This window comes from Vibrio sp. E150_011 (assembly GCF_053544015.1).
Genome location: NZ_JBHFOL010000002.1, coordinates 288,357 through 346,027 on the forward strand (window position 1 = coordinate 288,357; position 57,671 = coordinate 346,027).

At 44.4% G+C, this 57,671-nt stretch carries 55 protein-coding genes (2 of these 55 cut by a window edge); 39 read left to right on the forward strand and 16 right to left on the reverse strand.

Translation table 11 applies throughout. The annotated features are described in order from the left end of the window. The 6 genes from mltG to ACE1OE_RS04510 form a co-directional block, all read left to right on the forward strand. A protein-coding gene (mltG, locus tag ACE1OE_RS04485; RefSeq protein WP_449210283.1) for an endolytic transglycosylase MltG crosses the window boundary here: on the forward strand, positions 1 to 39 show its 3' end. The gene continues 978 nt to the left of window position 1, outside the view; the window shows 39 of its 1,017 coding nt (coding positions 979-1,017); the start codon falls outside the window, past its left edge; it ends in the stop codon at positions 37 to 39. Continuing rightward, complete coding sequence (tmk, locus tag ACE1OE_RS04490; RefSeq protein WP_449210284.1) at positions 36 to 674, forward strand: dTMP kinase; 639 nt, start codon at positions 36 to 38, stop codon at positions 672 to 674. The genes mltG and tmk overlap by 4 nt, the downstream gene beginning before the upstream one ends. Before the next feature lie 3 nt (positions 675 to 677). Continuing rightward, positions 678 to 1,637: a DNA polymerase III subunit delta' C-terminal domain-containing protein gene (locus ACE1OE_RS04495; protein WP_449210285.1), complete on the forward strand. Its 960-nt coding sequence runs from the start codon at positions 678 to 680 to the stop codon at positions 1,635 to 1,637. 305 nt (positions 1,638 to 1,942) lie between these two features. Next, entirely contained in the window at positions 1,943 to 2,713 is a 771-nt protein-coding gene (locus tag ACE1OE_RS04500; RefSeq protein ID WP_449210286.1) for a TatD family hydrolase, read from the forward strand. Between the two features lie 452 nt (positions 2,714 to 3,165). Further along, positions 3,166 to 4,599, forward strand: coding sequence for a PTS glucose transporter subunit IIBC (gene ptsG / locus ACE1OE_RS04505; RefSeq protein ID WP_102471677.1), 1,434 nt, complete (start codon positions 3,166 to 3,168; stop codon positions 4,597 to 4,599). Positions 4,600 to 4,794: 195 nt separating this feature from the next. Beyond that, entirely contained in the window at positions 4,795 to 5,376 is a 582-nt protein-coding gene (locus ACE1OE_RS04510; protein WP_449210287.1) for a hypothetical protein, read from the forward strand. Between the two features lie 78 nt (positions 5,377 to 5,454). Here the strand turns inward: ACE1OE_RS04510 and ACE1OE_RS04515 are convergent, their stop codons facing one another. The 3 genes from ACE1OE_RS04515 to ACE1OE_RS04525 all read right to left on the reverse strand — a co-directional run bounded on the left by ACE1OE_RS04515 (position 5,455) and on the right by ACE1OE_RS04525 (position 8,098). After that, a complete protein-coding gene (locus ACE1OE_RS04515; protein WP_106427128.1) occupies positions 5,455 to 5,556 on the reverse strand; it encodes a MetS family NSS transporter small subunit in 102 nt (33 codons plus the stop codon). 1 nt (position 5,557) lies between these two features. Continuing rightward, a complete protein-coding gene (locus ACE1OE_RS04520; RefSeq protein WP_102471675.1) occupies positions 5,558 to 7,027 on the reverse strand; it encodes a sodium-dependent transporter in 1,470 nt (489 codons plus the stop codon). Positions 7,028 to 7,504: 477 nt separating this feature from the next. Further along, positions 7,505 to 8,098 carry an outer membrane protein gene (locus tag ACE1OE_RS04525; RefSeq protein ID WP_449210288.1) on the reverse strand — a complete coding sequence of 198 codons (594 nt, stop codon included), beginning with the start codon at positions 8,096 to 8,098 and terminating at the stop codon, positions 7,505 to 7,507. 171 nt (positions 8,099 to 8,269) lie between these two features. Between ACE1OE_RS04525 and cydH the strand changes: the two genes are divergently transcribed. The 4 genes from cydH (at position 8,270) to ACE1OE_RS04545 (ending at position 12,079) form a co-directional block, all read left to right on the forward strand. Continuing rightward, positions 8,270 to 8,362 carry a cytochrome bd-I oxidase subunit CydH gene (cydH, locus tag ACE1OE_RS04530; protein WP_102471674.1) on the forward strand — a complete coding sequence of 31 codons (93 nt, stop codon included), beginning with the start codon at positions 8,270 to 8,272 and terminating at the stop codon, positions 8,360 to 8,362. 8 nt (positions 8,363 to 8,370) lie between these two features. After that, entirely contained in the window at positions 8,371 to 9,543 is a 1,173-nt protein-coding gene (locus tag ACE1OE_RS04535) for a patatin-like phospholipase family protein (protein ID WP_449210289.1), read from the forward strand. 249 nt (positions 9,544 to 9,792) lie between these two features. Next, a complete protein-coding gene (gene mlc, locus ACE1OE_RS04540) occupies positions 9,793 to 11,022 on the forward strand; it encodes a sugar metabolism global transcriptional regulator Mlc (protein WP_449210290.1) in 1,230 nt (409 codons plus the stop codon). A 118-nt stretch (positions 11,023 to 11,140) separates the two neighbouring features. Next, positions 11,141 to 12,079 (forward strand): chemotaxis protein CheV, encoded by a 939-nt coding sequence (locus ACE1OE_RS04545; RefSeq protein ID WP_102471671.1) that lies wholly within the window; start codon positions 11,141 to 11,143, stop codon positions 12,077 to 12,079. 341 nt (positions 12,080 to 12,420) lie between these two features. On the opposite strand, the gene ACE1OE_RS04550 is transcribed toward ACE1OE_RS04545, so the two are convergent. The 3 genes from ACE1OE_RS04550 to imuA are packed head-to-tail and all read right to left on the reverse strand — an operon-like array spanning position 12,421 to position 17,620. Then, positions 12,421 to 15,504, reverse strand: a complete 3,084-nt coding sequence (locus tag ACE1OE_RS04550; RefSeq protein ID WP_449210291.1) for an error-prone DNA polymerase — start codon at positions 15,502 to 15,504, stop codon at positions 12,421 to 12,423. A gap of 8 nt (positions 15,505 to 15,512) precedes the next feature. After that, positions 15,513 to 16,931 carry a Y-family DNA polymerase gene (locus ACE1OE_RS04555; protein WP_449210292.1) on the reverse strand — a complete coding sequence of 473 codons (1,419 nt, stop codon included), beginning with the start codon at positions 16,929 to 16,931 and terminating at the stop codon, positions 15,513 to 15,515. A gap of 8 nt (positions 16,932 to 16,939) precedes the next feature. Beyond that, entirely contained in the window at positions 16,940 to 17,620 is a 681-nt protein-coding gene (gene imuA, locus ACE1OE_RS04560; protein ID WP_449210293.1) for a translesion DNA synthesis-associated protein ImuA, read from the reverse strand. Positions 17,621 to 17,835: 215 nt separating this feature from the next. On the opposite strand from imuA, the gene ACE1OE_RS04565 reads away from it, so the two are divergent. Then, complete coding sequence (locus ACE1OE_RS04565) at positions 17,836 to 18,960, forward strand: patatin-like phospholipase family protein (protein ID WP_372060550.1); 1,125 nt, start codon at positions 17,836 to 17,838, stop codon at positions 18,958 to 18,960. Between the two features lie 85 nt (positions 18,961 to 19,045). Here ACE1OE_RS04565 and ACE1OE_RS04570 read toward each other — a convergent pair whose 3' ends face one another. Further along, positions 19,046 to 19,789, reverse strand: a complete 744-nt coding sequence (locus ACE1OE_RS04570) for a YciK family oxidoreductase (RefSeq protein WP_372060549.1) — start codon at positions 19,787 to 19,789, stop codon at positions 19,046 to 19,048. Positions 19,790 to 19,875: 86 nt separating this feature from the next. On the opposite strand from ACE1OE_RS04570, the gene sohB reads away from it, so the two are divergent. Beyond that, a complete protein-coding gene (gene sohB / locus ACE1OE_RS04575; RefSeq protein WP_102471665.1) occupies positions 19,876 to 20,937 on the forward strand; it encodes a protease SohB in 1,062 nt (353 codons plus the stop codon). Between the two features lie 110 nt (positions 20,938 to 21,047). Here the strand turns inward: sohB and ACE1OE_RS04580 are convergent, their stop codons facing one another. Beyond that, on the reverse strand, positions 21,048 to 22,091 hold the full coding sequence (locus tag ACE1OE_RS04580) for a polysaccharide lyase family 7 protein (RefSeq protein ID WP_372060548.1): 1,044 nt from the start codon (positions 22,089 to 22,091) through the stop codon (positions 21,048 to 21,050). Between the two features lie 228 nt (positions 22,092 to 22,319). Between ACE1OE_RS04580 and cmk the strand changes: the two genes are divergently transcribed. The 6 genes from cmk to pyrF all read left to right on the forward strand — a co-directional run bounded on the left by cmk (position 22,320) and on the right by pyrF (position 27,725). Further along, positions 22,320 to 23,000 carry a (d)CMP kinase gene (gene cmk, locus ACE1OE_RS04585; RefSeq protein WP_102471663.1) on the forward strand — a complete coding sequence of 227 codons (681 nt, stop codon included), beginning with the start codon at positions 22,320 to 22,322 and terminating at the stop codon, positions 22,998 to 23,000. Between the two features lie 120 nt (positions 23,001 to 23,120). Beyond that, positions 23,121 to 24,791, forward strand: a complete 1,671-nt coding sequence (gene rpsA / locus ACE1OE_RS04590) for a 30S ribosomal protein S1 (protein ID WP_102471662.1) — start codon at positions 23,121 to 23,123, stop codon at positions 24,789 to 24,791. Positions 24,792 to 24,955: 164 nt separating this feature from the next. Further along, positions 24,956 to 25,240 carry an integration host factor subunit beta gene (ihfB, locus tag ACE1OE_RS04595; RefSeq protein ID WP_102471661.1) on the forward strand — a complete coding sequence of 95 codons (285 nt, stop codon included), beginning with the start codon at positions 24,956 to 24,958 and terminating at the stop codon, positions 25,238 to 25,240. 226 nt (positions 25,241 to 25,466) lie between these two features. Beyond that, entirely contained in the window at positions 25,467 to 25,754 is a 288-nt protein-coding gene (locus ACE1OE_RS04600) for a LapA family protein (protein WP_102471660.1), read from the forward strand. Positions 25,755 to 25,778: 24 nt separating this feature from the next. After that, on the forward strand, positions 25,779 to 26,948 hold the full coding sequence (gene lapB, locus ACE1OE_RS04605) for a lipopolysaccharide assembly protein LapB (RefSeq protein WP_102471659.1): 1,170 nt from the start codon (positions 25,779 to 25,781) through the stop codon (positions 26,946 to 26,948). An 81-nt stretch (positions 26,949 to 27,029) separates the two neighbouring features. Further along, positions 27,030 to 27,725: an orotidine-5'-phosphate decarboxylase gene (pyrF, locus tag ACE1OE_RS04610; RefSeq protein ID WP_102471658.1), complete on the forward strand. Its 696-nt coding sequence runs from the start codon at positions 27,030 to 27,032 to the stop codon at positions 27,723 to 27,725. Between the two features lie 194 nt (positions 27,726 to 27,919). Here pyrF and miaE read toward each other — a convergent pair whose 3' ends face one another. Together miaE and ACE1OE_RS04620 are read right to left on the reverse strand one after the other, a co-directional pair. Beyond that, the gene (gene miaE, locus ACE1OE_RS04615; protein ID WP_449210294.1) at positions 27,920 to 28,687 is read right to left on the reverse strand and encodes a tRNA isopentenyl-2-thiomethyl-A-37 hydroxylase MiaE; all 768 of its coding nucleotides are present in this window, start codon (positions 28,685 to 28,687) and stop codon (positions 27,920 to 27,922) included. A 100-nt stretch (positions 28,688 to 28,787) separates the two neighbouring features. Beyond that, a complete protein-coding gene (locus tag ACE1OE_RS04620; RefSeq protein ID WP_102471656.1) occupies positions 28,788 to 29,549 on the reverse strand; it encodes a DNA repair protein in 762 nt (253 codons plus the stop codon). Positions 29,550 to 29,812: 263 nt separating this feature from the next. Between ACE1OE_RS04620 and cysB the strand changes: the two genes are divergently transcribed. Beyond that, positions 29,813 to 30,787, forward strand: a complete 975-nt coding sequence (cysB, locus tag ACE1OE_RS04625) for an HTH-type transcriptional regulator CysB (RefSeq protein WP_102471655.1) — start codon at positions 29,813 to 29,815, stop codon at positions 30,785 to 30,787. 70 nt (positions 30,788 to 30,857) lie between these two features. Then, positions 30,858 to 32,078 carry a methyltransferase gene (locus ACE1OE_RS04630; protein WP_449210295.1) on the forward strand — a complete coding sequence of 407 codons (1,221 nt, stop codon included), beginning with the start codon at positions 30,858 to 30,860 and terminating at the stop codon, positions 32,076 to 32,078. Between the two features lie 72 nt (positions 32,079 to 32,150). Here ACE1OE_RS04630 and ald read toward each other — a convergent pair whose 3' ends face one another. Next, the gene (gene ald, locus ACE1OE_RS04635; protein WP_449210296.1) at positions 32,151 to 33,275 is read right to left on the reverse strand and encodes an alanine dehydrogenase; all 1,125 of its coding nucleotides are present in this window, start codon (positions 33,273 to 33,275) and stop codon (positions 32,151 to 32,153) included. 156 nt (positions 33,276 to 33,431) lie between these two features. On the opposite strand from ald, the gene lrp reads away from it, so the two are divergent. The 5 genes from lrp (at position 33,432) to serS (ending at position 40,765) form a co-directional block, all read left to right on the forward strand. Then, on the forward strand, positions 33,432 to 33,926 hold the full coding sequence (gene lrp / locus ACE1OE_RS04640; RefSeq protein WP_102471652.1) for a leucine-responsive transcriptional regulator Lrp: 495 nt from the start codon (positions 33,432 to 33,434) through the stop codon (positions 33,924 to 33,926). Positions 33,927 to 34,077: 151 nt separating this feature from the next. After that, the gene (locus tag ACE1OE_RS04645) at positions 34,078 to 37,368 is read left to right on the forward strand and encodes a DNA translocase FtsK 4TM domain-containing protein (RefSeq protein WP_449210297.1); all 3,291 of its coding nucleotides are present in this window, start codon (positions 34,078 to 34,080) and stop codon (positions 37,366 to 37,368) included. Between the two features lie 17 nt (positions 37,369 to 37,385). Further along, entirely contained in the window at positions 37,386 to 37,997 is a 612-nt protein-coding gene (gene lolA / locus ACE1OE_RS04650) for an outer membrane lipoprotein chaperone LolA (protein WP_102471650.1), read from the forward strand. A gap of 8 nt (positions 37,998 to 38,005) precedes the next feature. After that, positions 38,006 to 39,355 (forward strand): replication-associated recombination protein A, encoded by a 1,350-nt coding sequence (locus tag ACE1OE_RS04655; protein WP_449210298.1) that lies wholly within the window; start codon positions 38,006 to 38,008, stop codon positions 39,353 to 39,355. Positions 39,356 to 39,457: 102 nt separating this feature from the next. After that, the gene (serS, locus tag ACE1OE_RS04660; protein WP_102471648.1) at positions 39,458 to 40,765 is read left to right on the forward strand and encodes a serine--tRNA ligase; all 1,308 of its coding nucleotides are present in this window, start codon (positions 39,458 to 39,460) and stop codon (positions 40,763 to 40,765) included. A 220-nt stretch (positions 40,766 to 40,985) separates the two neighbouring features. On the opposite strand, the gene bioA is transcribed toward serS, so the two are convergent. Beyond that, entirely contained in the window at positions 40,986 to 42,275 is a 1,290-nt protein-coding gene (gene bioA / locus ACE1OE_RS04665; RefSeq protein WP_449210483.1) for an adenosylmethionine--8-amino-7-oxononanoate transaminase, read from the reverse strand. A gap of 121 nt (positions 42,276 to 42,396) precedes the next feature. On the opposite strand from bioA, the gene bioB reads away from it, so the two are divergent. From bioB to bioD, 4 genes are read left to right on the forward strand one after another with little or no spacing between them, the layout of a single operon-like run. Continuing rightward, positions 42,397 to 43,449, forward strand: coding sequence for a biotin synthase BioB (gene bioB, locus ACE1OE_RS04670; protein WP_102471646.1), 1,053 nt, complete (start codon positions 42,397 to 42,399; stop codon positions 43,447 to 43,449). Beyond that, positions 43,436 to 44,584: an 8-amino-7-oxononanoate synthase gene (locus ACE1OE_RS04675; protein ID WP_449210484.1), complete on the forward strand. Its 1,149-nt coding sequence runs from the start codon at positions 43,436 to 43,438 to the stop codon at positions 44,582 to 44,584. Before bioB ends, ACE1OE_RS04675 begins: the two co-directional genes overlap by 14 nt. Positions 44,585 to 44,586: 2 nt before the next feature. After that, positions 44,587 to 45,387, forward strand: coding sequence for a malonyl-ACP O-methyltransferase BioC (bioC, locus tag ACE1OE_RS04680; protein ID WP_449210299.1), 801 nt, complete (start codon positions 44,587 to 44,589; stop codon positions 45,385 to 45,387). Next, positions 45,384 to 46,067, forward strand: a complete 684-nt coding sequence (bioD, locus tag ACE1OE_RS04685; protein ID WP_372060537.1) for a dethiobiotin synthase — start codon at positions 45,384 to 45,386, stop codon at positions 46,065 to 46,067. Before bioC ends, bioD begins: the two co-directional genes overlap by 4 nt. 70 nt (positions 46,068 to 46,137) lie before the next feature. Here the strand turns inward: bioD and ACE1OE_RS04690 are convergent, their stop codons facing one another. Continuing rightward, entirely contained in the window at positions 46,138 to 46,305 is a 168-nt protein-coding gene (locus ACE1OE_RS04690; RefSeq protein ID WP_372060536.1) for a hypothetical protein, read from the reverse strand. A gap of 399 nt (positions 46,306 to 46,704) precedes the next feature. On the opposite strand from ACE1OE_RS04690, the gene htpX reads away from it, so the two are divergent. The 9 genes from htpX to ACE1OE_RS04735 all read left to right on the forward strand — a co-directional run bounded on the left by htpX (position 46,705) and on the right by ACE1OE_RS04735 (position 53,994). Continuing rightward, positions 46,705 to 47,580 (forward strand): protease HtpX, encoded by an 876-nt coding sequence (gene htpX, locus ACE1OE_RS04695; protein WP_102471642.1) that lies wholly within the window; start codon positions 46,705 to 46,707, stop codon positions 47,578 to 47,580. Positions 47,581 to 47,807: 227 nt separating this feature from the next. Continuing rightward, positions 47,808 to 48,227, forward strand: coding sequence for a nuclear transport factor 2 family protein (locus tag ACE1OE_RS04700; RefSeq protein WP_449210300.1), 420 nt, complete (start codon positions 47,808 to 47,810; stop codon positions 48,225 to 48,227). Beyond that, the gene (locus tag ACE1OE_RS04705) at positions 48,227 to 48,964 is read left to right on the forward strand and encodes an SDR family NAD(P)-dependent oxidoreductase (protein WP_102471640.1); all 738 of its coding nucleotides are present in this window, start codon (positions 48,227 to 48,229) and stop codon (positions 48,962 to 48,964) included. The genes ACE1OE_RS04700 and ACE1OE_RS04705 overlap by 1 nt, the downstream gene beginning before the upstream one ends. Positions 48,965 to 48,985: 21 nt before the next feature. Next, on the forward strand, positions 48,986 to 50,269 hold the full coding sequence (locus ACE1OE_RS04710) for an NAD(P)/FAD-dependent oxidoreductase (protein WP_449210301.1): 1,284 nt from the start codon (positions 48,986 to 48,988) through the stop codon (positions 50,267 to 50,269). Beyond that, a complete protein-coding gene (locus ACE1OE_RS04715) occupies positions 50,266 to 51,054 on the forward strand; it encodes a DUF1365 domain-containing protein (RefSeq protein ID WP_449210302.1) in 789 nt (262 codons plus the stop codon). Before ACE1OE_RS04710 ends, ACE1OE_RS04715 begins: the two co-directional genes overlap by 4 nt. A gap of 11 nt (positions 51,055 to 51,065) precedes the next feature. After that, complete coding sequence (locus ACE1OE_RS04720) at positions 51,066 to 52,319, forward strand: class I SAM-dependent methyltransferase (RefSeq protein ID WP_449210303.1); 1,254 nt, start codon at positions 51,066 to 51,068, stop codon at positions 52,317 to 52,319. A gap of 91 nt (positions 52,320 to 52,410) precedes the next feature. After that, positions 52,411 to 52,926, forward strand: a complete 516-nt coding sequence (locus ACE1OE_RS04725; protein WP_102471636.1) for a DUF2878 domain-containing protein — start codon at positions 52,411 to 52,413, stop codon at positions 52,924 to 52,926. After that, positions 52,916 to 53,467, forward strand: a complete 552-nt coding sequence (locus ACE1OE_RS04730; protein ID WP_449210304.1) for a chalcone isomerase family protein — start codon at positions 52,916 to 52,918, stop codon at positions 53,465 to 53,467. Before ACE1OE_RS04725 ends, ACE1OE_RS04730 begins: the two co-directional genes overlap by 11 nt. Continuing rightward, complete coding sequence (locus ACE1OE_RS04735; protein ID WP_449210305.1) at positions 53,467 to 53,994, forward strand: DUF3833 domain-containing protein; 528 nt, start codon at positions 53,467 to 53,469, stop codon at positions 53,992 to 53,994. Before ACE1OE_RS04730 ends, ACE1OE_RS04735 begins: the two co-directional genes overlap by 1 nt. A gap of 148 nt (positions 53,995 to 54,142) precedes the next feature. Here the strand turns inward: ACE1OE_RS04735 and purB are convergent, their stop codons facing one another. The 3 genes from purB to mnmA form a co-directional block, all read right to left on the reverse strand. Further along, positions 54,143 to 55,513: an adenylosuccinate lyase gene (gene purB, locus ACE1OE_RS04740; protein WP_102471633.1), complete on the reverse strand. Its 1,371-nt coding sequence runs from the start codon at positions 55,511 to 55,513 to the stop codon at positions 54,143 to 54,145. 140 nt (positions 55,514 to 55,653) lie between these two features. After that, a complete protein-coding gene (gene hflD / locus ACE1OE_RS04745; protein WP_102471632.1) occupies positions 55,654 to 56,271 on the reverse strand; it encodes a high frequency lysogenization protein HflD in 618 nt (205 codons plus the stop codon). Between the two features lie 17 nt (positions 56,272 to 56,288). Further along, positions 56,289 to 57,398 carry a tRNA 2-thiouridine(34) synthase MnmA gene (gene mnmA, locus ACE1OE_RS04750; RefSeq protein WP_449210306.1) on the reverse strand — a complete coding sequence of 370 codons (1,110 nt, stop codon included), beginning with the start codon at positions 57,396 to 57,398 and terminating at the stop codon, positions 56,289 to 56,291. Positions 57,399 to 57,637: 239 nt separating this feature from the next. On the opposite strand from mnmA, the gene ACE1OE_RS04755 reads away from it, so the two are divergent. Continuing rightward, positions 57,638 to 57,671, forward strand: the 5' portion of a protein-coding gene (locus tag ACE1OE_RS04755) for an inosine/guanosine kinase (RefSeq protein ID WP_102471630.1). The gene runs 1,271 nt beyond the window's last position; the window shows 34 of its 1,305 coding nt (coding positions 1-34); the start codon lies at positions 57,638 to 57,640; its stop codon lies off the right edge, out of view.

A 57,671-nucleotide genomic window follows, 5' to 3' on the forward strand; every position in this document is an offset into this window, starting at 1 on the left:
GTACAACAGTATTTAAGAACGATAAGAAGCCAAAAATGAGTCAAGCCAAATTTATTGTCATCGAAGGATTAGAAGGCGCAGGTAAGAGTACTGCGATTGCAACACTTCGTTCAGAACTAGAAAAAGCAGGTATCAGCCATATTACTAATACCCGTGAGCCGGGAGGGACGACCCTCGCGGAAAAAATGCGGGCATTGGTCAAAGAAGAACAGGTTGATGAAGCGCTGCAAGACCGTTCAGAGCTATTACTTATGTACGCCGCTCGAATTCAGCTAGTAGAAACCGTAATTAAGCCTGCATTAGCACAGGGAACATGGGTCATTGGTGATCGTCATGATATGTCATCTCAGGCTTATCAAGGTGGTGGTCGTCAGATAGATCAGGGGACCATGCAGTCTCTCAAGAAGATTGCCCTAGGAGATTTCAAACCAGACTTTACGCTGTATCTGGACATTGACCCAAGGCTGGGGCTTGAGCGTGCGCGTGGACGTGGCGAACTGGACCGTATTGAAAAAATGGATATTGGTTTTTTTGAACGTACTCGTGCTTCTTATCTTACGATGGCGGAGTCTGACGACAGTGTGGCTATTATCGATGCGAGCCAATCGATTGACGGTGTGCAGAGCAGTATCAAAGAGGCGGTGCAAGCGTGGCTAATAGAGCAGAAGGAGTAAGTAGTGGAAAGCTATCCTTGGCTTCAAAGTCTATGGCTTCAGCTTAAACAGAACCTCGATAATGAGAGAATGCCTGGTGCCTTATTGATTCAAGCGCAAGATGGCCTAGCTTCGGATGCTTTAATAGCGAAGTACGTTGCTGGTGTTATGTGTCAGAACGATCATTCAGAAGCGTGTGGCTTTTGCCATTCATGTGATTTATTAAAAAGTGAATCACATCCTGATGTTCATTATTTGCTTCCAGAAAAAGATAAAAAGGCCTTATCGGTTGACCAGATTCGTCAAGCAAACAAGTGGGCTTACGAATCTTCTGCGTTTGGCCGAACCCGTGTCATCATCATTCCAAATGCAGAAACCATGAATGTTGCCTCTTCGAATGCTTTGCTCAAAACATTGGAAGAGCCTCCCAAGAACTGCATGTTTTTGTTGTCGGCAGAGAATGCACGGTTATTGCTTCCTACCATTCGGAGTCGCTGCGAAGTATGGCATATCGCTTTACCTAATGCGCAAACGTGCTTGGATTGGGTTAGTGAACAATGGGGTAAGCCAGTGCCTGAGTCTGCGGGTTATCTATGCAGTTATGAACCTCTAACGGTTCTTAACTTTTTAAAAGATAAACAGGATAAGTCTTACGATCAAATCATGGCGTCATTCCTTACTTTTTTGCAGGGTAGTCGACTTGACACCTCTATTGTGTGGAGTGAGATAGCAAAAAGTAAGATAGACTTTTCGATAGTCCTAGGATGGTATTGGCATCTATTGTGTGCAGCTCAAAAACAATCACTAGGCGTCGATGGTGTGTCGAAGCTTCGAGAAGCAAAAGTATTGAGTCAACTATTTAGCTATGAGTGTTTATTTCAACAAGGGAGTCGAATTCAAGCACTGAGAGAGCAATTACGCATGAGTCCTGGCCTTAACGGCGAAGTTCTTTTCGCAAGTTGGTTGTATCAGTTCGATTCGTAACTTTCTTCGCTGATGTTATTTTTTGTATGTCTCTACCTCGTGGTTTATCGAGATAGAGGTCAAGCGCAGGGCAGCTGTTGATGGTCGTCATCAATTGACGATTGTCACGTGCCATTTTTCACCTGTGTCAGCGGCAACCTTTGTAAGCTATAGTGGTTTAGCGGTACCGTGTCAGGCACAAACTGGTTGCCGCGGTGATCGGATTTTTTGTTTAGACAGTATGATCCGTTGTTGTCTTTAATGGCCGTTCATTAGACGTTATCATCTCGTCGTTATTTCTATTCTCAACAGTAAGTACTATTCCTATGTTTGTAGATTCTCATTGTCACCTCGATAAACTCAATTTAGAAGCACACCCTCAGGGTCTTCAAGACATCATTAACAATGCTAAGGCGGCTAACGTTCATAAGCTGTTGTCCGTAGGGGTTACATTGGGGGCATTTCCAGGGATGATGAAGCTAATTGAACCATACCCGGAGGTGATGGCCTCTTGTGGTGTTCATCCTCTTGATGTAGAAAGTGATTTTTCACTCGCTACCTTCAAAGAATACGTCAATCACCCTAGAGTGGTAGCCGTGGGTGAGACAGGCTTAGATTATCACTACATGCCGGAAACGGCTGATTTACAAAAGCAACGCTTTGAACAACAAGTCGAAGTAGCCGTCGCGGTTGATAAACCATTGATCATTCATACTCGTGATGCGAGAGAAGACACGCTATCGATATTGCGCAACGGTCATGCTGAACGTTGTGGTGGGGTGATTCACTGTTTTACCGAAGACCTTCCTTTTGCAGAAGCCGCGATGGATTTAGGGTTCTATATTTCAATCTCAGGCATTGTTACGTTCAAGCAGGCCAAGGAGTTAAAAGACGTAGTTAGGCATCTACCGATAGAGCGGTTACTTATTGAAACTGATTCGCCTTATTTAGCGCCAGTGCCCCATAGAGGAAAAGAGAACCAACCTGCGTATGTGGTTGAGGTAGCAGCGTATATTGCACAATTAAAAGGCATTTCGCTTAGTGAAGTAGGGAATAGAACGTCAGAAAACTACACCACTCTTTTTTTACGGAGATAATCAAGTTTGCTCGAATTTTGATTGAAAAAGGTGCTCGACGCACCTTTTTTTGTTTTTGCAAGTTTAATGGTTAACAATAAGTTAAGGTTAACTATGGGTTTTGAATGAAAGTCCGATCTGCAACACACACTGTTATTACGTTACGTAAAATAACTTACACGTCTATTTTATTCACCCAGTAAAATTAATTGATAGTATTGTTTAACTCTTTTTATTCAATGAGTTATTTGTAATTTTGACCTTTATTTACGACGTTTTTGACTGTGATCTACTCATAGTTTTGCAACTTAATATCGTTACACTGTAGAAACTATTAGGGGCAACGAGCTATATTTGTTGGCAGAAAATACAAATCATAATGTGGTTACATTTTCATTGGGTGCTAACATTTAAGGCTGCGGGGGTGTGCCGTTAGTACCCATTAATCTAATAACTTTATCAGGAGCATAAACATGTTTAAGAACCTTTTTGCTAACCTGCAAAAAGTTGGTAAGTCGCTGATGCTACCAGTATCAGTTTTACCAGTTGCAGGTATTCTATTAGGGGTGGGCGCTGCCGACCTTAGCTTTATTCCAGGTGTTGTTTCAAACCTAATGGAACAAGCGGGTGGCTCAGTCTTCGGTCAGATGGCATTGCTATTTGCCGTTGGTGTTGCACTAGGCTTTACGAACAATGACGGTGTTGCGGGTCTTGCGGCTATCGTTGGTTACGGCATCATGACAGCTACGCTGAGCGTTATGGCTGAAATCATGGGCGTTGAAGGCATCGATACTGGTGTTCTAGGTGGCATCCTTGTAGGTGGTGTTGCAGCTTGGGCATTCAACCGTTTCTTCAAAATTCAGCTTCCAGAGTACCTTGGGTTCTTCGCTGGTAAGCGTGCTGTGCCAATTATTACTGGTTTTGCAGCCATTGGTCTTGGTATCGTACTTTCTATCATCTGGCCACCAATTGGCGGCGCAATCAGCGCATTTTCTGACTGGGCTGCACATCAAAACCCAACAGTAGCATTTGGTATCTACGGTATCGTTGAGCGTTCTCTGATTCCATTCGGTCTTCACCACGTTTGGAACGTACCATTCTTCTTCGAAGCAGGTACTTGTATCAATGCAGCTGGCGAAACTCAAAACGGTGTTCTGACTTGTTACCTAGTTGCGGATGACGCTTCTCGTGCAGCAGGCAACGGCTTTGGTCAGCTAGCTGGCGGTTACATGTTCAAGATGTTCGGTCTACCAGCAGCGGCGATTGCTATTGCACATTGTGCTAAGCCTGAAAACCGTGCGAAAGTAATGGGTATCATGGCTTCTGCAGCATTGACTTCATTCCTAACGGGTATTACTGAACCAATCGAATTCTCTTTCCTATTCGTTGCTCCAGTACTGTACGCAATTCACGCTCTTCTTGCGGGTTCTGCATACGTTGTTGCGAACATGCTTGGCTTTGTACACGGTACATCATTCTCGCATGGCCTAATCGACTTCCTAGTACTTTCTGGTAATGCACAGAAGATGGGTCTAATGGTAGGTGTTGGTCTTTGTTACGCAGCTATTTACTACTTCGTATTCCGCACTGTTATCACAGCAATGGACCTTAAAACTCCAGGCCGTGAAGACGAGTCAGAAGATGACGTAGCGGTTCAATCTGGTACAGAAATGGCAGGTGAATTGGTTGCAGCATTTGGTGGCAAAGCAAACATTACTGGTCTAGACGCTTGTATTACTCGTCTACGTGTTGCAGTGGCAGATGTAGAAAAAGTAGACCAAGATAAACTTAAAAAGCTAGGCGCAGCAGGTGTTGTTGTTGTTGCTGGTGGTGTACAAGCTATCTTCGGTACAAAATCTGATAACCTTAAAACAGATATGGATGAGTGGATTCGTAACCACGGTTAATATCTGATGAGTTAACTCATAATCTAAAAGGGAAGCGGATGCTTCCTTTTTTTGATCTCGCTTGAAAGCTTTCTTGTCTCTTTCCTTTCCATGACATAACAACTACGCCATTCACTAAAATCTCTGCAATTTTGTCGTATCCAATATTAGCTCTCGTTATATAGAAGAGTCATGAACCATGCAGGGAACCTATACATGAAATCAAATACTATTCAACGCATCACCTTTTTAAGTTTGATGCTCTTTTCTTCAGTGACGCTAGCGGCGGCTAATACTGCAGGTGGTGAAGAAGAGTGGCAGATTGTAGAAGAAGGTAGCACAACAAGCTCGGCAGCCGCCCCAGCGCCGGCTAAGGCATCAACGAGTACTCGTTCATCGAATAATACTCAATCGGCGAATAAGCGACGCAGTTCGAGCCGCAGTAGTGGCAATAGCTCTGGCGGTTTTAAAATCGGTATGGGTTTAGATCAAGGATTGAGTGTGGTTGGCCAGATTAATAACACGGTTAACTTTGCAATAGGGAATGACGGTATTGCGGCAGATTACATTTTTAATCGTGGGCGTTTTGGTGGGGATGTTCCGTTTACGTGGTTTGCTGGTGTTGGTGGTCAGATTAAGCGCTCTGATAATTTTGGTCCAAGGATTGCTCTTGGGGTGGAATTGGATATCTCGAACGGTTGGGATGCGTACGCGCAACTTACGCCAAACATGATGTTCCACAAAAGCGACCTGAAATTGGGCATCGGCGCGGGTATCGGTATTCGTTACAGCTTTTAAGCACCTCACTTTTTCTGACGAATTAGTCCCAATAAAAAAGCCAGCATCAAATGCTGGCTTTTTCTATTTTAGTCGTTTTTACTTGTGGTTCTTGTCCATGGCTTTTTTGATACAGTAAGACGCGCCGCCCCATGTAATGCCTAAACCCAAAACCATCATTATAATCGCACTTGTTGTCATATTAAGCGTCCTTTTTACTTGTTATATTTATCGCAACACCAACGACGACGAGTAGACCCATTAGTCCCCAGCCTAGCAGCATCAAATCAAACTGAGCGTAACCGCCATAGCCTTCTGTGATCAGTGTTTGGAATTTAGTGGCGACGATAATCGCGAGGATAATCGGTGTGATAAAGCGTAAGCAGATATCGAACCAAGCGCCGATAGTGAAATCAGACACTTTATTGACGTAATCACGCACATCAGCAATTTTTAGCAACCAAGCCATCAGAATAATCTCAATGAAGCAACTGACGACGATACCGACGTTGTTGGCGAAGTGGTCGACAAGATCAAGCAAGAGTAAACCGCCATTAGTCGCGAACGCCATCGAAATCACTAGACCCGATCCGCAAATAATGGTCGCGGCTTTCTTACGTGTCCAGTTCAGCTTATCAATCACGGCTGAAGTCACTGCTTCCATAATGGAAATGTGTGAGCTTAGACCTGCAATCACAAGTGCGAAGAAAAATAGTGGTCCCAAAATGTAAGGCGCTGGCAGCAAGTTGATTGCCGCTGGCAGCGTTACAAATGCTAAACCTACGCCCGCTGTGACGACTTCGGTAAGGGGTTTGCCTTGTTCCTGAGCCATGTAACCCAGAACAGAGAAAATCATAATACCGGCAAGAATTGAAAAACCACAGTTAATCAATACGGTCATGAAGGCGTTATTGGTAATATCCGATTTCTCAGGTAGGTAGCTTGAGTAAGCTAGCATGATAGCGAAACCAATACTTAGAGTGAAAAAGATCTGACCGTAAGCTGCCGCCCACACTTTCATATCTAATATCTTGGAGAAATCAGGTTCGAATAGATAGTTGATTCCGTTAAGAGCACCTGGAAGGAATACCATGCGTCCGATAAGTAGCAAAACCATGACAAATAGCACAGGCATCATGATTTTTGCTGCGCGTTCTATACCTGCTTTTACACCACCGGCAATGGCTGAATAGGTGATACCCCAAGCAAGAAGCATCGCTCCGGCGATTTTCCACTGAATCGACCCTAGACTAGTCGGTGAATTGTCACCAAGTTGTAGGTATTCGCTGAAGAAAAATGCATTAGTGTCTGTGCCCCAGCTTTGGGTGAATGACATGCCGAAATAAGAGATAGCCCAACCGATTACCGCGACATAATAGACAGCGATTGTGGCCGCTACCCCTACCTGAAACCAACCAAGCCATTCAAATTTAGAATTTATTTTACTCAGTGTTTTAGGCGCTGAACCGCGATATTTTTGTCCCATACTGAATTCAAGAATCATGAAAGGGATACCAGCGGTAATCATGGCGAATAGATAAGGAATAAAGAAAGCTCCGCCGCCATTCTCATAAGCCATGTAAGGGAATCGCCAGATGTTACCAAGTCCGATTGCTGATCCTACTGCGGCTAGAATGAATCCAGCTCGAGATCCCCATTGTTCGCGCTTCATAGTTAACTCCTTTTATACATTGTCTGCGATATAAAATGCTATTCAATGAATAGAGTGCTATACCAATAATTGAATGACTATTTACTTGGTAAGCATAATGTTCGATTGTGTAATGTGAAATTTATGGTTTTTAATTCTGTTTTAAGTTGTAAAGCACGCCGATTCCACCTGAATTATTAAACCACCAGTGGTCAATACTGAAACTTTCGACTATGCATTAAAATAAGGTTACCCATCTTATAGTTGATTAGCAATAGATTACGTCTGGGTAGGTTTACTTGCTGCTTGGCGGTAAACACTAATTTTTATCTAATTTATGGTTTAATTAACTTAATGTGAGGTGTGTTGCAATTATAAGTGATGAGGTAGAGTTTAAAGTTAGTCTAAACAACTTTTAGGTTTTTTAGATGGAGTCACTAAATAATGTGCTACTCACCAATATAAATTCCGGGAGGAAGTCGTGGATAGAGGTTGGCACTAAAATTTTGCTGAAATGCCAATATTTGTTTGGAATTGGTTCATCCACTGGGTATTGAAACCGATGAGGCAGCTGGTCTCTGTTGTCGGTAAGTTGCATACGGATACCGTTTCGTTGTCGACAACAGTGCCTTGCCAGCGTGCTTGTCCATTGATAAATAAACGCTGAGTGAGTTGATATTCCACGCCACCGTAAATACTGGCTGCAAAACCTGTTTGAGAGCGAGTCCATTGTGCTGATATATGAGAGGCGCCGATCCCGGCGCCGATATAAGTGATGGTTTTGTTTGCAACAAGGTATTCAGCGCTACTCTGAAATTGAAGGTATTGTATTGTTGTCTCAAGATTTAGGGTATCAAGTGACGAATTTTGGTGAGAATAAAATAGTCCCATTCGACCATTTTTTACCGGAAATTCGATCGCTAAAGCGAGGTGTGTTGAAGCTGATATATCATATTTATTGTTATTTTCGTCCTCAGCGGTCCCCCCAACACTGGCTCCAATAAACGGAGTTAAAATGACACTAGCAAATACAGGATAAGGAAGAATTAAAACAAAAATAAACCGAAATGATTGCAGAATGAGCGATACCATGACATGTCCTTACCGTTGCTGCTATTGGAGCTTGATTGGCTAGCTGTATGAATCAAATTGTACTAACGTTTAAACATAGTGTGACACTAACATCATAATTTTGAAGTTGTTATTTCTGCAATGCCATAGTGTGTCACAATAGTAAATGTAATGTTACATTCTGGAGGTTGTATGGAATTTGATATGAAAATGGCGCTGGGGATTGTTACGGTCGCATTAGGCATTATTTTTGCCTTTGGTTTTACTGCAATTCTGGCCGCTTAATTATAACGATGAAGAATACCGGTGTGGTAACGGATACCCATGCTGCTTGCGATGTCGCGCGTCTTGCCCAATATGTAGCAGGAAAAACAGCGCTGGTTGCGCAAGGTGGTGGACAGCGTGGGATCTTTACCTCAGGGGTGCTCGACTCTTTTTTATTGTCTAATTTTGATCCCTTTGATGAATTTTATGGTACTTCCGCAGGTGCCTTAAACTTGTGTGCATACCTGTCTCGTCAACCTGGATTAGGCCGATCATTTCTTCTGGATCTGACTACGGATCCAAAATTTTTTAATGTATTTAGTTTCATTCGGAAAAAGCAGTCTCTCAATTTGGAGTGGGCACTCGATCAGTTATGTGAGTATCCCTACAAACTCGATATTGATATGGGACGCAGAGTCATTGGTGAGCGGCGTGCTTATGCCGCGGTCACCGATGCCTCTACGCTTAAAGACCATTATTTGCCTATGCTGAAGCAAGACTGGTATTCCGTCATGATGGCAACGAGCGCTATCCCTAATCTCTTTGAAGGCACTGTGGCGATTAATGGACAAGAGTTTATTGATGGGGGAGTATCGGCATCGATCCCAGTGCAAGAGGCATGGCGGCAAGAAAACCGAATGATCGTTGTGATTCGAACAGAGGAAAGTGATAGTGGCGTTGAACCGATTATCGTAGACGAAGAGCGCATTACTGAGTCACCCGCTTGGTTTCGCGAGTCTTTAAACAGTGTGCAACTTCAATGGCAGGATAAACTTGAGCAGTGGTCTAAAGATTGGAATGGTTTTTTTGATCTTCAATTGAGTAAAGCAGTGGCTCAGAAACATTCTCAGCATCTAAATATGATCAATGGTGGGCGCTGGTTGTTTGGTGGCGCTGATATTTATCGGTTAAGTCATCTCTTTGGTGAAAAATTTGATGCAGGCTTGGCTGATATGTTGATGGTGCACTATCAAACTTATTCACTTACCAACACGTTCTTGTCACTTCCACCGGATGACTGCTTTATTGTTCAGATTGCACCAAGTCAACCGTTAAAAACATCGTCGCTAATGAGTGATAAAGATGATATTTTGCATGATTATCAGCTGGGTTTAAAAGCGGGTTTTCGATTTATTGAGCAGTATCAAGGTGTGACTAAAGGTAAGAAAGCCTCTGATTTATTCAGTGATGATCGAATATAATACTAGGCGTGCATTGCGCTTATTAATCGAAGTAAAAAAAGTGGTTCATCAATTGCAACTCTCCTCGTTTTGACCTTGTGAAATGTAGTAAACTTTCATGTTTCTAGTCCCAATGATGGCGTGTAACATGACTTGCACCCCAAAGTTCACCCTATATGCGTGATGTTTGTCACGGCGATTCATTAAACTACTTCACAATTACTTCGCAAAGTAAAAAAATTGCTAGGTTGTTGTTTTTTGGAGTGCAAGATGTACATGGCTCAACCTGGGCATATCGACCATATCAAGCAGGTCAATGCTGGTCGTGTGTATAAATTAATAGACCAATATGGGCCTATTTCGCGTATCGATTTGTCGAAGCTAAGCGGTTTAGCGCCGGCAAGTATTACGAAAATTACGCGAGAACTTATCGCTGCACACCTCATTCATGAAACCGTGGTTCAGGAAGCGATCAGTCGTGGTCGCCCTGCTGTTGGTTTACAGACCAATAATCAAGGTTGGCAATTTTTATCGATGCGTCTCGGACGTGGGTACCTCTCGATAGCTCTTCATGAGTTAGGAGGGGATGTGCTTATCGATACCAAAATAGAAATTCATGAAGTTGATCAAGAAGATGTCGCTGCACGCCTTCTGTATGAGATCGAGGAGTTTTTTGAAACTTATAACGATCAACTCGATAGGGTTACCAGTATCGCGTTGACGCTCCCGGGATTAGTGAACACTGAGCAAGGCGTTGTTTTGCAGATGCCGCATTATAACGTTGCTAACTTTCCGATTGGCTCTGAGATATTTAACGCTACAGGATTGCCTGTCTTCGTAGCCAACGATACGCGTGCTTGGGCGTTAGCTGAAAATCTCTTCGGTCACTCTCAAGACTGTGATAACTCGGTTCTAATTTCTATTCACCATGGTGTTGGCGCAGGGATTATTCTCGATGGCCGGGTGCTGCAAGGAAGACATGGTAATATTGGTGAGCTGGGACATATTCAGGTTGATCGTAATGGAATGGAATGCCATTGCGGCAACAAAGGATGCCTGGAAACGGTGGCAAGTTCTCAAGCTATTCGCCGTGAAGTGATACAAAGAATTGCCAATGGAGAAGCGTCGAGTTTGGTTGAGGCGTTAAATGATGATGAAGATGTGAGTGTTGAAGCAATCTGTGAAGCGGCCGCAAATGGTGACCCTTTAGCGGTTAATGTTATTGAAAAATTAGGCGATCACCTCGGATCGGCGATTGCTATTGTGATCAACCTGTTTAATCCTGAAAAAATATTAATTGGTGGCGTGATTAACCAAGCTAAAGACATCTTGTATCCTGCGATTCAGCGCTGTATTGAGCAGCAAAGCCTTCCTGCTTACACTAAGAATCTCAAAATAGTGGAATCTCGTTTTTATAAACAAGCTACCATGCCTGGAGCTGCACTTGTCAAACAAGCGCTTTATGACGGTGTACTACTTATGAAAGTCATTGAAGGCTAACCACTTTACCGTCTTTGCGATGCATCATAGTTTTCTACCTTTCGTCGCTAAACTTCTTGTCCATGGTGCCGATTACATGAGATAAGAATCTTCGTATGTGTTTTGCCAAGGAAGTCTCATGTCGAGCGTATTAAGTTCAGTTGATCAAAGAACGCAATTGGTGGGAGAAAACAGGTTAGAACTTTTATTGTTCAACCTGAACAGCCGTCAGACTTTTGCTATAAATGTATTCAAGGTAAAGGAAGTGATTAAGCTTCCTGTGCTTACTCAACTTCCCGGCTCTCACCCTAGCATCTGTGGTGTGGCATCACTACGTGGTGTCTCTGTGCCAGTTATTGACCTTCGTCGAGCTGTGGGTTTTCCTAGACCTGCGGAAGGGGGGGACCATAATCTTATTATTACTGAATATAATCGTACGGTTCAGGGGTTTCTTGTCGGTGAGGTTCGAAACATTGTTAATACAACTTGGACGGAAATTCAACCACCGCCTCGTACGGTTGGACGTGCCAATTATCTCACAGCGATCACCAAAGTTGAACAAGACCAATTAATCGAATTGGTTGAAATTATTGATGTCGAGAAAGTACTTGCTGAGATCATTGATTATGATGTGAGTATCTCAGAAGAGACACTGGATAAGGCCCTCTTACCTCATCTTGCAGGGAAAAAAATATTAATTGTTGATGACTCATCAACCGCTAGGAGCCAAGTAAAAGGCACTTTATCTCAACTCGGTGTCGAAATTATCGAGTGTTTTGATGGCGCGATGGCCCTTAGATTACTTAAACAGTGGTGCGACGAAGGTATTGATGTTTGCTCCGAACTGTTAATGATGATCACGGATGCAGAAATGCCGGAAATGGACGGATATAAACTTACTCACGAAGTTCGAAGCGACCCGAGAATGAGTCAGTTGTATATCACGCTCAATACTTCTCTTAGCGGTAGCTTCAATGACGCAATGGTTGAGAAAGTTGGTTGTGACCGGTTTATTTCGAAATTCCAGCCTGATCTGTTAGTCGACGTTGTACAGCAGCGGATGGGTCAAATATTATAATTTAGACTTTTTGCTCTATTTGCTTTGTTACGGATGAATTAATGTCATGTTATCATTCTTGTGTATTTATTGTGCTATTACGAATTGTGCTATTACGATAAGTACCGCAGATTATAAAACTACTGACTAAGGTTGTTCCATCAGAATGATTTGGCTAACTTCAAAAGTCATCATGACTTTAAGTTTACTGGTCTTCAAGGAATGGAAGAAAAGACGTACGGAAGCGGCAGTTGAAATAGATCGATAATTCAATGCTTGAAGCGTAGTGATAGCTTGGATTGAAAAGGGAGCATTTGCTCCCTTTTTCATTGTTTCTAGTTTACGTCCAGTCTAGTTTAAGGCTAGTGAAACTGCCGCGATTGAATGGTGAGTTTGGACAGTTCATGTGTCATGTCGGTGAGCCTACCGGCAATGATATGTGTGACGTTTCCCTCTCTTTCTAAAATCCCACTTATTTTTAAAATCTTAGCCGTTAAGTAAGCCTTTTTTTGTGCTTTCGCGGTTGCGCTCCAAACCACAATATTAATATTGCCAGTATCATCTTCCAAGGTAATGAATGTGACCCCAGCAGCCGTGCCAGGCGATTGCTTCCCCGTCACTAGTCCAACGACATTGACCATCGATTTATGAGCGTGCTGATGCAGTTCCTGCATACGTGTAAAGCGGCCTAGCGTACCTGCTCTATCAAGTAACGTAATTGGGTGTTGTCGTAATGAGACGTTTGTCGATGAAAAATCTTCAAGAACGTTATCTATTTCTGTTGGCGTATTGGGAAGCGCTTTGGATTCGTAAGGGAGCGATTGAAATAGCGGGAGATCATGTGCATTGTCCATCATGGCCCAGCGTGTCGAATAACGATCGCCTGAAATCGATTGTAAAGCGTCCGCTGATGCCAATTGTTCCAGCTCTTTCTTGTTGAGTCCCAATTGCTTAATTTGTGTTGGTGTAGTGAATCCTTCTTTAGGACGATGTTGAAGAATTCTCTTTACGCTTTCTTGGCTCAATCCCTTAATCTGTGTGAAGCCAAGGCGGATTGACAAGACGGTGTCTTGATGGTGAACGTTTTCGACTAAATAGTGGTGGTATTGCGAATGGTTGATGCATATCGGCAAAATGCTGACACCATGACGCTTGGCGTCTTGTAGTAGTTGAGAAGCACTGTAGAAACCCATCGGTAAACTATTGAGCAAGGAGGTATAAAAGACCTCAGGGTAGTAGTATTTCAGCCAAGCAGAACAATACGCTAATACGGCAAATGAGGCGGAGTGGCTTTCAGGGAATCCGTACTCACCAAAGCCACAAATCTGTTCAAATAAGCGTTCCGCAAAATCACGTTCATAGCCTCTTTCTAGCATGCCGTTGATGAGCTTGGAACGAAACGTAAAGATGCTACCGTTTTTTTTCCAAGCCGCCATTGCTCGGCGCAGTTTATCGGCTTCCCCGCCGCTAAAGCCTGCGGCAACCATGGCGAGTTTGATGACTTGTTCTTGGAAAATGGGCACACCAAGTGTGCGAGATAATACCTCTTCGACTTCCTTTGAGGGATAAGAGATAGCTTCTTCACCGTTTCTACGCTTTAGAAAAGGGTGCACCATATCCCCCTGGATAGGACCAGGACGAACAATGGCAATTTGGATCACGAGGTCGTAATACGTCGCTGGTTTTAGGCGCGGCAACATACTCATCTGTGCTCTCGATTCAATCTGGAATACGCCGACAGTATCGGCTTGTTGTAACATGCGATAGACATTCGCATCATCTTTTCGTCGAGTGATGCTGGCAATACTAAGGTCATGGCCATAATGTTGTTTGACTAATTGAAAGCACTTTCGAATGGCGGTCAGCATGCCAAGGGCAAGTACATCCACTTTGAGTAACCCTAAGCTTTCTAAATCATCCTTATCCCATTGAATGACCGTTCGTTCATTCATCGCAGCATTTTCAATTGGTACGAGTTCATACAATGGCCCGGATGAGATAATAAACCCACCGACGTGTTGAGAGAGGTGCCTCGGAAACCCCATGATATCATTGACTAGCTCAATAAAGTGTTGGCCTTTTAAGGAATCAGGTTGTAGCCCAAGTTCGATGATCTGGGCCTGCCATCCTGTACTATGGTCGCGACGATTGATATTTTTGATAAAGTAATCAAGCTGAACCTCTCTGACGCCAAGCGCCTTTCCTACGTCTCTTACTGCGCTTTTAAATCGATAAGAAATGACCGTTGCCGCCAGTGCAGCACGTTCTCTGCCATATTTTTTGTAAAGGTATTGAATGACTTCTTCACGTCTCTCATGCTCAAAGTCAACATCGATATCTGGCGGTTCATTACGTTCTTTACTAATGAAGCGTTCAAATAAAACTGAAATCTGTCGAGGATCCACGGAGGTAATATACAAGCAATAGCAGACGATGGAATTCGCGGCGGAGCCCCGGCCTTGATAGAGGATGCCTTGTCGCTTGGCAAACATAACAACGTCATGAATGGTGAGAAAGAAAAAGGGGTAGTTGAGTTCATCAATTAACCTTAATTCCTTTTCTATGATGTCTTCAATTTCATTAGATATTCCTTCAGGAAAGCGAGTGTGTTTACCATGCTCAACCAACTTTCGTAAATACGTCATTGGCGTTTCGCCGTTTGGGACTAATTCACTTGGGTATTCGTAGCGAAGCTCTCCGAGGGAAAACTTACATCGTTGCGCGATATGAACACTTTCGTCTATCCACTCTTGAGAGTAGAGCTTTTCGAGCTTAGTTTTTGACCGTAAGCAACGCTCAGCATTGACGAGCAGTTGGCCACAGACGTTATCAATAGAAGTGTTTAAGCGTATGGCCGTTAATGTGTGCTGGAGAGGAAGGCGAGTTGCGGTGTGCATGAGTACCCCGCCACAAGCCGTAATCGTGATGTCGAGATATTTTGATAGTGACTGGCAATGTTGTAAATAACGATGTTCATGAGACGTCAGATGTCTCTGGAGGCCAATCCAAACCCTTTGCTTATGGTGCTTACATAACCATTGTCCCCATTTCCGATCATGTTCGTCACCGGTGGGTAGCCAAATAATAAAGCAATGGCGTAATGACATTATGTCCCATTCTGATAGTTGATAATCCCCCTTTTTACAGCGGCGCCTTGCGTTGGTAATGACTCGACATAGTTCTGCATAGGCGTCGCGATTTGGGCTAATGAGAATGAATTGACATTCAGCATTGAGCCAAAACATGCTGCCAACGATTTGTTGAATCGTGAGATTATGCTGTTTGATGGCTGTGTGAGCGCGCACCACCCCGGCGACGGAGCATTCATCGGTGATGGCCAACGCAGCATATTGCAGAAAATCGGCTTGTAACATCAGTTCTTCTGCATGCGAAGCCCCAGTGAGAAACGAAAAGTTGCTTTGACAAAATAATTCAGCGTACTTCATATTATTCCTTAACTGAATTGGCCGTGTACGAACCAGTGATAGTCCTCGGTTCTAAAGATCCACAACCATTGACCAAAAGCGTTGCGCGCAATGAAATAGTCTCGTTTTACTTGATAACCATCCCACCAACCACTAATGACGCGTTCTGGGCCTAATGTGATGGATACTTTGTCGGTTAACGGGAAGGGGTGGGGATATAACAAGCTGGGTCTTAATTTTTGACAGGTCTTGCTAAAAGGTGCTTTTGGTCCATGTGTAGTCTGAGAAAAGGCGATAGGCTGGGTGGCCATTTCGGGCCTAGGGTCATCCGTAAAATGTAAAGATGTCACGGCCTGTTTGCCGAGCTTTGCTTGCAAAATAGAAACGAGTTCTAGTGGCGTTTGATTACTTGTTATGCCTTCGAATAAGTCATATTCATTGATTTGATGCTCTCCCATTCTGATCACAGAGAGCGTAAGCCCATTAATGGCCGCGTCTATTTGCAGGTTTTCGAGTGTCAGTGTTGATAAAGACTGCCATTTAGCCACTAGATAATCGCCTTGAGCGGAATGAAGTTGGATATGACTATCATCATGATCTCGCTGGTGGAGGGTTAGATTAAGCTCGTAGGCAACTTTGTCACGTAATCTCAAAAAGACTTCCAGCTGCTGGAATAAGCGCGTAAGTGGGTTGTGTAACCATGCAACATTTTCAATATCAAACAACAGCTCTAGGTAATGAGAGAACTGCTCAGGTGGATGATGAAAATTGATAGGATGCTTGAATTGCCCAGTGAGCCTACCGACGTAATTAACTAACTCGATATCAAATCGTTTGGCGACTTCAGGTAAAGAAAGTGCTAATAAATCGGAAAGATTTTGGATTCCTACTCGCTGCAATTTCTCTACTTGTTTTGTCTCCAACTCAGTTAAGGAAAGTGAGTAACCACTCATCCTCTTTTTAAGCTGCTGCGGATTTGTTTCTATCCAGTTGCACTTTTGCTTTGCCATGATCATCGCCGCGTAAGGCGATTGGCCTGTAGAGTAATATGTGTTGATATGCAAATGTGCTAGATGCTGTGACAGTGCGCGCCAGTAGTTTTCGATGTTCTCATATAGGGACAACATATTTGTGACCTTAATAAGAATGCCATTAGGCGGGAACAAGGTGATATCTGACGTAATCAGGTAAAGCCATTGAGCGATGTCCGCGAGTCGCTGATTTTCTAACTTGGCATCATAAGGGTGAACTTGTAAGTCTTGACAAAGCGCAGCGGCGCTACCAAGCCCCATCCCTAACTGTAAGCCTTGTTTTTGTGCCTCGGTGTTAAGTTGGATAATATCGTGCTGATGCCCATCAACGATCGCTAAAGCGACATCGTCATCATCTTGACGGAATAAGGTGTCCAGTTGCAGGGTAGGGAAGTGCAGATATAACCACAATAACATAATACTTTTTACCCTTGCTGTTGCTGTCGAATTGATGGGACGATAACAAGAGGTGTTTTGATGGTTAGCTCAGGCCAATACGATGCCATATTGATAATAAAAGGTGCTCGAGGAAAATCACCTTTTTGTTTAGTAATAGTCACTTCAAGCCCTGACTCATGAGGGGCTAAAAGTAAACCTAATGACACAGGGAGAGAGAAGCGATGTGACTGCATTGGTCTAAATAAAACTTGCAGGCACTGGCCGGTTTCACTTGCGACTTGAAGACGCTTTGCATGATGAATCTCAATGTCACTTTGCCACAAACACACACAACTACTCGCGCCACTTTTTAAGCTTTGCTCCGCGGCCCATAGGGCGTCTGCTGTTGATGTTGGATAAATCAACAACACCTGTGAAGGGTTAATATTTTGGTTTAAGAGGTACTCAGCACAGACATAACCAGGTGGGTTGATTAATACCAAAAGCCGTTCTTCTGTGTGAGTTGCTATGTAAGGACTGAGAAGTCTTAGTTCACCAATGCCAGTGGCGGATTGAATGTCAATGACCCCGTGGCTAGGGAACCCACCATTGAGTGATTGATCCAGTTTGCTAAAACCAGTGGAATGATGGTTGTTTGAAGCAGTTAAGGGGTGACTTCCTTTCCAGATCAATTGCTTATGTTGTAGTTCAGTGATTAAATTATGCATAATAAATACCTGTATATTTATACAGTATAAATGAGAATCGACTGACTGCAAATGGTATTCAATGTGAATGGGACTAAAATTATGGGTCAAGCTGATAATCAAGAAGTTAGTGAGAAGGTGTCACCAGTTTTGATGCATTATCTTGAAAAATGATGTTCAGGCTAGAGTAATTATTTTAATCTCAAGAAAGAACAAAAAAATGTGAGGAGAGCTGTGTGTTCACGAAGGATCAACAATATTCTTTGATCGTCCAAGGTGGCGGACAAAAAGGGGCGTTTGCCGCGGGTGTTTTAGATAAATTTATTGATGCTAAATTCGATCCGTTTTCCTTATATATTGGTACCTCAGCTGGGGCGCTCAATGTGTCTTCTTTTGTCACTCAGCAAAAAGGGCTCGGGTTAGATTTTATTCTCAATTATACGACGCGAGGACGTTTTTTTGACGTCAATAAACTGCTTCAAAAGCAGCAGCCTATGGATCTAGATTGGGCTTTTGAGTTTGTGAATACAGGCGAGTTCCCACTAAATATCCCTAAAGGAAAGATTCAACTCGGTGACAACAAGGTGGCGCTGGCCTGTATTACTGATGTAGAAGACCTACAAGATTATTACTATCCGATTTTTGCGGATAATTGGTTTGATGTACTTAGGGCAACCTGTGCGATCCCGATGCTTTATTATCATGATATTGAGTTTGATGGCAAAAAATGGGTAGATGGAGGGGTGTCTGCAACGATCCCTGTGCAGGAGTCTTGTCGTCGAGGTATTAACAATATGGTGGTGATCAGCACTATCCCAGAAGGCAATCGAAAAGAGCTAACGCCGTCTCCTGCCATGGAGTCGTTGGAGCGCTGGAAAAAAGAATTGGAAGCGGGGCTAGATACGCATTTAAATCATCTTAAAGTTTCGGGTACGAAAGAAAAGTTGACCGAATTCCATAAGCAATTTTCAGAAAAGCTTCACAGTATCAAAATGGATTATAAGCAATTTACTGCAAACCAAGCCGAATTGTACAAAATCCCTCAGAGTGAAAAAAGTAAGCTGTCGACTTGGATTAACGACAATGAAAAGCTATCTCGCTTGATTGATATTCAGAACAAGCGTGTGCCTTTTAGCCGAAATGGTACGAGCCATTTAGACATGCTGGTGGCGCATTACAATAACCATAGTCAGGTTGAGCAATTTCTACTATCCCCTCCGGAAGAGGTGAAATTGTGGCATATACAGCCGAAACATGAGTTGACGTCCAAAGGATTAATGAGCCATAAGGATCAGATTTTAGAGGACTACCAGCATGGCAGCGCGGTGGCTGGGGAGTTTTTGAGGCAACACTTAGGGTAGTGGGTTAAATAAGTGAGTGCTTTGGCACTCACTTATCGTTAAAGCTTAAAGCGGTTAGCCATTGATCTGTGAATAACTAGGCTTGCTAACGCTTAGGTTGAGCGTCTATACATTGCCCGTTGATATCAGATACTGAAGGGTCCATTAAATGCAGGTATAAAGGCATGAGGTCACTTGGCGTTTTCAAGGCATTCGCATCTTCACCAGGATAGGCTTTTGCACGCATACGTGTACGCGTTGCTCCTGGGTTTATCGCATTGACACGGATGGCAGAATCACTGAGTTCATCGGCTAAGATTTGCATCATACCTTCAGTCGCAAACTTGGAGATCGCGTACGTTCCCCAGAATGTGCGGCCGATATGCCCAACAGTTGAAGAAGTAAAAATAATTCGACCTGCTTGTGATTTTTTCAAAATAGGCAATAAGGCTTGTGTCATAAGAAACTCAGCTTTGACATTGATCTGCATAACATCATCAAACGTCTCTTCATCAATTTGATCGAATGGGCTTAGCGTGCCTAAGACACCTGCATTATGAACCAGCCCATCTAGGTGTCCAAATTGACCTTCGATAGTCTCGGCCATATCAATGTAATTCTGTTTTGTCGCGCCCTTGAGGTCGAGTGGGATGATAGCAGGTTGCGGGTAACCGGCTTTTTCAATTTCATCGTAAATTAGCTCTAAGTTCGCCACATTACGGCCGAGTAAAATGACAGTAGCGCCATGTTTGGCGTAGCTAAGTGCTGCTTGACGGCCGATGCCAGCCCCAGCGCCAGTAATGAGGATAACTTTACCTTTTAGCGCCTCAGGAGCGGTTGAATATTCCACAGAACACTTCCTTAGTTTTGAATAATTCTTGGTAATCGTGACAAGTTGGTTACAATACACTAATTCGTAGGATTGGGGATAAGACATTGGAATTTTTATTAGATTACGGGCTTTTTCTAGCCAAAATCGTGACGGTATTGGCGGCCATCTTGGCACTCATTGTGGTGGCGAAATCAGTAGGTGGTCGTTCAGGTGGTGCTAAAGGTGCGCTTGAAGTGACTAACTTGACTGAACAAAGAAAACAAACGGTTGAGCAGTTAGAGCACCATTTACATGATGAGTCATTCATAAAAGCACGAGATAAGGCTGAGAAAAAAGCGGAAAAAGAAAAAAGTAAATCACGTGAAAAAGAAATTAAGAAAGCCTCAAAAAATGGTGACCTTGATAGTAAGCGTGAGCCACATCTTTTTGTTTTAGATTTTAACGGTAGCATTGACGCTAAAGAAGTCGCGTCATTAAGAGAAGAAGTGAGTGCTATTTTAGCTGTCGCACGTGTTGGCGATGAGGTGTTAGTGCGCTTGGAATCGGGCGGCGGTATGGTACATGCTTACGGCCTTGCTTCTTCACAACTCGACAGAATCAAAGGGGCAAACCTGCCACTCACTATCTCGGTTGACAAGGTAGCAGCGAGTGGTGGTTACATGATGGCATGTATTGCAGATAAGATCGTGTCGGCACCTTTTGCTGTCGTTGGTTCTATTGGTGTTATTGCACAGTTGCCAAACTTCCATAAGCTGCTGAAAAAGAATGATATCGAATTTGAACAGCTCACGGCAGGTGAATACAAACGTACGCTGACGATGTTTGGTGAAAATACCGATAAAGCACGTGATAAATTCAAAGAAGAGCTGGAAGAGACCCACGGCTTGTTCAAAGACTTTATTAGGGAGCACCGTCCTGCACTTGATCTGGAAAAAGTGGCAACGGGTGAACATTGGTTTGGAACTCAAGCCAAAACCCTCGGCTTAGTCGATGCAATTCAAACATCAGATGATGTGGTGACGGCGGCTTGCAAAGAAAAAACCGTACTTGCGATTCACTATGTTCAAAAGAAGAAGCTTGCGGATAAATTTTCAGGTGCGGCTGGGCAAGCGGCTGATAACGTATTGATGAAATGGATTAGCCGTGGTCAGCGGCCAATAGTGTAAGTATTTTATATTGTTAAAGTACTTCGAATCATGACAATGCATTTGATAAAAAAGGACTCAACACAAAGTGTTGGGTCCTTTTAAATTTGGGCTCAATTAACACCTAACGGTTATTGATCAAGCTCTAACTGGTAGAAGCTCGCTTGTGTATAGTCGCCGGCTTCCATACCACGCCATTGACAATCGGAGCTGCTCTTTTTGGTATTGCACTGGTTGTATACGCCGGCTTTGTAATACATCCAGTCACTACCGTAACCCTGGTCGACCTCGTTACCTTGGTAATTTCCTTTTGCTAGGTCGACATCAAATGTTTTCACAATCGCATCAGACGTACCTGGATTCTTAGTAAACGTTAGGTGCATGATGTCGCCATCGACGTTAACTTCGTAAGAAAAAATCTCTCCGAGTTTAATGCCATCTTGCGGATCAGCAGCCCCTTTACGCAGGTTGTGCTTACCAAAGACGTCGTGACGAATATCCTTACGAAGTTTTTTGCCGTTTTCATCTTTAGCGTTTTGTAAATCCTTAGTCGGATTCAATTCGTAGTTCCAAGCCAATGAGCCGTGTTCATGATCGGGAAGTTTACGATAAGAAATCTTTAATGGTTCGTTTTTAGAACCATGGATCTGACCAATGACAACGGCGAAAGCGCCATTTTTTTTGTAGTTACCGCTTTCACTCACTTGATCTACTGATAATGTTGCTTTCAGTGTGCCACCGATAGCGCCATATTCGGATGCATTTGGGTGTGAGGCTATAACGAAGTTATTCTTTGGTTCACCATAAGTTTTCGCTAGCATGCCACGCAGCTCACTACGGGTATTTTTGCTGTTTGGTGTGGTTGGTGCTTCATTTGGTGCAACAAATACAAGGGCACCAGTTTCTTTGTTTGTATAGAACCACTCAGGGTGGACATAAGGTGTTGTGGTATTGCCAAGTTCATCTTTAGCAATTTCTAATGCTTTCCCTTTACGAGACCCTTCTGTTGTTAACTCTGGAAGTGTGATTTTCCAATTGGTTAAATCAAAGTTTTGTGCTGGTGCTTTTTGAGGGTCAAGATTAAACGATGTCATATCTAGAGTGTCAGAAGACGCAGCGATGGCTGACCCTGCAATGATGCTAAGCGTAAGTAAACTTAATTGAACCTTTTTCATTGTTATTTTCCTTGGTGTCGATGTTCTGGAGATAACATTACCTTACAATATTATTGTATGACAATAATGTGACCCATTCTAAAAAATGAAGTAAAGATAGAACAAAAGCACGTCAGAAATGAATCCCAAAGAAAATGGTATGTTGAATGGATTGGGTATATAATTTTGCGCCGTAAAAATGAAGAATAATAAAGATATTTAGCCAAATTAAACAACGTGGAGTAAAACATGTCCTCAATGACACCCGTGATTACCGTAGATGGACCAAGTGGCGCTGGTAAAGGCACGCTGTGTATGTTACTGGCTGATAAACTAGGCTTTCATTTACTCGATTCAGGTGCTATTTATCGCGTATTAGCATTGGCGGCTATTCATCATGGCGTTGACCTCGAATCAGAAGACGTATTGGTACCCATTGCTGTCCATCTTGACGTTCAATTCATTGCGGAAGGCGATCTTGTTAAGGTGATTCTGGAAGGTGAAGATGTGTCTGGTGAACTTCGTAAAGAAGAAACGGGCAATGCGGCATCAAAAATAGCGGCTCTACCTCGAGTGCGAGAAGCATTATTACGCCGTCAACGTGCTTTTAATATCGCACCAGGCTTAGTTGCCGATGGCCGTGACATGGGTACGGTTGTTTTCCCACAAGCGCCTGTGAAAATTTTCTTAGATGCAAGTGCAGAAGAAAGGGCGCATCGCCGCTTTAAGCAGTTGCAACTAAAGGGTTTAGATGTTAAATTTGACGACCTTTTGAGCGAGATCGAAGAGCGAGACTTCAGAGATCGCAACCGAGCGGTTGCCCCTCTACGTCCAGCTGATGACGCTCTAGTGCTTGATTCTACCTCGTTAAATATTACGCAGGTTGTCGAAAAAGCGCTAAAATATATCGAATCTAATCTCACTAAGTAGAAGTACATTAGTACTAGGCTTGGTGGGTTTCGAACGTTGGTCGCAAGGATGATGACTGGCGAAATTATCAACCCCATGCGGTAGGATACCCGTGGACGTTTACTAATTGAAGATTAAATAATGACTGAATCTTTTGCTCAACTCTTTGAAGAGTTTCTGAATGAAACTGAATTCCAACAAGGTAGTATCGTTAAAGGTACTGTAGTAGCTATCGAGAACGGTTTCGTTCTTGTTGATGCTGGCCTTAAGTCTGAGTCTGCTATCCCTGCTGAACAATTCAAGAACGCTGCTGGCGAACTTGAAGTTGAAGTTGGTGCTGAAGTAGACGTTGCTCTAGACGCTGTTGAAGATGGTTTCGGTGAAACTCAACTTTCTCGTGAGAAAGCGAAGCGTCATGAAGCTTGGATCGTTCTTGAGAAAGCTTACGAAGAAGCTGAAACTGTTGTTGGTATCATCAACGGTAAAGTTAAAGGCGGTTTCACTGTTGAACTTAACGGTATCCGTGCTTTCCTTCCTGGTTCTCTTGTTGACGTACGTCCAATCCGTGACACTGCTCACCTAGAAAACAAAGAGCTAGAGTTCAAAGTTATCAAGCTAGACCAGAAGCGTAACAACGTTGTTGTTTCTCGTCGTGCTGTTATCGAATCTGAAAACAGTGTTGAGCGTGACGAACTTCTTGAAACTCTACAAGAAGGTACTGAAGTTAAAGGTATCGTTAAGAACCTTACTGACTACGGTGCATTCGTTGATCTTGGCGGTGTTGACGGTCTTCTACACATCACTGATATGGCTTGGAAGCGTGTTAAGCACCCATCTGAGATCGTTAACGTTGGTGACGAAATCCTAGTTAAAGTTCTTAAGTTCGATCGTGACCGCACTCGCGTTTCACTAGGTCTTAAGCAACTAGGCGAAGATCCATGGGTAGCAATCGCTAAGCGTTACCCAGAAGGTCACAAGCTAACTGGTCGTGTTACTAACCTAACTGACTACGGCTGCTTCGTTGAAATCGAAGAAGGCGTTGAAGGTCTAGTACACGTTTCAGAAATGGATTGGACTAACAAGAACATCCACCCTTCTAAAGTTGTTAATGTTGGCGACGAAGTTGAGGTTATGGTTCTTGATATCGACGAAGAACGTCGTCGTATCTCTCTAGGTCTGAAACAGTGTAAAGCGAACCCATGGCAGTCATTTGCAGAAATGCAAGCTAAGGGCGACAAAGTTACTGGTAAGATCAAGTCTATTACTGACTTTGGTATCTTCATCGGTCTAGAAGGCGGCATCGACGGTCTAGTACACCTATCTGATATTTCTTGGAACGCAACTGGCGAAGATGCTGTTCGTGAATACAAGAAAGGTGACGAGATCTCAGCTGTAGTTCTAGCTGTAGATGCAGAGCGCGAGCGTATCTCTCTAGGCGTTAAGCAAATGGAAAATGACCCATTCAATGCTTACGTTGCTGATAACAAGAAAGGCACGCTAGTTAACGGTACTGTTACTGCAGTAGACGCGAAAGGCGCTACTATTGAACTTGAAGAAGGCGTAGAAGGTTACATCCGCGCATCTGAAGTTTCACGTGACCGTATTGAAGACGCATCTCTAATCCTAAGCGTTGGCGACAGCGTTGAAACGAAGTTCACTGGTGTAGACCGTAAGAACCGCGTAATCAACCTATCTATCAAAGCTAAAGATGAAGCTGATGAGCAAGAAGCAATGGCTTCACTGAACAAGCAAGAAGACGGCGGGTTCGGTAGTGCTATGGCAGACGCATTTAAAGCTGCTAAAGGCGAGTAATATACTCTGCTAAGAGAAAAGGAGCCGAAAGGCTCCTTTTTTTTGTTTTTAACTTTGCGAATTATAGACTATTATCTGTTTATACAGGCAGTTAGTGAACTGATGTTATATAATGATAAAAACCAGTTTCAACTGAACATGAAGAGTAATGAGGATAACCACCTATGACTAAGTCTGAATTAATTGAAAGACTCTGCGCAGAGCAAACTCACTTATCAGCAAAAGAAATTGAAGATGCGGTAAAAGACATTTTAGAACATATGGCGAACACGCTTGAAAGCGGTGACCGTATTGAAATTCGTGGGTTTGGTAGCTTCTCACTTCATTTCCGTGAGCCACGTGTAGGACGTAACCCTAAAACAGGTGACAAAGTGGAATTAGAAGGCAAGTATGTCCCTCACTTTAAGCCAGGCAAAGAATTACGTGAACGAGTAAACGAAAGTCTATAAGTCTTCTCTTTAGTTCGGTCAACGGAACGGCATACAGATAGTGTGCCGTTTTTACATTCCTGAATTTAATTAAAGCGTTTCGTTTACGCCAATCTAGAAACGTGTGGGTTGTGCGTTATACAAGGCTAATTATGAAGAAGATTATTAAGATTATGATGAACAAACATGGTGTGCGAACGCTATTTGCTGCATAATCTTAGCTATCCAATGACTGCGGTGAAAACACATGAAGATTATAAAAATAATTCTACTAATTGTACTTTTCTTAGTTACTCTGGCACTTGGTTCACAGAACCAAGAAGTCGTGACATTTAACTACTTGCTAGCGCAAGGAGAGTTTCATTTATCTACGCTACTTGGTGTGGTTTTTGTTGTTGGTTTCGTCATTTCATGGATTATCTTCGGAAGTCTTCATCTTAAGTCCCAATTAACGGTTCGGAAACTAAGAAAAAAACTAGCAAAGCAAACGCCATCCCAGTCAAAAGACGTGGCGACGACCAGTCCTAGCAGCTGATTACGACTAGGGCCTATTTAGTACATGCTTGAGCTACTATTTCTACTTTTACCTATCGCTGCTGCCTATGGTTGGTATATGGGGCAGCGAAGTGTAAAACATGACAGACAAGAGCAGTCACATCAAATATCTCGTCAGTATATGACGGGTCTTAACCTGTTGCTTTCCGATCAGTCAGACAAAGCGGTAGACCATTTTATTGAGTTGCTTCAAGTCGATGATGAAACGATAGATACCCACCTAGCATTAGGTAATTTGTTTCGTTCCCGGGGCGAAGTCGACCGTGCGATACGCATCCACCAAAATCTAATCTCTCGCTCTGGCCTCACTATTGAGCAGAAAAATCTTGCCTTACAACAGCTTGCTAAAGACTATATGGTGTCGGGCTTTCTCGACCGTGCGGAAAAAATATTCGTCCAACTTGTTGAAGAACCAGAACACCGAGAAGGGGCGCTGGTTCAATTAGTCTCTATCTATGAGCAAACTCAAGAGTGGCATAAAGCCATTGAGTATGCATCAGCCTTATTAAAAATGGGTAAAAAGAGAGTTAGAAATAACATCGCTCATTTTTGGTGTGAACTTGCAATGGTTGAGCAGTCAGACAGCAACACACAAAAAGCGATTCAACATTTTCGTAAAGCGTTAGCGGTTGATCCTAGGTGTGCACGTGCCAATATTGCACTAGGTCGCCTGTACCTTGAAAATGAAGACTACCTAAAAACGATAGAGCATCTTGAAGCGGTACTGGAACAAGACAAAGACTTTGTCAGTGAAGTGCTACCGACACTGGCAGAGTGTTACCACCATTTAGGGCAAGAACAGGATTTAGTCGAGTTTTTGCGCGCGAGTATTGAAAAAGGTGCGGGTGTTTCTGCTGAGTTAATGCTTGCTCAATTGGTAGCACATCATGAAGGGACGGCGTCAGCGCAAGCATTGCTGACTCGTCAGTTAGTCAAGAGCCCAACAATGAAAGGGTTCTATCGATTGATGGATTATCACCTTGCTAATGCAGAAGAGGGCAGAGCGAAAGAGAGTTTAACGACTTTGCAATCTTTGGTTGGCGAGCAATTAAAAGTTAAACCTCATTATCGCTGCCGAAAATGTGGTTTTTCAACCCACTCACTATATTGGCACTGCCCTTCTTGTAAAGGATGGGGTACGATCAAACCAATTCGAGGGTTAGACGGCGAGTAATTCGTTGTTCGATATTTAGATGCAGCACTTGAGGTGCTGCTTTTTTTGAGTAAAAAATCAGTATATTTGTAAGGAGCAAGAATGATTGACCAAAAAGTGATAGTTGCACTGGATTATGACAACCAAGCCGATGCGCTAGCTTTTGTTGATAGAATTGACCCAAGCTCTTGCCGCCTGAAAGTCGGTAAGGAGATGTTTACACTATTTGGTCCTGACTTTGTTCGTGAGCTGCATAAACGTGGCTTCTCAGTGTTTCTAGATTTAAAGTTTCATGATATCCCTAATACATGCTCGAAAGCTGTGCGTGCAGCCGCGGAACTTGGTGTATGGATGGTTAATGTACACGCCGGCGGTGGCGAACGCATGATGACGGCATCGCGTGAAATATTGGAACCATACGGAAAGGATCGCCCGTTACTCATTGGTGTGACTGTACTGACAAGTATGGAGCAATCTGATTTGGCGGGTATTGGCATTGATGTCACGCCTCAAGAGCAGGTCTTGCGCTTAGCAAACCTAACCAAACGCTCTGGATTGGATGGCGTGGTATGCTCTGCTCAAGAGTCAAGTATGCTTAAGGCGGAATTGGGTAAAGAGTTTAAGCTCATCACCCCTGGTATTCGTCCAGCGGGCGCCGCGGTGGGCGATCAAAAACGCATTATGACCCCAGACATGGCTATTCAAGCTGGGTCTGATTATTTGGTAATTGGCCGTCCCATAACACAAGCCTCTAACCCATCTCAGGTTTTAGCTGAGATTAACGCGACATTGATCTAACCCGACATTGGTCTAGCGTGACATGGGCTTTACATCGCCCGCTAAGAGTTGAATTGACAAGGCACTGTCTCAAATTGAGGTAGTGCCTTTTTATTCGTTATTTAGTTAAGGAGCACTGAGCGCCTAATTAACAGGGGGGGAGGGCAAGTAAACCGGTTATTAAGACATAAGAGAGCCTGAATAACAGCGTGGTACTATGCAGGAGCGCCGCTATGAAACTTGAAGTCACTGTCAGGTGCGGTAATTAAATTCGCTTCTATTTTGCCAAAAAACTCCACCCTTTCACTAATATCACCGCCAGCGACTTGCTCAGCAAGTGTTAGGTAATCTTGATAATGTCGAGCTTCAGAGCGCAGTAAAGACACATAAAACTTAGCAATGTCTTCATCTAGATGCGGGGCTAACTTGGCAAAGCGTTCACAAGATCTGGCTTCGATATAAGCGCCAATGATCAATTTATCGATCAAGGTATTTGGCTCATGCGTTGTTGCGTTAGACAATAAGCCCTTCGCATATCGACCTGCTGGGATTGGATGGTAGGGGATCTTCCTATCTTCCAGGATCTCTAATACCTGATAAAAATGATGCAACTCTTCTTTGATCAATAACACCATCTTATCGATCAAATCTTGGCTATAGGGTGAGACCGATTTCGCCATAATGGATTTGGAGATATTACTTTTACCGCGTAATGAAGCCATATCCCCTTGCTTGCGATAGGCAAACTCTTCATAAGGCTTGAACCACTCCTGCAATAACGCCGTACTCGCAGAGTCTACCGCATACTTACGAAGCAAATACATGGCTGACTGCCCAGCTTTCAATTCACATAATAAGTGGTCGATAAGAATGACAGATAAGTTCTCTGGTTTCTTCGCTTCGGTTACCCACTCGTCGGGGGTGGCACAATGAAGAAACGTATTGATAGGCGCTAAAATTTGTTCAATTTGAGTTGGATTCATTATGGTATGACTTCGTTGATCGATTGAAAAAGGTCGCCTTAGCGACCTTTGGTTTGAATACTATTATTTACACGCTAATAAATGTAGCTAAAGAATGATGCTACCACTTTTTCTTTTCACCAAACAGGGCGTCAATATCGTCATCTCTTTCGCGGCTAGCCTGTTGCTGTTGCTCATCGGCTTTTGCTTGTCTTGAGTTTTGCAGCTGATCCAGTATATCGGTCAGTTTTTGCTTTGCCTGAATAGAGTAATTATCATTTTTTGAACTTAAGGCATCGATGCCTTTCTTCAACAGCTGCATTGCCGTTCCGGGTTGTCCTTTTGCTATGGACTCATGGGCGCGTTTAACCACGTTTTCGATATTGATTCTAATCTGAATGGTTTCTAAGCGGCCGTTTTCAACCATATAGGATTGAGTATCGATTCGGCCCTTATTGTGTTCGGTTCGAATGGTATCACGAAGGCGCTTGACAAGTTTCAACATAACAATGGCTTGTTTATCACTGGTAGGAACCTTAAATGCCGTTGCTTCGTTGCCCTCGTAGTTTTCATTTAATTGTTGAATCTGAACCTGCGCCGATTCGACACGTTGAGCGAGGTGTTTGTTTTTCGGGTCGAGTTCATGCATATTTTTCAAGGCATCTAAAATTCGATTGTGTAAGCAAGTCATGAGCTCTTTGCTGTACGGTAGGTAGCTCGCACCACCGATAAGCTCCTCAGTGGCGTCAATAAGCGCGACATAGCGAGCAGACTCTTGTCTGCGCGTCGCCTCAGCTTTCAGTTTGTACTGCAACATGATGTTGTAACCGAGAACGAGGACAAGCAAGAGTGCGACAAGCGCGATGATCAAACCAATATTCATAACGTTTTGTATCTACAGTGAGTTTCCCTACAACAAGAAAATCAGAATACACCAAAGCGAAAGTCATCAACACCGCTAAGTTGTCGTTTGGGTCATAAACCGAACAAAATAGTTGATTATTCACTCACTTTTAGAAATGTGAGCAATAGATGTGCAAAATACTGTTAATCTTTCTAGTAATTCGTTATAACTAATAATTATATGCTTTGCTGTTGGGATTTATCGGATGAACAGCATCAAATGACAAGGATGACGAGGGCGCAATGAAGTTACAGCAGTTGAGATATATCGTTGAAGTATTGAACCATAATCTAAATGTTTCGGCGACTGCAGAAAGCTTATACACATCCCAACCTGGTATTAGTAAGCAGGTTCGGTTACTGGAAGATGAGCTTGGCATTCAAATATTTGAGCGAAGCGGAAAACATCTAACGCAAGTGACACCAGCGGGTAAAGATATCATCCGTATTTCGCAAGAGATACTGTCGCGTGTTGAAAGCATAAAAGCGGTAGCCGGTGAGCATACTCACCCTGAAATGGGCACGCTAAATATATCAACGACACATACGCAAGCTCGTTACGCTCTGCCAGAAGTGATTAAAGGCTTTACGGCTCGTTATCCCAAAGTCTCGCTGCACATGCACCAAGGTACGCCGTCACAAATGTCGGAAGCCATCGCGAAAGGGACGGCAAACTTTGCAATCGCCACCGAAGCGCTTCATCTTTATCAAGACGCGATCATGCTGCCTTGTTACCATTGGAATCGCTCGATAGTGGTACGTAAAGATCACCCGCTGGCACAAAAAGCACGAGTGACGATCGAAGATCTTGCCGCGTACTCCTTGGTGACTTATGTATTTGGCTTTACTGGCCGTTCTGAGTTGGACACTGCATTTAATAAAGTTGGCCTGACACCTAAAGTCGTCTTTACTGCAACCGATGCCGATGTGATTAAAACTTACGTACGCATGGGTATTGGCGTCGGAGTTATTGCCAGTATGGCAATGGATAATAGCCAAGACACCGACTTAGTCGCGATTGACGCGAGTCATATATTTGAAGCGAGTACAACCAGCATCGGTTTCCGTCGTGGCACGTTCTTACGGACATACATGTACGATTTCATGGAGCGTTTCGCCCCCCACCTGACTAAGCCAGTGGTCGAGCAAGCCATTTCTTTAAAATCCAACGTGGAAATTGAAGAAATGTTTAAAGACATCGATTTGCCGGTTCGTTAACACAAAACACTTCCGTTGTTTCACGCTTCCCCCTACAATCGCACCAGATAGATAGGGGGAGCATATTATCGTGAATCAGCAACAATTCGAATTGGTCACGCAACTGCTGAAACAGCACCAATGCTATTGGCGTACCGATCCATTCTATCAAGTCATCGATGACCACGTTTCTTGGCAAGACAACAACGCCGATCTTCTTACTTGGCTTTTGTCACTGAGTCATCAACAAATTGCTGAATACAAAAGCGACCCTTTACGGCTTACCGCTGCACTTATTCCATGGCTTCCTGATGCTCATAAGCTGAGCGGACTGACCGTGCCTCATCGTTTGACCCATGCTCGGTGTACCAATTTGCCAAGAGGTTTAGAGGTTGGGATTCCAGGAAGAAAGCTTGACCAAATCACCTCTTTGAGTCAGGTCTGTTTAGCGGATCATCATGGTTCTCAGTGGCTAGAATGGTGCTCTGGAAAAGGATATTTAGGCCGATTGCTGGCATCACAATCTCGCCAAACGGTCACTAGCTTTGAGTTTCAAGACGTATTGTGTGAATCGGGACAAGGTGAGGCTGATAAATTGGCGTTGCCAATGACGTTTGTGCAAGGGGATGCCTTCCATCCGGATTCAGAGAAGGTGTTTGACAGCGAGCAGCATGCCGTCGCGTTGCATGCCTGTGGTGATTTACATGTCACTTTGATTGAACATGCCGTTCGACATCACCTTCCTGCTGTCACGTTGTCACCGTGTTGCTATCACCTTATTCGCGATGAGCACTATCGACCTATGTCTCAGCAAGCTCGCCACGATACGTTGCAGCTTAGTAAACAAGAGCTTCGTATCCCACTTCAAGAAACCATTACGGGTGGAGAACGCGTGAGACGCCATCGTGAGCAAGAAATGACGTTTCGTTTAGGGTTTGATGCCCTGTGTCGAGAGCTTGCACTCAGCGAAGGCTATATCTCTATCCCTAGTATCAAAAAATCCATGTTAGCGGAGGGATTCGGAGCGTTTTGTTTATGGGCTGCAAATCAAAAGTCCTTACAACTACCAAGTGTCAATTACGAACATTTTGAACAAATTGGGCATGAGCGTTATTGGAAAATGGAAGCATTGAGTTTGATTCAAGGTATTTTCCGTCGACCGCTTGAACTGTGGTTAGCGTTGGATAAAGCGTTGTACCTTGAAGAGCATGGCTATCAAGCGGAGGTTTTTACATTTTGTGAAGTAACAACAACCCCTAGAAATCTTGTCATACATGGGGTGAAAGCAGATATATCCATAAAAAACACATAAAAAAAAGGGCGAATTCGCCCGTTTCTAAAATGACGATGTGACTCGTCAATCTTCGTTATACGCTAGCATGAACTAGTTGAACATTGCCATCGCAGCAATAGGCTCAACGAATTCTAAGTCAAAGCTCTCGGCAACTTCCTTACAGGTCACTTTGCCGTGGATCACATTAAGTCCATCCAAAAAGCCTTTATCTTCAGTGAGTGCTTGTTGATAGCCTTTGTTTGCGAGCTTGATGATATATGGCAAAGTGGCGTTATTGAGCGCGAAGGTAGACGTACGCGCAACGGCGCCAGGCATGTTTGCCACACAGTAGTGGACCACATCATCAACAATATATGTTGGATCGGCGTGTGTAGTCGCATGTGATGTTTCGAAGCAGCCACCTTGGTCAATGGCAACATCAACAACAGCCGCGCCAGGTTTCATTTTCGCAATGTGCTCTTTTGTGACCAGCTTCGGTGCTGCCGCGCCTGGGATCAACACTGCACCAATCACAAGGTCAGCATCTAGAATATGCTTCTCTAACGCATCTTCTGTAGAATAAACCACTTTTGCGCGGCCCTGGAATTCTTCATCTAAAGCACGTAGTGTATCAATACTACGGTCTAAGATTGTGACATCAGCACGCATACCCACCGCCATACGAGCAGCGTTTGAACCAACAACACCGCCGCCAATGACGACAACTTTAGCAGGTTCTACTCCAGGAACGCCACCGAGTAGCAGACCACGTCCGCCGTTCGACTTTTCGAGTGTTTGAGCACCAGCTTGTATAGACATTCGCCCAGCAACTTCTGACATTGGTGCTAATAGTGGTAAGCGACCCATATTATCTGTTACAGTCTCATAGGCAATGCAGACAGCTTTGCTTTTAATTAGCTCTTCAGTTTGTGGAAAATCTGGTGCTAGGTGAAGATAAGTAAATAATACTTGGCCTTCACGTAACATAGCACGCTCGACAGCTTGGGGTTCTTTGACCTTTACAATCATCTCTGCTTGCGCAAAAACGTTAGCGGCGGTAGGAAGAATGGATGCGCCTACAGCGATGTAATCATCGTCTGAAAAACCAACACCAGTGCCAGCATTAGTTTCAACGAAAACTTGATGGCCGTGTGAGACTAGTTCTCGCACGCTCGCTGGGATCATACCAACACGGTATTCATGGTTTTTTATCTCTTTAGGTACGCCAATGATCATCCTGACTCCTCATTATTATATGGTTGTATTAACTGTGTGTAGGGTGTTATTGTCGAATTACTGACTAGTATAGAAGCTAATTAACAAAATTTGATACTGAATATTACAGAGTTGTAGTATATTTTTTTGCAAGGAAGTAACAAGGTGGAATAAAAAATGGCAGACAACTATAAGAAGCCGTCCAAGGAACTAGACCGTATTGATCGCAACATTCTTAATGAATTGCAGAAAGACGGTAGGATCTCAAATGTCGAATTGTCAAAACGCGTAGGTCTTTCGCCTACACCGTGTTTAGAACGTGTTCGTCGACTTGAGCGTCAGGGATATATTACGGGCTATACAGCTCTACTTAATCCGCAATACTTAGATGCGTCATTACTAGTATTTGTGGAAATTACGCTAAATCGTGGTGCACCAGATGTGTTTGAGCAATTTAACTCAGCAGTGCAACGATTGGATGACATCCAAGAATGTCACCTCGTTTCTGGAGATTTCGACTATCTTTTGAAAACAAGGGTGTCGGATATGGGTGCTTATCGTAAATTGCTTGGGGATACTTTACTGCGTTTACCGGGTGTCAATGACACACGAACTTACGTTGTGATGGAAGAAGTTAAGCAATCTAACCAATTGGTGATTAAGACCAGATAAGTCTATTCTAACAAGGAGTTGACTAATGCCATGAAAATCCATGCTTTATTCATCTCCTCGATTGGGTTTTTATCCCTGATGTGGTTAAATTAATAAATACTCCGAGCGGCTTATGCCGCTCGGGCTGTTTCTACTAAGTTAGATGTTGGATATGTTCAAACAGGACAAAAAAAGAGTCGAAACGATCATTAAGACGAGCGAAGAGCAAGAAGCTTCTCGCCTCAATGGATTTCAGCGATTGAGGGAGTGCTGCTTTATCTTAGCTGTGCTGACGTCAATTATCTTGGCCGTTGCATTATTTACGTTCAACCCCGCCGACCCTTCTTGGTCGCAAACTTCTTGGGGTGGCGACATTCAAAACGCAGGTGGCATCGTTGGTGCCTGGCTTGCCGATACACTATTCTTCGTTTTTGGCTCTTTGGCATACCCCATCCCGTTTGTTGTCGCGTTCAGCGCTTGGGTCTTTTTCAGAACCCGAGACAAAGATGATGAAATAGACTTGATGATCTGGGGGACTCGTACGCTTGGTCTCACCATTATTATCCTCACTAGCTGCGGGCTTGCCGACATTAATTTTGATGATATTTGGTATTTTTCATCAGGCGGCGTGATTGGTGATGTATTAACGAGCTTAGCATTGCCGACATTGAATGTGCTGGGCACCACCATCGTCTTGCTATTTTTGTGGGGGGCAGGCTTTACCCTATTAACTGGTGTCTCTTGGCTCAGTATTGTTGAGTGGCTTGGTAACGGCGTTCTTACTATGCTGGCGGCAATGACGAATAAAGTTCGTGGCAGTAAAGAGCAGGTTTACGAACCGGTTCTGTCTCAGCCAGAGAGAATGGATGAAGATGGAAGGTTGCCGCATTTTTCTGCAAAGGAAGCGCCGTTGTCACTTAGCGAGCCGTCTACTGATTCAATCGACCTCTCACCGACATCGTCAAAGCGTCGTCATTACAATATTCATATGCCAGACGCTAACGCAGAATCTGTGGATCGTCAGTCAGAAGAGTATGACCCATTGTTTGCCAAGGCAGCACCTTCTCCGACATTGAATGAAACGACGATTCAGCCTGATATAGAGACGACCTCTGCACCAGAAGCAACGTTTAGTGCTGAGCCTACAGTCTACGAGTCAGAATCTAGCGCATACTCAACAGAACCTACTGCGAACATGTCAGAGCCTGCCACGCGTACTGAGCCTGTCATCGGTGAATCGTCTATTGAATTGCAGGACGCATCATCGCCTCATGAGCATTTCAATGCAATGGATGCCTTAGATGAGCAGCTAAGTACGGCAGATGATCGAACGCATCAGTTAGGCGCGACGATCGAAGATCTTGAAATGGCAGCCAGAACGTCTGATGATTTTGCTGACCAGTCACCACAAGAGTCTGTGCCTGAAAAACACCAAGCAAGCGAATCAATCAACCTTTCAGGAGCGGCGGCGGCTGCCGTTGCAACGACCGCCGCATCGGTGGTATCTGCACCATCTGAGGCGACTCAACTCGACGATACACCATGGAATATAGACGCACCTCAACCACTGCCAGAAAGTGAATCATGGATGGATAGCAGTAGTGACGGAACCGATCGGAGTCACACTCATACTCCAGAACATTTAAGTGAACCTGACTCTACTCTCCAATCAGTGGCAGGCAATAGTGACTCACCTGTGGCGAGCCAACACATTGAAGAGGCGGCTTGGAATCAAGAGCCTATTTGGACTCAGGAGCCTACTGGGGTTCAAGAGCCAAGCGTACCGCCACAAGAAATACCATCTGATATGCCGCAGTTAGGGCAGCCTGAGAAGGTAGAACATGCTGGTGCCGAGTACGTAGATGCGGATTCTCAAGCCTTTCAGTCGCTCGTTGCGGAAGCTCAGAAAACCGCTGTGGCGCAAATGAACCCGTTCTTGGTGCAAAAAGATGCGAATCTGCCAAAACCGACAGAGCCGATGCCAACATTAGAACTCCTGTATCATCCAGAAAAACGTGAAAACTTTATTGATAAGGAAGCGTTAGAAAATATTGCTCGATTGGTTGAATCTAAGTTAGCAGATTACAAAATTAAGGCTGAAGTGGTCGATATTTTCCCTGGGCCTGTGATTACTCGCTTTGAACTCGACCTTGCACCCGGTGTTAAGGTCAGCCGGATTTCTGGATTGTCGATGGATTTAGCTCGGTCGCTTTCGGCAATGGCGGTTCGTGTTGTGGAAGTGATCCCCGGTAAGCCTTATGTGGGTTTAGAGCTTCCTAATATGACGCGCCAGACCGTGTACTTTTCAGATGTCATTGGCAGCCCTGCCTTTACTGAGTCTAAATCACCAACTACAGTCGTGTTGGGTCAAGATATAGCGGGTGAAGCGGTTGTTGCGGACTTGTCTAAAATGCCGCATGTACTGGTAGCGGGTACAACGGGCTCCGGTAAATCGGTTGGCGTTAACGTCATGATTCTGAGTATGCTCTACAAAGCAACGCCGGAAGAAGTCCGCTTTATCATGATTGACCCTAAAATGTTGGAGCTTTCAATTTACGAAGGGATCCCGCATCTACTATCGGAAGTAGTGACTGACATGAAGGATGCCTCTAACGCGCTACGATGGTGTGTTGGAGAGATGGAGCGTCGTTATAAACTCATGTCCGCGTTGGGTGTTCGTAATATTAAGGGCTTCAATGACAAGCTGAAGATGGCGGCTGCGGCTGGACACCCTATCCATGATCCTTTATGGAAAGAAGGGGATAGCATGGAGCCAGAAGCCCCACTGCTTGAGAACCTACCGTACATCGTTGTGGTCGTTGATGAGTTCGCTGACTTGATCATGGTTGTGGGTAAGAAGGTCGAAGAATTGATTGCGCGTTTGGCACAAAAAGCGCGTGCCGCCGGTGTTCACCTGATTCTTGCGACGCAGCGACCATCTGTTGATGTTATTACCGGTCTTATTAAAGCCAATATTCCAACTCGTGTGGCATTTACTGTATCAACCAAAACGGATTCCAGAACGATATTGGACCAAGGTGGGGCTGAGTCGTTACTTGGCATGGGTGATATGTTGTATCTCCCTCCCGGCTCTAGTCATACGACGCGAGTCCATGGTGCGTTTGCTTCCGATGATGATGTGCATGCGGTTGTAAACAACTGGAAGGCCAGAGGAAAACCAAATTACATTGAAGAGATCACCAATGGCGATCAAAGCCCAGAGACCTTGTTACCCGGTGAAAAAATGGAAGGGGACGAGGAAATGGATCCCTTGTTTGATCAAGTAGTAGAGCACGTAGTGCACTCTCGTCGTGGTTCCGTTTCAGGGGTGCAACGACGATTTAAAATTGGTTACAACCGAGCCGCTCGTATCGTCGAACAACTCGAGGTTCAAGGTATCGTTAGTGCACCGGGCCACAATGGCAATCGTGAAGTGCTAGCCCCACCTCCTATTAAAGAATAATGCAGTAAGGAATTAACATGAAAACATGGTTCTCGCTCGTTTTTATTACGCTATCGACATTGAGTTTTTCGGCGTTAGCGACCCCACAACAAGAGCTCAGCGAACGGTTACAACTCAATGACGGGTTTAGTGCTAGTTTCAAACAAACCGTTACTAGCCCGGACGGTGAAGTGGTGATGGAAGGGGAGGGCAATGTTGAAATCGCCCGCCCTAGCATGTTTCGTTGGGTAACCACGTTTCCGGATGAAAACGTATTGGTTTCCGACGGCAGCAATCTTTGGTACTACAGCCCATTTATTGAACAAGTGAGTATTTATAACCAAGAGCAAGCGACTGAACAAACCCCTTTTGTTTTGTTAACACGTAATCGAGCCACCGATTGGGATCATTACAGTATTGAGCAAAGTGGTGACATGTTTACCCTAACACCTACGGCTGTGGATTCTACACAAGGTCAGTTCCAAATTAACATTGACCCAAAAGGGATCGTTCATGGTTTCAATGTGATTGAACAAGATGGTCAGCAAGGTCGATTTGTCTTTGATGCGGTTAAAGTTGGCAAACCATCAGAGGACAGATTCACATTTGTTGTGCCTGAAGGTGTTGAAATTGATGATCAAAGAAACTAGGGGATTACGTGAGTAATTTTAGTTTTGATTTTTCAGGGGATGAAGATTTTCGTCCCCTGGCTGCTAGGATGCGCCCAGAAACGGTGGAGCAATACATTGGCCAGCAACATATTCTTGGTGTTGGTAAGCCGCTTCGTCGTGCCCTAGAAGCGGGTCAGCTTCACTCGATGATACTATGGGGACCGCCGGGTACAGGGAAGACGACCCTTGCAGAAGTGGCGGCAAACTACGCGGACGCCGAGGTCGAACGTGTATCGGCGGTGACCTCCGGAGTGAAAGATATTCGTGCGGCCATTGAGCGCGCACGAGAAAATAAGCTTGCAGGAAAGCGCACTATTTTATTTGTTGATGAGGTGCATCGCTTCAATAAAAGCCAACAAGATGCCTTCTTGCCTCACATAGAAGATGGCACGGTAACCTTTATCGGCGCAACCACCGAGAATCCATCCTTTGAGCTCAATAATGCTTTGCTATCGAGAGCTCGAGTCTACAAACTGACCTCTCTAGATAAAGCTGATATTTTGTTAGTACTCGAACAAGCGATAAACGATAACGCTCGAGGCTTGGGGCAGATTGCGGCGCAGTTTCAAGATAATGCCTTGGATAGGCTCGCTGAACTGGTGAATGGCGACGCTCGTATGTCGTTGAATTACCTTGAGCTACTCTATGACATGGCTGAGGATGATTCGGACGGTAATAAACAGATTACCTTGCCATTATTAGCCGAAGTTGCAGGCGAGAAAGTGAATCGCTTTGATAACAAGGGCGATATTTGGTACGACTTAATTTCAGCGGTACATAAATCAATACGGGGTTCGAATCCGGACGCCGCTCTGTATTGGTCGGCGCGAATGATCGCAGCAGGTTGTGACCCATTGTATATTGCTAGGCGGTTACTCGCGATCGCATCGGAAGATATTGGCAATGCTGACCCTCGCGCAATGCAAGTAGCCATGTCTGCGTGGGATTGTTTCTCTCGAATTGGTCCTGCAGAAGGGGAACGAGCAATTGCTCAAGCTGTTGTGTACCTGGCTTGCGCGCCCAAAAGCAACGCTGTCTATACCGCTTGGAAGCAGGCATTAACCGATGCACACCAACTACCGGAATATGAAGTGCCCCATCATTTACGTAACGCCCCAACATCTTTGATGAAAGACATGGGCTATGGTGAGGAATATCGTTATGCTCATGATGAGCCGGGTGCGTACGCCGCCGGTGAACGATATTTGCCACCAGAAATGAGTGGCACGCGCTACTACCAGCCAACAAATCGTGGTCTTGAAACCAAAATTGGTGAAAAGTTAGATTATCTGGCCGATTTAGACGCAAAAAGCCCACAAAAGCGCTATGAAAAGTAGTGGCTTTTCGTTATCGTTATCCGGTTCAATTATCAAGATTTATCAGTGGTTATAAAGTAATCGCTGATAGACGTTTTCATAACCTAAAGCATAGGATTGGCAATGCTGGATTCTAAATTACTTCGTACAGAGCTGGATGAAACAGCTGCAAAATTGGCACGTCGCGGCTTCACGCTAGACGTAGAAACTATTCGTAAACTTGAAGAGCAACGTAAGTCGATTCAAGTCGAAGTAGAAAATTTACAATCCACGCGCAATTCCATCTCCAAGCAAATTGGTCAGAAAATGGCGGCTGGTGATAAAGAAGGCGCTGAAGAGATTAAAAAACAAATCGGTACCTTAGGTAGCGATTTAGAAGCAAAAAAAGTTGAGTTAGCGGCGTTAATGACCCAACTTGACGACATTACGTTGTCTGTTCCAAACCTTCCGTCTGATGATGTGCCTGATGGTAAAGACGAAGATGACAACGTCGAGGTTTCTCGTTGGGGTCAGCCTAAATCATACGATTTTGAAGTGAAAGACCACGTTGATCTAGGTGAGATCGCGGGCGGATTAGATTTTGCCAGCGCGACCAAAATTACGGGCGCACGTTTTATCGTAATGAAAGGCCAATTTGCTCGTCTTCATCGTGCGATTGCGCAGTTTATGCTTGACCTGCACACTGAAGAGCATGGTTATACAGAGATGTATGTCCCTTACTTGGTTAATGCAGACAGCCTTTACGGTACTGGTCAGCTACCAAAGTTTGGTAAAGACCTGTTCCATACCGAGCCACTGGTAGAGAAAGTCAGCGATGAAGAGCCGCGTAAATTGTCACTTATCCCAACAGCAGAAGTGCCAGTTACGAACATGGTTCGTGACACGATTACTGATGAGGCCGATCTGCCGCTTAAAATGACAGCGCACACACCGTGTTTCCGTTCAGAAGCTGGTTCTTACGGTCGTGACACGCGTGGTTTGATCCGTATGCACCAGTTCGATAAAGTCGAGTTGGTACAGATCACTAAACCAGAAGATTCAATGGAAGCGCTTGAAGCTCTGACTGGTCACGCTGAGAAAGTGCTTCAGTTACTCGAACTGCCTTACCGTAAAGTGGTTTTGTGTACGGGTGATATGGGCTTTGGCGCGCGTAAAACTTATGATCTTGAAGTCTGGGTTCCGGCTCAAGAAACATATCGTGAGATCTCTTCTTGCTCGAACATGTGGGATTTCCAAGCTCGACGCATGCAAGCTCGCTTCCGTCGTAAAGGCGAAAAGAAGCCAGAACTTGTGCACACACTTAATGGTTCCGGTTTAGCCGTTGGTCGTACTATGGTGGCGATTCTTGAGAACAACCAAGAAGCAGATGGCCGTATCGCTATCCCAACCGTGCTGCAACCATATATGCGTGGCACCACCCATATTGGTTAATCTTGGCATGCCTCAGTAGTCGTACGTTAAAATAATAGTACGCTAAAAATAATAAAGGCCCAGCATGATGATGCTGGGTTTTTTTATACCCGTCGTTTTGTCTTATCCGTGTTGAATTGCCGTCTAGCAGATAGCGCGGACAATTTTCTCGGCCACCCAATCAACTAGCCAATCAACTAACCAATCAACGACGATTCCCTGATTGGCGGTCGGTCATTATTTAAATATCAGTCTGTAAGAAGCATGCCGCTGTGTTGAGGGCACTCGATATCGCATTGACTAACTTTTCGATATGCTCTGGTTGGCTAATAAATGGTGGCATCATATAAATAAGCCGTCCAAATGGTCGAATCCATACGCCACAATCGACAAAATGCTGTTGAATGACCTCCATATTGACAGCGCGGTCGACTTCTACAACGCCAATGGCGCCTAGCCAACGTACATCTTTAACGCGTTGATGGGATAGTAGCGAAGGAAGTGTACGTGCAAAAAGCGCTTCAATTTGACTCACTTGTTGTTGCCATTCGCCAGACTCAATCAACGATAGGCTTGCTGAGGCGACCGCACACGCCAATGGGTTACCCATAAAGGTCGGTCCATGCATGAAACATCCTGCATCCCCTCCACAAACCGTATCTGCCACGTGTTTTGAGGTTAAAGTGGCAGAGAGCGTCATATAGCCGCCTGTTAACGCCTTGCCTACACACATGATGTCAGGCTGGATATCGGCGTGCTCAGAGGCAAAAAGTTTGCCCGTACGGCCAAATCCTGTTGCGATTTCATCAATGATTAAGAGCACCCCATATTTATCACAGAGTTGGCGAACCCGCTTGAGAAACGTTGGGTGATAAATCCGCATTCCTCCCGCACCTTGCACAATAGGCTCGAGAATGACGGCTGCCACTTCTCTATGATGTGTGTCGAGTTTATTCGCGAAGTCTTCAATATCGTCTTCGTTCCACTCTTGGTGAAAACCGGTGGTTGGAGACTGGGCAAAGATATGTTCGGGTAAAAAACCCTTATACAAATTGTGCATTGAGTTATTGGGGTCGGTGACCGACATCGCAGCAAAAGTATCACCGTGGTAGCCATGACTTAATGTGAGAAATTTAGGGCGACTTTCGCCTTTTGCATGCCAGTATTGCAGTGCCATTTTTAAGCTGACTTCAACGGCAACTGACCCTGAATCAGCAAGAAAGACGTGCTCAAGACTTGCAGGCGACAGCGATAGTAATTTCTTGCAGACATTGATCGCCGGTTCATGGGTGATACCGCCGAACATCACATGTGCCATTTTGTTGGCTTGTTCGGTCAGTGCTCGGTTCAATACGGGATGGCTGTAACCATGAATCGTTGACCACCACGATGACATACCATCGACGAGTTTTTTGCCATTTTCCAGTTCAATTTCTACACCAGATGCAGAAACAACAGGGTAACAAGTGAGCGGGTTTAACGTGGAAGTATAGGGGTGCCAGATATGTTGGCGGTCAAATTCGAGATCCATCATAAATTCTCTGGTTATATTTTAATCACATGTAAACATGTTTATGTGGTCGGTGTTGACAGTGTAACGGCTGTGGGTACACTAGCCAAGACTAATAATAATGTGAGCAAAGGAATTTTCAGTGGAAGTAAGACACAACTGGACTCTAACCGAAGTCAGCGCCTTAATGGATAAACCTTTTATGGATTTACTCTTTGATGCGCAAACGTTACATAGGCAGCATCAGCAAACGAACCATGTGCAAGTGAGCACCTTGCTGTCTATTAAGACAGGAGCCTGTCCAGAAGATTGTAAATACTGCCCACAGAGTGCTCGTTACCGAACGGATGTAGAAGCAGAGCGCCTCATGGAAGTTGACCGAGTGCTTGATGCCGCGCAAAAAGCGAAAGCGGCTGGTTCAACACGTTTTTGTATGGGAGCGGCTTGGAAGAACCCAAAAGAGCGCGATATGCCGTTGTTGACCGATATGATTAAAGGTGTCAAAGACATGGGCTTAGAAACTTGCATGACATTGGGAATGTTGACGCCTGACCAAGCCGATCACTTGGCCGATGCCGGACTTGATTACTACAATCATAATCTGGATACCTCGCCTGAATTTTACGGCAACATTATTACGACTCGAACTTATCAAGATAGGTTAGATACGTTGGGTCATGTCCGTGATGCAGGAATGAAAATTTGCTCTGGTGGCATTATCGGTATGGGTGAAAGCGCAAGCGATCGCGCGGGTTTATTGATGGAGTTGGCGAATCTACCCGTGCAGCCGGAAAGTGTGCCAATCAATATGCTGGTCAAAGTGAAAGGCACGCCACTTGAAGAAGTGGATGATGTTGAGCCATTCGATTTTATACGACTCATTGCCATTGCCCGAATCATGATGCCAAAGTCGGCGGTCCGTTTGTCGGCTGGGCGAGAGGATATGAACGAACAAATGCAAGCGCTGTGCTTTATGGCTGGCGCGAATTCGATTTTCTATGGGTGTAAATTATTGACTACCCCTAATCCAGATGAAGATACGGATTTACAATTATTTAAAAAACTGGGTATAAATCGTCAAGAAACCTCGCAAAAGCCCGATGAAATCCAAGAAAGTGATTTGTTGGATCAAGTGGCTATGCGTGTCGCTGCAAGACCAGAAAAAGACGATATCTTTTACGATGCCAGCGTTTGATTCTCGTATTGAAAAGGCTATTGCGCAGCGAGACAGTCAGGGTTTACTGAGAAAAACACAAGCCATCTTCTCGGGAAATCGTCGCCGATTTGAGTTGGATGGCACCTGCTATCTTAATTTTTCTTCGAATGACTACCTTGGGTTAGCAGCCAGTGATGAACTCGGTTTTGCTTACCAACAAGCGATTGCGAAACATGGTGTGGGAAGTGGTGCATCGCCATTAGTGACGGGTCACTCAAGTGCTCATGCCAGCTTGGCCTCTGCGTTAACACAGTGGTTAGGCTTTGAGAGCGCGTTGTTTTTTTCATCGGGGTTTTCAGCCAATCAAGCTGTGTTGTTTGCTCTGTTGGAAAAAGGAGACATGTTGCTTCAAGATCGTCTGAACCATGCGTCATTGATGGAGGCCGGTCTATTAAGCCCAGCAACGATGAAGCGCTATCGCCACACCGACTTAACACACCTGAGTGCACAATTGTCAACGGCACAACCAACACTGGCGGTGACGGAGAGCGTGTTTAGCATGGATGGTGATGTCGCCCCTCTCGATGAGTTTTTGCAACGATGCCAGCAATCTGATGCGTTGACGATGATTGACGATGCACATGGGGTTGGGGTTCTAGGGGAAGACGGAAAGGGGGCGATGTCTGAAACCCGTTTACAACCAGATATATTGGTGGTGACGTTTGGTAAAGCCTTTGGGTTGAATGGAGCGGCCGTTTTATGCTCCAAAGCCATGGGGGAGTACCTAACTCAATTTGCTCGTCATTATGTCTATTCCACCTCATTTTCAGCCGCACACGCCAGTGCGTTACTGACCGCTTTAACGATGATCCAGACTCAACACTGGCGACGAGAGAAGCTGAATGAATTGAATGGCCTGTTTGCTGAAAATGCAGATGATTTACCACCCTATGTCGCTACCAACACGCCGATAAAACCTTGGCTTGTTGGCGAAGAACAGAAGACATTAACACTGTGTTCGCAATTGAAAACTAAGCATATCTGGACAACGGCCATCAGACCGCCCACCGTTGCAAAAGGCTGCGCCCGATTGCGACTGACTTTGTCAGCCACCCACAGTTCCAACGATGTCCTGACTTTGGTGGATGCTTTAAAGGCATCAATAAAGGAATAATTATGTCTGCAGTATTATCAATATCTGACAACGTGAATGATAAAGTGGCGATTTCCATTGCCTTTGGGCGAGCAGCAGAGCGTTATGATCGCCATGCCGAATTTCAACGCAAGGTTGCTGACCAACTCTTAGCTCTTCTGCCTGAGCGTTTAGATGGCAAGGTAGTATTAGATCTTGGATGTGGTACAGGTTATTGCGCACAAGCGTTGTTGCTAAGAGGTGCTACGCTTGTCTGTGCAGACCTTTCTAGGGCGATGCTAGATAAGGCCCGAGAGAGGTGCGGGAACAAAAAAGTGACCTATCATCTCGAGGATGCAGAGGCACTGAGCTTTGCTGATGCAAGTTTTGATTATGTTGTTTCTAGCTTAGCCTTGCAGTGGTGCGATGATTTAGCGCTGCCTTTGAAAGAGATGAAGCGTGTGACAAAGCATCGTGGTCAATGTGTATTCTCGACGCTTGTCGAAGGTTCGCTTGAAGAGTTAAGTACCGCTTGGCGTAAAATTGATGAATATCAACATGTAAATCAATTTGTATCGCTAAATCAGATAAAAATTGCGTTGGCGCAATCTGGTTGTGTTGAGTATCAACTAGACTGCCCAAAAATAGTTATGTGGTATCAAACCGCACTCGATTTGATGAAGGACTTGAAAGGGATAGGCGCGACGCATGTCAAGGGACGCTCTCGTGGTTTTACGGGTAGGCACACGTTGAACGCGTTAGAAATGGAATACCGAAAGTTCTCAAATCCAGTGGGTTTATTACCAGCGAGTTATCAAGTTTGTTTGGGGACAGTGACATTATGATGAAAGCGTTATTTATTGCCGGTACGGATACCGAGGTTGGAAAAACGGTTGTATCGAAAGCGATATTAAGTGCAGTAGGATCGCAAGGGCATTCGACCATCGGTTACAAACCGGTGGCGGCTGGCTGCGAGAAAACAGCCGAAGGATGGCGTAATTCGGATGCTTTGCACCTGCAAGAGGCGGCCACCGTTGATGTGGATTATGATCTCGTTAACCCCTACGCAATGTCTCTGCCTGCTTCCCCGCATATTGCCGCCTTGGCGGATGGTGTCACGGTTGACTATGAAACGTTGTCTTCGGTGTTACAGCAACATCAAGACAATAGTGACTTTGTTCTAGTGGAAGGTGCTGGTGGTTGGCGAGTCCCTATTTCAGAAAGTGATTGCCTCTCAACATGGGTCAAACAAGAGGCGTTGCCCGTGGTATTGGTTGTTGGTATTAAGCTTGGATGTTTAAGTCATGCAATGCTGACAGCAGAAGCAATAAAAGCCGATGGTTTAGAGCTTGTCGGTTGGGTGGCAAACCGCATTAACCCTGGGGTTGAACATTATTCCGATATTATTAAGATGCTGGAGCAAAAAATGGGGGCGCCCAAGCTTGGCGAAATCCCTTATGTGCCTAGTTGTAAAAAGAAGAATATAGGGAAGTACATCAACCTCGATGTTCTGAACTTGATTTAAAAAAGAAGGGCCGCTCAAAGAGAGCGGCCCTTCTTTTTAGTTAACGATTTTATTAGCCGCTGACCAAGTACTATTTTTCACCAGACAAACCGACGAGCGCCGATTGAGTTTCTAAAATGTGCGCATCAAGTTCACTGGCCTCACCAATGCCCAATTGATCTCTTGCTTCATCTTCAGTGATACCTAGGTGACAACACAGCAAGTCAATTGCCATTTGAAAGTTGTTGTTTTCGACCATGAGATTTCCTTTTTAGGCATGGATTATTTAGACACTGCAGACTTTATCGATATGGAAACGAAGACTCAATACGACCAAAGTCTAAGTGAAGTGAAAGTTGAGGTGGTTAAATGGGGGGGGAAGAACTGTGGGTGATTAGTTGCATACTGTGGCGCAGCTATCGCAGTACACAAGCATTTCAATTACTTATCGCTTTGTTTATGATCAATAAATTAACGGTTTGTTGCAATTTTCTGCTTAACCTTGTTTTTCAAATCTAAGACACTATGTATATAGTGAAGTCGAAAAATGTTACCTTGATCTCAAAGTACTCATGATGGCAAGAGCCCTTTGAGTCATTATAAAAGTACCAAAAAACTTTTGGTCATAATAAAAGCTTCTTACTCTGGAGAAATTTGAATGAAGCGTGTCTTACTCTTTTTAGCAACTAACTTGGCTGTTGTTTTAGTCTTAAGCGTTGTACTTAATATTGTTTACGCTGTGACAGGCATGCAGCCTGGAAGTCTTTCTGGCTTGTTAGTGATGGCTGCCGTATTTGGTTTCGGTGGGTCTTTAATTTCATTAATGATGTCGAAAAAGATGGCCTTACGTGCGGTAGGTGGGATGACGATTGAAACTCCACGTAATGAAACCGAACATTGGTTGCTTGAGACGGTAAGTCGTCAGGCACAAACTGCGGGCATAGGTATGCCGACGGTTGCTATCTATGATTCAGCAGACATTAATGCTTTTGCTACAGGAGCAAAACGCGATGACTCTTTGGTCGCCGTATCGTCAGGTTTACTGCACAATATGACGCGAGATGAAGCAGAAGCAGTATTGGCTCATGAAGTAAGCCATATCTCTAACGGTGACATGGTCACAATGACTTTAATGCAAGGTGTGGTGAATACCTTTGTTATTTTCTTGTCGCGTTTTATTGCCAATATTGTTGCATCGAATAATAACAGTGATGAAGGGGAAGGCGGCTCGAATATGATGGTGTATTTCGGCGTCTCGATGGTTCTGGAGCTGGTCTTTGGTTTCTTGGCGAGCTTTATTACGATGTGGTATAGCCGCCATCGCGAATTCTATGCTGATGCTGGTGCCGCCAAGCTTGTTGGTAAACACAAGATGATAGCAGCGTTAGAGCGCCTTAAAATGAGCCAAGAGTCTCAGCTTGAAGGGTCTATGATGGCATTTGGAATCAATGGCAAGCGTTCGATCACAGAACTGTTAATGAGCCACCCACCATTAGACAAACGTATTGATGCTCTTCGCCAAGAAAACTACTAGGCGCGGAATGTGTTCGTTAATAGCATAGCTCGATGACGACACTCACTATCATATAATCGATTAATAACTCATTAAAAAGCTTGGCGAATTCGCCAAGCTTTTTTTTTGATCTTTTCTAACTGGCGTTCGTAGTACTTATACAAAAACTTAACAAACAAAATATTGTATAACTTTTAGGGTGTACTAAATTGTACATTAAAGGATTTTGTACAATGCAGGGAGTGGATGTGGATACCAAAGCCGTAAGCGAAGTTTATCAGCAGTTAGATAAGCATAATCTCCATCTCTTGGAGGCTGTGTATCATCAAGACGTGGTATTTGAGGACCCAGCTCATCGGGTGGAGGGTTATGCCGCACTGCTGGCTTACTTTGGTGAGCTGTACGCGAATGTCATTCGTTGTGATTTTAACATTGAGCATCATCAACAGCTCGCAGACACAGGCTTTATTACCTGGACCATGAGCCTACTGCATCCCAAACTCAATTCTGGTCAGCCTGTTGAGGTGAAGGGAGTCAGTCACCTAATCTTCCGAGACGATCTTGTCATTTATCATAGAGATTATTTCGATTTGGGGCAGATGCTGTACGAACAAGTCGTTTTACTTGGTCCTGTGATTAAACACATCAAACAAAGGTTGGGAAGCTAATGGAAACCAACACTAAAGCCGTATTTATTACTGGTGCCTCGTCTGGCATAGGTAGGCAGCTAGCCGAAGACTATGCGACGCAAGGTTATGATGTGTTCGCTTGTGGGCGCTCTATACTCAAACTAGAAGAACTTAAAGCGAGTAGGGATAATATTCATTTGTTGTCATTTGATGTGACGAATAAAGACGACGTTGATTTGGCGATTCGAAGCCTGCCAACAATGCCTGCATTGTGGATTATCAACGCAGGGGATTGTGAATACGTTGATGACGGCCAACTTGATTCTAACGTGTTGAAGCGAGTGTTTGATGTCAATGTGTTTGGCGTGGTTCACGTCTTAGAGTCCATACAATCGCACCTTACTCCTGAGCATCACATCGTTGTTGTTGGTTCTATTGCGAGTGAATTGGCATTACCGAGAGCAGAAGCCTACGGCGCGTCTAAAGCGGCAGTGAGCTATCTAGTCCGCACACTTCAGTTGGATTGGCAAGCTAACGGGGCACTTGTGACATGTGTATACCCAGGCTTTGTTCGAACCCCTCTTACCGATAAAAATGATTTCGATATGCCAATGATGATTGAAGTCGAAGAGGCCTCTAATTCAATTAGAAAGGGTATTGAGGCTAAGCAATCACATATCTATTTTCCAACTAAGTTTGTTTCCATTATTCGGCTCATAGCATTGCTACCTTATCGGTGGCAACGCTACCTGGTGAATAAAATGGTTAACCGCTAAAAATAAGTAAAAAGGAATTCAATGATGAAAATTGCCATTATAGGGACAGGGATATCAGGGTTAACATGCGGATACCATCTTCACAAGTCTCATGATATTACCCTGTTTGAGGCGAACGATTATATTGGTGGCCATACTGCGACGGTCGATGTTGATGTTGACGGAGAGACGCTTGCCGTTGATACCGGATTTATCGTATTCAATGATCGGACTTACCCAAATTTTATCAAAATGATGGACGAAATTGGTGTAGCAAGAACGGCGACTCAAATGAGCTTTAGTGTCAAAAACAAAGCGAGTGGGCTCGAATATAATGGCCATACTATTGCGACTCTTTTTGCCCAAAAAAGTAATTGGTTGAGCCCTCAATTTTACCGTTTCGTATTCGAAATTTTGAGATTTAATAAGCTGGCTAAAGAGTTTGCTGACCAAAACCATTTATCGGAGACGACATTAGGGTCGTTTTTGACTCAGCATGAGTTCAGTGACTATTTCTGCACCAACTACATCCTGCCTATGGGGGCGGCAATTTGGTCTTCGACCTTGGCCGACATGCGCGCATTCCCGCTAGGTTTCTTTTTGAGGTTCTTTCTCAACCATGGGTTACTTGACGTTGTCAACCGACCGCAATGGTACGTTATTGACGGGGGGTCTCGGGCCTACATTGAGCCATTAACTCGCGGTTTCGCAGACAGGATTCAATTGAAGGCAAAAGTGACAGCAGTAAAACGCTATGACCAAGCGGTCGAAATTATTGTTAACGGTGAGTCGACATGGTTTGACCAAGTTATTTTTGCTTGCCACAGCGACCAAGCCTTAGCCATGATTGATGCTCCGTCTGATACGGAACAGGCGATTTTAGGGGACATGAAATATCAGTCCAATGAGGTGGTCCTTCATACTGACACCCGTTTACTTCCCAATGAGAGAAAAGCGTGGGCTTCTTGGAACTATGCGCTCAACGAAGACAACGAAAGCGGTTTGCCTACGCTAACTTATAACATGAACATTTTGCAGCATCTCCAGTCGTCAAGCACCGTGTGTGTCTCATTAAACTCATCCCATTTAGTCGATAGCGATAAAATACTGCGCACCTTCCATTACACCCATCCCATGTTTACGTCTCAATCCATTGAGGCGCAGAAGCGCCGTGAAGAGCTCTTCGGAGCAAATGAAACATGGTTTTGTGGGGCGTATTGGTACAACGGCTTCCATGAAGATGGAGTACGCAGTGCACTTGATGTGGTTAGGGGTATTCAGGCAATGGATGTTGCAGCCAAGGCCCCTGTCAAGGGGGTAGCATGAGTGCCTCGTGTTTGAATAGCCAATTGATGGTTGGCATCGTCGATCATCGACGTTTTACGCCCAAAAAACACGAGTTGCGCTACCCATTATTTATGCCAGCGATTGACCTCGATGAACTCGTTCAACTCAAAAATCAGGTCTGGGGGTTTGGTGACCAATGGTGGCACTGGGCGAGATTTCGCAGAGAAGACTATCTAGGAAGTGGAGACCTTAAGACGGCAGTGCAAGCTAAAGTATTCGAACTCACAGGTGAAAAACTGACAGGCAAGGTCATAGCAGTTTGCCATTTGCGTTATCTGGGGCTGTATTTTAGCCCAGTCAATTTCTATTACGTTTATGACGATAATGATGAGTGGCGATATCTATTGGCAGAAGTCAGTAATACGCCTTGGAATGAACGTCATTACTATGCATTAAAAGCGAACAAAGGGGATCACGGAGAGAATTGGGAGCATGATAAGGCGTTTCATGTTTCTCCATTCAACCCTATTGAACAGCGCTACAAATGGAAACTCAAACCGCTTGGGAAAAGACTGTTTGTCCACCTAGCGTGTCATCGTGGTCACAAGGAGTTTGATGCCACTGTCAACATGCAGGGTAAACCATTCAGTAGCCAAGAACTTTTGTGGCTACTTGTTAAAACCCCAGTCATGGCGATAAAGGTAGTGTTTGGCATCTATTGGCATGCATTTAAGCTCTGGTGTAAAGGGATGCCCATTTACGACCATCCAGAGGTCAATCGTTCGCTTGAAACGTCACCAACACAAAAAAAATCAAAGAAATAGGGAGCCGTATTATGTTAGAAACCACCACGCTGGTCAGTCCTCAGACACTAACAACCATGCAGAAAACCGCGAGAAATATTGCTTTTAATTGTTTGTACAAACTTGATATCGGTTGCTTGACCATCATCGAGAGCTTCGAAAAAGAGGGGCTTGGTTCTAAACAGATAGGTGAACGTTTCGGCAGCCCACAGAGAGGACAACCAAACGCAGTCATTGAGGTAAAACACCCAGACTTTTATCGTCGTTTATTAAAAGGCGGAAGTATAGCAGCAGGTGAAGCATATATGGATGGCTGGTGGGAAAGTCCAGATTTGACTTGCGTTATGGAGTTAATGGCTCGAAATATGGCTGCTCTTGATACCATTGAAGCGAAGTCTACACCATTAACTCGCATCCTGTACTGGCTTGGGCATTGGGGTAAAAGAAATACGTTGGAGAACTCGCGTGAGAATATCCATGCCCATTATGATCTGGGTAATTCCCTCTATGAAACCTTTTTAGACGAACGCATGCTTTACTCATCCGCCATCTACAACAGCTCATCAGACTCGTTAGAGACGGCTCAGCTAAACAAAATGGAGCGCTTGTGCCAACAGCTTCAACTGACCAGTGATGATCATGTGGTGGAGATCGGTACAGGGTGGGGGGCAATGGCTATATACATGGCGCAGGAATATGGCTGTCAGGTGACCACGACGACGATTTCTGATGAGCAATTTGACTACGCACAAAACAGAATCAATCAACTTGGGCTTAACGAGAAGATCACGCTCCTAAAGGAAGATTATCGATTATTGGAAGGGCAGTACGATAAATTAGTATCTATCGAGATGATAGAAGCCGTTGGCAAGCAGTTTCTGACGTCTTATCTCCAAAAGTGCCAGTCGTTACTAAAACCAAATGGGTTAATGGCTATTCAAGCGATTACGATCGCCGATCAACGTTATGACAGTTACTCGAAAAACGTCGATTTTATTCAAAAGTACATATTCCCAGGTGGTTTCCTCCCTTCAGTCACAGCGCTAACAACAGCGTGTACCAAGCACACTGATTTGGTAACGAGAAACTTATTTGATATCGGTTTGGATTACGCTGAAACACTATCCGACTGGCGAGAGCGCTTTGAACAAGCGTTGCCAACGGTCAGAAAGCTTGGCTATGACGAACGTTTTATACGGATGTGGCGGTATTATTTTTGTTATTGCGAGGGCGGATTTCGGGCCAAAAGTATTAGTACTGTGCACATGACGTTTCAGCGTAGTTAGTCATCGTTGAAGATAACGATAACGATAACGATAACGATAAAGACAGAATAGTGTTGGATTTTTGCCATTAATCACCAGCGAGAACTAGACGATGTCACATGGATGGAAAGTAGTTTGTGTTAGCACTTGGTTTCAATGCCTCTGGTTCTTGTCTGTTGTCGGCCAAGCGCCGTTCCAGTGGCTCGGCATTTCGCTTGCGGTGTTGACAGTGTTGGCTACTTTCAAACCGTTAGGCATGGACCTAAGGGATATTGTCTTTATCACCCTTGCGGGTTTGAGTATTGATAGCATCAACGTGGCGAGTGGAGTCTTAATATTTTCAGTGCCAGTCGTACCAGTTTGGCTGGTAACGCTCTGGTTAGCTTTTTCTTGGTACGCAAATTTTTTACGATCAACGTTGATTCAATATCCGATTTTCCTCGTATCTACTATTGGGGGTATCGGTGGTTCGCTGAGTTATCTAGCGGGTATTAAGCTAGAAGCGGTCAACATTGGTTACCCTATACCCCTCACATTAGCCATTTTGTTTGTTGAGTGGTGGGCGATCATTTGGTTCGTTGTCCGTTACAAGCGCTTAGTTGAAGGAGTATTAAAGCATGATTCGTAATATTGCAATAACCGCGTTAATGTCTATGGCTCTGGCGTCGCCAGTGAGTGCGGCGGGCGACAAAACCGTTAGCTATGAAGCATGGAAACATTGGAAAGTCGTGGGGGAGGCTCAACTATCTTGGCTATTTTTTGATGTCTATCGTTCTGAGTTGCTTGCGCCACAAGGCACGTATCAATTGTCGGACGATGTGTCTCCGCATCCCGTCGCTTTACGAATACAGTACCAAAGAGACATCAGCCGTTCGCAGTTACTCGAAGCGACTCTGGACCAATGGGAAAAAATGGGCGTGGAGAAAAGCACTAGAAGCGAGTGGATCGCGAGACTATATGACGTGTTCCCAGACATAAAAGAGGGTCAACAACTCATCTATGTTACCGATGGGTCTCAAGGTTCCTTTTATTATCTAAACAACGACGCACCGCTGCAAAGTGTTGGGAAAATTACCGATGAATCGTTAAACGATGGATTCTTGGGGATTTGGTTAGCTTCTAACAGTCAGTACCCTAAATTAAGAGCCCAACTGATAGGAATGAATTGATGAAGAAATGCGTAAGAGCCCTATTTGCTTCTCTTTTATTATTCATCACGGCGTGCAGTGCAGATTTAACTGAGTATCAAGGAACGACTCCAGAATTTGATCTATTTGGCTACTTTGATGGCCGTTCAACAGCGTGGGGAATGGTTCAGGATTACAGCGACAAGCAAACCCGTCGCTTTGAAGTGGAGATTGTTGGCGTGGTGGTTGGGGAGACGCTGACGCTGACGGAAGACTTCGTCTTTGACGATGGGGAAATTGACCAACGAGTCTGGACCATCAAGCGATTAGCTGATGGCACTTACGAAGGAACGGCTGATGACATCATCGGGAAGGCGATCGGGCAAGCAGAAGGCAACGCCCTGCGTTGGCAGTATGACTTTGAGCTAGAAGTTGACGGGTCAACGTACACCGTCGCTTTTGATGACTGGTTATACCGGCAAGATGATAAGCACCTTTTTAACCTGACGAGCATTCAGAAGTTTGGTAAAGAAGTGGGGACCATAACCCTGTTTTTCCAAAAAAAGTAGTATGGATGTGAGTGGGGCGGCTTAAAGTGTCAACCTTATTTAGGAAGGATCAAGGTAAATAAAGAAAGGGCTGCATTACTGCAGCCCTTTCTTATTACGTGTCGAGAACCTGAGCCGTTTGGCCAAATTAATCAATCAGACGAACAGCTTACAGCTTGTCTGTGAGCTCAATAGCTTGACCAATATAGTTCGCTGGTGTCATTAGCTTAAGGCGAGCTTTCTCGTCTTCTGGTAGCTCTAGACCATCGATGAAGGCACGCATTGCGTCACCATCGATACGCTTACCGCGAGTCAGTTCTTTTAGTTTTTCATACGGCTTTTCGATGCCGTAACGACGCATAACCGTCTGAACAGGTTCCGCCAATACTTCCCAGTTCTTATCTAACTCTGCCAATAGAGCTTCACGGTTGACTTCTAGCTTGCTGATGCCTTTTAGCGTCGACGTGTAAGCGATGATGGCGTAGCCACAACCAACGCCAAGGTTACGAAGAACCGTTGAGTCCGTTAGGTCACGTTGCCAGCGAGAAACAGGCAGTTTTTGTGCAAGGTGCGAGAATACCGCGTTAGCAAGACCAAGGTTGCCTTCTGAGTTTTCGAAGTCAATTGGGTTTACTTTGTGTGGCATTGTCGAGGAACCGATTTCACCAGCAATGGTTCTTTGCTTGAAGTGACCGAGTGCGATGTAGCCCCAAACGTCACGATCGAAGTCGATAAGAATAGTGTTGAAACGAGCAATCGCATCGAATAATTCTGCAATGTAATCGTGTGGTTCAATTTGAGTCGTGAACGGGTTCCACGTTACGCCAAGTGATTCAGTGATAAATTCTTCACTAAACTGATGCCAATCGATGTCAGGGTAAGCAGAAAGGTGAGCGTTGTAGTTACCCACAGCGCCGTTGACTTTACCAAGAATTTCAACCGCTTCGATTTGCTTGTATTGACGTTCCATACGATACGCCACGTTTGCCATTTCTTTACCCATCGTTGATGGGGAAGCAGGTTGACCGTGTGTACGAGAAAGTAATGGAATATCGCGATACTCGACAGCCAGGTTGCTGATAGCATCGATGATATTACGAAGTTCAGGAAGAATAACCGTTTCGCGCGCTTCTTTTAGCATTAGCGCGTGAGAAGTATTGTTGATGTCTTCAGAAGTACAAGCGAAGTGGATAAACTCGTTGACCGCGTGAAGCTCTGGAATGTCCGCTACTTTTTCTTTCAGGAAATACTCAACCGCTTTAACATCGTGGTTCGTCGTGCGCTCGATATCTTTAATACGTTGTGCATCGGCTTCACTGAAGTTTGCCGCCAATTCATTTAAAAACTGATTTGCTTCTGCACTGAATGCTGGAACTTCTGTAATGGCATCCGTTGCTGCAAGCTTTTGTAACCAACGAATTTCAACGATAGAGCGGTACTTTAGTAAACCAAACTCACTAAAGATGCTACGTAATGCCGCTGTTTTACTTCCGTAACGGCCGTCTACTGGTGAAACAGCCGTCAGTGCTGACAGTTCCATGGTGTTCTCCTGAATTGAGTGTCTAAATTTCGTGAGCTTTATACCAATAATCGAAGCAATTGTCACGAATATTGCGCAAACGTTTGCGCGAAAGTTATTTTGCTTAAAAAATAGCTCGCGTATTATTGCGAGCTATTGGGTTACATTCTTGCCAATAGGATCTTGGCTTGTTCAATCATCTTCTTACGGCCAAAGACAAGATGACGGCGCTTACCGCCTACTTGACGCCAAAGTACTGCGCTGCGAATCCCCGATAGAAGTAAGGCGCGAACCTTATGTTGTGTGCCGGTTTGTTGCAGCACAGAAGGGGTACCTGTGACTTGAATTCTAGGGCCAATTGGACTGACGACATCAAGGTAAACGCTGGCGAGATTACTGATCATTTGTTCGTCGAGCAGTTCATAATGTTCGAGTTGACGCTCAACCATTTGAATACGGTCACCAAGCTGAGACATCGCATCATTTCGGCTGCTAAGTTTACGTTCAAGTGCCATTAAACTGATAATGTATCGCGTGATTTCACTTCCAGCTGGAGTGCTATCGATGCCATTTACTAGGCATTCGAGTCCAACCTTAAGATCGGCTTCGCTACCAAATACACCAATGGTGTTGGCTGGACTGGTGTTTGTGATGGCTTTAAGTGAAGTTTCGAACGCGTCTGAATCACAGTAACCGTCTTTTGCCATGTTTTGCACGAGTGCAACTGCTTGGCAAAGTCCAGCAAATGCAACAGTACGGTCATAAAGTGTATTAGCCACGTAGTTCTCCTAAAAAATTAAATGCGCTCTTCAATGATACCGCCACCAAGGCAGACGTTGTCTTGATAAAAGACAGCCGATTGTCCAGGTGTAACAGCAACTTGTGGTTCGTCAAAGATCACTTTTATATTGCTGTCGTCAATCGGTATGATTGTACATGGTATATCTTGCTGACGATAACGTGTTTTTACCGTGCATGTGAATGGTGCCTTCACCACTTCACGATCAACCCAATGCAATTGAGATGCACGTAAACCATTCGACTTAAGAAGTGGATGGTCTGCGCCTTGTACGGCGATCAATACATTACGCTTGAGGTCTTTTTCTGCGACATACCATGGGTCTTCGTTACCACCACCGCCTTTTTGACCACCGATGTGAAGACCTTTACGTTGTCCAAGAGTATGGTACATAAGCCCTTGATGTTCACCGATGACATCGCCTTCAGGTGTTTCAATCTTACCCGGTTGAGCGGGCAAATAGCGAGACAAGAAATCGGTAAATTTGCGCTCGCCTATAAAACAGATACCCGTTGAGTCTTTTTTCTTGGCAGTAATGAGATCTTGTTCTTCAGCGATGCGTCGAACCTCAGGCTTTTCCAGTTCACCAACAGGAAATAAGCTTCGAGCAACTTGTTCATGGCTTAGCGTATAAAGGAAGTAACTCTGGTCTTTATTGCCGTCTAAACCGCGTAATATTTGTGGTTTACCGCCGTTTTCCGGGAAGGTTCGGTCAACATAGTGACCCATAGCAATAAAGTCAGCATCTAGTACTTCGTCAGCGAACTCTAAGAAGGCTTTGAACTTGATTTCTTTGTTACAAAGAATGTCCGGGTTGGGCGTTCGACCCGCTTTGTACTCGGCTAGGAAGTACTCAAAGACATTATCCCAATATTCAGCCGCAAAGTTTATGGTATGTAGGTGGATACCAAGCTTGTCGCAAACAGCTTGTGCGTCTGCAAGATCTTCAGCAGCCGTACAATATTCCTCATTGTCATCTTCTTCCCAGTTCTTCATAAACAGGCCTTCTACTTGATAGCCCTGTTGTTTGAGAAGATAGGCAGAAACGGAGGAATCCACACCGCCGGACATACCGACGATCACTTTCTTTTGGCTGTTATCAGACATGTTTAAATACCACCTATAGTAATTGGACGCAGATTTTAGCAGAAACAAAACGTGCAATACAGTTCCGCGAACCAAATCACACTTTCTTAAGGACGTTATGTGTGTCCTATTGAGGAGGATTACAAGGGCAATAATAAAAAAATCGAATACGGTATCGTTTGCTTTAATTGCGCATGTTGCTCTGATGATCTATACAGAGTTAGAATTGCCGACGTCTTTTTCCTTACGTAGATACTGTTATGAAATTCCCTGGCCAAAGAAAATCTAAGCATT

What these genes read in the sequence shown, in the direction of transcription:
- tmk (WP_449210284.1), top strand. Translation starts at nt 36, where the DNA reads ATGAGTCAAGCCAAATTTATTGTCATCGAAGGATTAGAAGGCGCAGGT.
- ACE1OE_RS04500 (WP_449210286.1), top strand. Translation starts at nt 1,943, where the DNA reads ATGTTTGTAGATTCTCATTGTCACCTCGATAAACTCAATTTAGAAGCA.
- ptsG (WP_102471677.1), top strand. Translation starts at nt 3,166, where the DNA reads ATGTTTAAGAACCTTTTTGCTAACCTGCAAAAAGTTGGTAAGTCGCTG.
- ACE1OE_RS04510 (WP_449210287.1), top strand. Translation starts at nt 4,795, where the DNA reads ATGAAATCAAATACTATTCAACGCATCACCTTTTTAAGTTTGATGCTC.
- ACE1OE_RS04515 (WP_106427128.1), bottom strand. Translation starts at nt 5,556, where the DNA reads ATGACAACAAGTGCGATTATAATGATGGTTTTGGGTTTAGGCATTACA.
- ACE1OE_RS04520 (WP_102471675.1), bottom strand. Translation starts at nt 7,027, where the DNA reads ATGAAGCGCGAACAATGGGGATCTCGAGCTGGATTCATTCTAGCCGCA.
- ACE1OE_RS04525 (WP_449210288.1), bottom strand. Translation starts at nt 8,098, where the DNA reads ATGGTATCGCTCATTCTGCAATCATTTCGGTTTATTTTTGTTTTAATT.
- cydH (WP_102471674.1), top strand. Translation starts at nt 8,270, where the DNA reads ATGGAATTTGATATGAAAATGGCGCTGGGGATTGTTACGGTCGCATTA.
- ACE1OE_RS04535 (WP_449210289.1), top strand. Translation starts at nt 8,371, where the DNA reads ATGAAGAATACCGGTGTGGTAACGGATACCCATGCTGCTTGCGATGTC.
- mlc (WP_449210290.1), top strand. Translation starts at nt 9,793, where the DNA reads ATGTACATGGCTCAACCTGGGCATATCGACCATATCAAGCAGGTCAAT.
- ACE1OE_RS04545 (WP_102471671.1), top strand. Translation starts at nt 11,141, where the DNA reads ATGTCGAGCGTATTAAGTTCAGTTGATCAAAGAACGCAATTGGTGGGA.
- ACE1OE_RS04550 (WP_449210291.1), bottom strand. Translation starts at nt 15,504, where the DNA reads ATGAAGTACGCTGAATTATTTTGTCAAAGCAACTTTTCGTTTCTCACT.
- ACE1OE_RS04555 (WP_449210292.1), bottom strand. Translation starts at nt 16,931, where the DNA reads ATGTTATTGTGGTTATATCTGCACTTCCCTACCCTGCAACTGGACACC.
- imuA (WP_449210293.1), bottom strand. Translation starts at nt 17,620, where the DNA reads ATGCATAATTTAATCACTGAACTACAACATAAGCAATTGATCTGGAAA.
- ACE1OE_RS04580 (WP_372060548.1), bottom strand. Translation starts at nt 22,091, where the DNA reads ATGAAAAAGGTTCAATTAAGTTTACTTACGCTTAGCATCATTGCAGGG.
- cmk (WP_102471663.1), top strand. Translation starts at nt 22,320, where the DNA reads ATGTCCTCAATGACACCCGTGATTACCGTAGATGGACCAAGTGGCGCT.
- rpsA (WP_102471662.1), top strand. Translation starts at nt 23,121, where the DNA reads ATGACTGAATCTTTTGCTCAACTCTTTGAAGAGTTTCTGAATGAAACT.
- ihfB (WP_102471661.1), top strand. Translation starts at nt 24,956, where the DNA reads ATGACTAAGTCTGAATTAATTGAAAGACTCTGCGCAGAGCAAACTCAC.
- ACE1OE_RS04600 (WP_102471660.1), top strand. Translation starts at nt 25,467, where the DNA reads ATGAAGATTATAAAAATAATTCTACTAATTGTACTTTTCTTAGTTACT.
- lapB (WP_102471659.1), top strand. Translation starts at nt 25,779, where the DNA reads ATGCTTGAGCTACTATTTCTACTTTTACCTATCGCTGCTGCCTATGGT.
- pyrF (WP_102471658.1), top strand. Translation starts at nt 27,030, where the DNA reads ATGATTGACCAAAAAGTGATAGTTGCACTGGATTATGACAACCAAGCC.
- miaE (WP_449210294.1), bottom strand. Translation starts at nt 28,687, where the DNA reads ATGAATCCAACTCAAATTGAACAAATTTTAGCGCCTATCAATACGTTT.
- ACE1OE_RS04620 (WP_102471656.1), bottom strand. Translation starts at nt 29,549, where the DNA reads ATGAATATTGGTTTGATCATCGCGCTTGTCGCACTCTTGCTTGTCCTC.
- cysB (WP_102471655.1), top strand. Translation starts at nt 29,813, where the DNA reads ATGAAGTTACAGCAGTTGAGATATATCGTTGAAGTATTGAACCATAAT.
- ald (WP_449210296.1), bottom strand. Translation starts at nt 33,275, where the DNA reads ATGATCATTGGCGTACCTAAAGAGATAAAAAACCATGAATACCGTGTT.
- lrp (WP_102471652.1), top strand. Translation starts at nt 33,432, where the DNA reads ATGGCAGACAACTATAAGAAGCCGTCCAAGGAACTAGACCGTATTGAT.
- ACE1OE_RS04645 (WP_449210297.1), top strand. Translation starts at nt 34,078, where the DNA reads ATGTTCAAACAGGACAAAAAAAGAGTCGAAACGATCATTAAGACGAGC.
- lolA (WP_102471650.1), top strand. Translation starts at nt 37,386, where the DNA reads ATGAAAACATGGTTCTCGCTCGTTTTTATTACGCTATCGACATTGAGT.
- serS (WP_102471648.1), top strand. Translation starts at nt 39,458, where the DNA reads ATGCTGGATTCTAAATTACTTCGTACAGAGCTGGATGAAACAGCTGCA.
- bioA (WP_449210483.1), bottom strand. Translation starts at nt 42,275, where the DNA reads ATGGATCTCGAATTTGACCGCCAACATATCTGGCACCCCTATACTTCC.
- ACE1OE_RS04675 (WP_449210484.1), top strand. Translation starts at nt 43,436, where the DNA reads ATGCCAGCGTTTGATTCTCGTATTGAAAAGGCTATTGCGCAGCGAGAC.
- bioC (WP_449210299.1), top strand. Translation starts at nt 44,587, where the DNA reads ATGTCTGCAGTATTATCAATATCTGACAACGTGAATGATAAAGTGGCG.
- bioD (WP_372060537.1), top strand. Translation starts at nt 45,384, where the DNA reads ATGATGAAAGCGTTATTTATTGCCGGTACGGATACCGAGGTTGGAAAA.
- ACE1OE_RS04690 (WP_372060536.1), bottom strand. Translation starts at nt 46,305, where the DNA reads ATGGTCGAAAACAACAACTTTCAAATGGCAATTGACTTGCTGTGTTGT.
- htpX (WP_102471642.1), top strand. Translation starts at nt 46,705, where the DNA reads ATGAAGCGTGTCTTACTCTTTTTAGCAACTAACTTGGCTGTTGTTTTA.
- ACE1OE_RS04705 (WP_102471640.1), top strand. Translation starts at nt 48,227, where the DNA reads ATGGAAACCAACACTAAAGCCGTATTTATTACTGGTGCCTCGTCTGGC.
- ACE1OE_RS04710 (WP_449210301.1), top strand. Translation starts at nt 48,986, where the DNA reads ATGATGAAAATTGCCATTATAGGGACAGGGATATCAGGGTTAACATGC.
- ACE1OE_RS04715 (WP_449210302.1), top strand. Translation starts at nt 50,266, where the DNA reads ATGAGTGCCTCGTGTTTGAATAGCCAATTGATGGTTGGCATCGTCGAT.
- ACE1OE_RS04720 (WP_449210303.1), top strand. Translation starts at nt 51,066, where the DNA reads ATGTTAGAAACCACCACGCTGGTCAGTCCTCAGACACTAACAACCATG.
- ACE1OE_RS04725 (WP_102471636.1), top strand. Translation starts at nt 52,411, where the DNA reads ATGTCACATGGATGGAAAGTAGTTTGTGTTAGCACTTGGTTTCAATGC.
- ACE1OE_RS04730 (WP_449210304.1), top strand. Translation starts at nt 52,916, where the DNA reads ATGATTCGTAATATTGCAATAACCGCGTTAATGTCTATGGCTCTGGCG.
- ACE1OE_RS04735 (WP_449210305.1), top strand. Translation starts at nt 53,467, where the DNA reads ATGAAGAAATGCGTAAGAGCCCTATTTGCTTCTCTTTTATTATTCATC.
- purB (WP_102471633.1), bottom strand. Translation starts at nt 55,513, where the DNA reads ATGGAACTGTCAGCACTGACGGCTGTTTCACCAGTAGACGGCCGTTAC.
- mnmA (WP_449210306.1), bottom strand. Translation starts at nt 57,398, where the DNA reads ATGTCTGATAACAGCCAAAAGAAAGTGATCGTCGGTATGTCCGGCGGT.